Origin of the sequence: Modicisalibacter muralis (genome assembly GCF_900102945.1) — a bacterium.
GTDB classification, from domain to species: Bacteria; Pseudomonadota; Gammaproteobacteria; order Pseudomonadales; family Halomonadaceae; genus Modicisalibacter; species Modicisalibacter muralis.
Genome location: NZ_FNGI01000005.1, coordinates 171,390 through 229,060 on the forward strand (window position 1 = coordinate 171,390; position 57,671 = coordinate 229,060).

The following is a 57,671-nucleotide window of genomic DNA, read 5'->3' on the forward strand; positions in this document are numbered from 1 at the left end:
ATCTTCACGGAGGCCACTGCGGTTGAGGAGCGGGGGCGGATAACCCACGGGGACCTGGGTCTGTGGACGGATGAGCAGATCCCGGGGTTACGCCGCATCACCGACTTTCTCAGGACTCAGGGAGCCGCTCCAGCTATCCAGCTCTCCCATGCCGGCCGCAAGGGGAGTGCTCAGCGCCCCTGGCACGGGGCGTCACAGCTCTCGGCAGCGGATCTCGCAGAGCGCGACGAGGCGCGCTGGGATACAGTGGCTCCTAGCGCCGTTCCTCCCACCCATGAGTGGATTCCACCCCACGCGCTAGAGCAGGATGAGTTGGTAGAGCTGAAGCAGGCGTGGCGGAGCGCCGCTCGTCGTTCACGAGAAGCCGGTTTTGAGGTGCTCGAAATACACGCTGCCCATGGATATCTCCTCCACCAATTTCTCTCACCGCTGAGCAATACCCGTAACGATCGCTATGGCGGCAGTCGAGAAGGCCGCTGCAGGTATCCTCTGGAGATCGTAGAGGCCGTACGTGCAGAGTGGCCAGAGGACAAGCCGTTATTCATGCGAATCTCAGCAGTGGACGGGGCCGAGGACGGTTGGCAATTGGAAGACAGCCTCGCCCTCTGCGACGAACTCAAGACGCGTGGCGTGGATGTGGTTGATTGCTCTTCGGGCGGGCTTGCCCGACCAGCGGTGGCGGCGCCGACGGTACGCCAAGAGTATGGTTTCCAAGTGCCCTTTGCTGCCGCCATCCGCAACGCTTGTCGGCTGCCCACCATGGCAGTCGGGTTGATTCTCGATCCCGAACACGCCGAATCGGTGCTGCAAGAGAATCGGGCCGACCTGATTGCTATCGCGCGAGAGGCCTTGAACAATCCTAATTGGGCGCTGCATGCAGAACAGGCACTGGACGACAACGCCGGATTCTCAAACTGGCCAGAACAGATAGGCTGGTGGCTCGCTAACCGTTCGCGCCGACTGCAGGCTCTGGCGAACGAGACTCACGAATCCAAGATTAATACCTAGCTTCACGCCGTTGAGCGGCTGCCACTCGCTCGTGAGCAGGCTCGGCAGGGTATGAACCAATTCTCTTGAGATCAACCTCTTACACCTTACCTTGACAAGAGCACCATACGAGGCTTCAGATTGATGGACAATTACAGTCTACCGCTTCTGTTGATTTTTCTCGGCAGCGCCGCACTCGGTAGTTACTTTCAGGCGATCACTGGCTTCGCCCTGGGCATCATCGTGCTAGCTATCATGATCCTGACCGGGGCAGTCACGGTCGCGGATACGGCCAATGCGCTTTCTATCTTGACTTTCTGCAACGTCAGTGTCGTGCTGCCCCAGATATGGCGCCACATCTACTGGCGAGGTATCCTTTTGATGTCCTTCGGCTTACTGCCGGGCCTGATCGGCGGAGTATTACTTCTTGAGCACCTAAGTTCCAGTAGTTCCGTTTTACTGCGCCTTCTAGTAGGTCTGCTGGTAATTTCTAGTGGAGCCTTTTTGCTGCTGCGACCGCGCTCACTAAGCGAGCCTTCGGGAGCCTTCAGCTTCGGTGCATCGGGCGTTGCATCCGGCGTACTAGGAGGCCTGTTCAGCCTCCCTGGGCCGCCAGTCATCTACCATTATTATCGCCAGCCGATCACCCTTACCATGGTCAGGGCGACCCTGTTGACAACTTTTGCCCTGATTTCCGCTGGACGTCTGCTCGCAGTCGCATCGCAATCGGGGCTGACGGTGGTCAGCGTGCAGATCGGCTTTCTGGCGGTGCCAGTTGTAGCGATTGCCAGTTGGGCATACACACGCTTTCCGCCGAAGCTCTCGGAGCATACCGTCCGCCGCGGCGCCGCGCTAATGCTGGTGGTTATGGGTGGCTTCATTGTTTATATGGCGATGCAGGATATTTAGGAACTTGCTGCTAACTGGTGAGCCGCACCGGCTTTCTCGGAGATCCGTTGGTTTGAGTCAGGCCGCCTTCCTGGCCTGACCTTGCTGCTCGCAATACTCCACTTCTCGTTTCGCAGGTGGCATGTTACCTATCGGCTCTAGCAATCGCTGGTGGTTGAACCAATCTACCCATTCGAGGATAACCGCCATCACCTCTCGGTTCACGAAGGCCACACCCAGGTCATGTCGACGATCGAGTTCGGCACGTATGGTGAGTCGCTGCTGCTCTGGAGCAGCTCGGCATGGCAAGGTCACGGGGGCACGATCCCAACATCTCTTCCAGCGTCCGATGACTCTCGGAAAGCAGTTCGTGGCGGGACACCGGCTGAGAACAGCGAGCGCAGTCGTCCTGGTGCTCACGCTCGATGCGAGCATGGATTCGATGGGCCAGCTCCGTCAGGTCATGCCGGCGGATGGCCTGGTCATAGACCGGCAGCATGTCGCTTTTCCAGGCCATGAGTTCACGCAGAGAACTGCGCAGATTCTGCAGATCCTCCTCGGAGCGGGCATGCTGATGAATGTCATTGAGCGCCTGTGTCACGAACCAGTGGCGGATTTGATGGCAACGCAACTGCAGTTCCGCCGCCTCAGGGCCGGCGTCCAGTGGTCGCGGCGAAAATGGTCCGGATTCAGTGATGTCCCGCGCCGGGTCAGGAACAGCGGAGCACGCTGGAGGGGTTACACGGGCTGTGCAGCAAGTACCTTCTAGACCATACCCGCGACGTGCTTGATGCCATGGTCCCTGGCGGGCCAATACGTTGATTTCCACTGCTTGCTCCTGGGTCAACATTTGGCGGCCTAAAGCCGCCATCTTTGCCCAGGGGGTTAAATTTACCTCGGCGTCAGGGGGTCAGTTTTACATTGGCGATGACATGTAAGTCCGTCCATCATTTCAGCACGTTTACCCTGTAGCAGAAGATCTCGCGATGGAGCGTAACCGCCATACCGAAGAGCAGATCATCAGCATCCTCAAGGCCAAAGAGCGCGGCGTATCGATCGCCGAACTGGCCCGGCAAAACGGTGTGACCGAGCAAACCCTCTACTGCTGGAAGGCCAAATACAGCGGCATGGAGGTATCGGAAGACAAGCGCCTCCGCGAGCTGGAGACCGAGAACGCCCGGCTGAAGAAGTTGTTGGCGGAAAGCGCCCTCGACAATACCGCACTCAAGGAGATCGTCTCGGGAAAGTGGTAACGCCCGAAGCGAAGCGGCGTGCTGTGAAGCATCTGGTGACGGGTGGTTGGCTCAGCCAGCGAGGCGCCTGCCGATTGCTGGGCCTGACAAGGTCGGTGGCTCGGTACCAGGCAATACCGCGTGACGATGAGCCGCTTCGGGCACAGCTGAAAGCTCTGGCGACCTGCTACCCTCGCTACGGCTATTTGCTGCTGCATGCGCTGTTGCGTCAGGAGGGGCTGGTGATCAATCACAAGCGTACCTACCGGCTATACCGTGAAGATGGCCTTCAGATCCGAACCCGTCGGCGCAAGCGACTGGTGCGGCCACGGGCGCTGATGGCGTTGCCAGACAGGGTGAACCAGCGCTGGTCGCTGGACTTCGTGTCGGATCAGTTGGCCTCGGGGCGCCGATTCCGAGTCCTGAACATCGTGGATGACTTCAGCCGCGAGTGTGTCGGCCAGTTGGTGGACACGTCAATTTCCGGGCGTCGCTTGGCCAGGTTCCTGGACGAGATCGCGCAGCAGCGCTCGCTGCCGGCCTCGATCGTCTGTGACAACGGCCCGGAGCTGACCAGCAAGGTGATGTTCTTCTGGGCACGTGAACGGAAGGTGGTCCTGGCCTTAATTCAGCCGGGCAAGCCGAAATGCGTTCATCGAGAGCTTCAATGGCAAGTTTCGGGACAGCTGCCTCAATCAGCACTGGTTCCAGAGCCTTGCTGATGCACGGCAGGAAACAGGTCAATGGAGAACCCACTACAACCATGTCAGACCACACAGCTCGTTGGGCTATTTGCCACCCGAAGCATATGCCCAGCAGTGCGCATGAAGGAGCGGCTTCTCACATTGGTGGCGGACCTAGACCAAGGGGGAAAGGTCAACTCAGGCACACGCATCCGCAACGCCTACCCCGCTCTGCTTGGGTGATCTGGCCAATATGCACAGGCGGTCATCCCGAAGCCATAGGGAGTCTTCGCGTCAGATCTCCTGCTGAATTGGCATCGGATAGCAGATTTGCGGCTGAACGCGCGGAATCGCTCGCCAACAGCTCCCGGAGGCTGTGAAAGGGCTACAACGGCTCAATGGAGACAAGGTAACCAAGGACAGGATAACCCGCATCGCGAGCGGCTCGCTCCGCTTCCAATTGGGCTTCGACTTTCGAGATGCTGGAGGACTCATGCTCGAGCAGGATATCTGCCTCGAGCCGCTTCCGGCGAACCGCGAGCTTGACGAGAAATCCAGTCTTGATGCTAACAGCCGGCTTCGGCTTCGATCGCTTGTCTTGGGGATTCAGGAAGGCGTCGATGTCTTTTTTAATGCTTCTTTCGAAGTGTTCTAGCTCACTCATTGCATACTCATCGCTCTGTCGTTGATGGAAGCTCTCTAGCCTAAATGAACGAGCATACCATACGGACCATGCCACGGCTGGCCAGCACCAACCACCCCTACATCTCCTAATGGGGACTTCTATTCAAATACATTGGAGTCATGAATATGGAAACTGTCTCAATCCGCAGGGAAGTCATTGACGATACTATCGAAGCGCTTGAGGAGCACGCTGCTACGCTGCGGGCCTTGAGCCAGCGAATCAGCACAATTGATCAGCAAGCTGCGCACAGCACCGAAGTCATTGCCCATGAGCTGTGGGAGCTACGCAAGGAGTTGGCTGATACACGTCATCGATCCCAACCTGGCGGGTGATTTATCCAAACTGGGCCGGGATCCATCATGAGATCACCGACCTGGGTGCCGAGCCGCCGGTCGATGCGCTAGATGGAAACCTCCTGATCTGATCGAGGATCTCGTCGAGCGCCAGCGTAATGCTATCGACGCAGCGCGAGATGCCACGTTCGCTGCAGGCATGCCGTATGACATCGCCGCACTGGCTCACGTCGAGGATCTCTACCGGCGCTCTTGGGACCGCCAGGTGCGATCGCCGCAGCCCTCGAAGCCGCGCTATCGAGGCTGCTACCCGGCAGCTCCAGCGTGAGTCGCGAAGGGCCACGGTTCACCTGTGCTGGATCTCATCAACTGTCCCCTTTCTGCCGTGAGACCTTCCCAATATGGTTGCAGGCTGGACAGTGAAAAACGCCTACTCGCGCGCCGTCGGTGCACTGTCGCGATTGCTGGAATGCCTTCAGGTGCGCCTCGTTGGTGGCGATTTCCTTCGCACCGCAGCACGAGCATACGATGGCTAAGTTTGCCTCATTCTTGTAGATATCAAACATAACGCTCCCCCCAGGCAACGGTACCGAGCTAATCTATCTGTTGAAGTAACCGCGTTTAGTGAACGACGCTTGGTCAGCGATTGATAAAAAGATGTCGTGATTCACTACTGATCATAGCTCGGCGCTGGTGCTGAGCTGCTACCCATCTGAGGAGAAGTGCATGTCACGCCATGGTCGCAGCATAGTGAAAGGCCTGTTAGACACCTTGGAAGCCGGTCCGGCCGCCTCCGTTAGGCACATCGCAGAGCCCCTCGAAGCGATGTTGGATGAGCATAAGAACTGCGCCGACAATCATGAAGAAGGAGAATGCCAAGGCAGTCGAAGCGGCGATGACCCGTTGCGAGCGGCGTCTTTGATTGGTGAATGTACGCAACGCCGGTCAGGGAAGGCTACAATGACCATTCGAAAGGGAATTAAACCCTCGTTAAGTGTGACACAACCAATTGACTTAGCGTCCATTCATGCGGCGCGCTCCAATACCACCCGCTGAGGTACACTACACAGGGTGTGCATGTATTTTAAAAGAAGAGGCTTATGACAACCACAACAGAGCGAATCACGGTCTTTGTCTCTCCCGAGGAAAAATCTCGGATCGCATCGATGGCTCAGCTCGCTAATGTATCGATGAGCGAGCTCCTCCGTCGCGCTGCCCAATCCTTTCAGCCTGGGCAGGATCCCATTGTTATGGACATGCTGATTGACCGAATGTTCAAGTCGACACAAAATGCGAATCGCGCCATAGATGAGACCCTGCGCTACGTCGAAGCATCAAACCAGCGCATGGCAACGACATCTGAGTTTAACGATTTTAGATAAACTAGCTAAACTCTTTATAGATGTGAGCCAAAAAATCGGTTCTAGAAGCATTGCCAAGGCCATGCGCCACAACGGGTATAAATAGGCAAGCCTTGAATCAGCCCTCTCGGAGTGCAGCGCCAGCGCCACCTCGCAGATCCCGATCGATCGTCTGACGGTAATGACCATGGGTCGCAAGGGCATCTATCGCATCCCTACGACACATCGAATTCACCCAAGAGAGCCCACTGGTGACTAAATTGATGGTGCAAATGAAGGACATTGGTCAGCCGCTACTAATCGCCATGCTAGAGGCCGACTAGTTGTGAACTCAAACGCGTCACTTCAAGCCTTCCGGCAACTGAATTGAAATTACCGCCGCCGTGTCAGGATTTTTTTAGAATTTCACTGAGGCTAAGAGAATCCAAGAACTGAGTAGCCACCAATGCCTCCTCATCAGAGGCAGCATTAATCTGGTACTTGGAGTAACTAGAAACTTCGCTAAACTTCAAATACTCGACTTTTTCCTTGAAAGGATTAGCTGCCCCTGGGAAAGTACATTCATATGCACGGATGAGATGGTCTGACCTAAGTGTGTCAGCGCTTTCGACCACTGCAATCTTAACTGCTTCATCAAGCAATTTCTTTAACCGCCTTACCTCACCTCGGCTATAAGCAAACAGTGCCAAGGCAATCTGTTTTTCTTCTAATCTAGGCAATTTTTCAAAAGGCATTCTCACCGCCAACCCCTTAAGGAACCTTATAAACTCTTCCGGACCATCAGATAGTTTGAAGTAAGGAATCATTCTTCGACAGATTAATCGCGACGCCCACTGAGGTTCTTCAGCGATCTGCTCAGCCCATGGCATCCCCACAAGCACAATGGGTATCTCGGCCTCCTCGCTTATCATTTTCAATCGGTTAGCAATGATTTGCCTATCACGGATGGACTTGAACTCCAAAATCTCTTGGAACTCGTTTATTATGATAAGCTCTGTCTTACAGCGCTTGAGCGTCTTGACCAATGCCTCCGTCAAACCAATATCACGGCTTCTCCCACGGCGATACTCACTACCAAATTGCCCAAGATCACTGAGCATCTGAATCATCATCTGCTCAAGGTTCAGCTTGCTGGGAATACGACTCACCAATAATGGCTTAATCAGAGTGTCACCCTTACGTAAGGAGGGAAATTTTTCTTTGTAATAATTAATTAAATGAGTTTTTCCCGACCCAGTATCACCAGTAAGGAGCATGCACTGCGGTTCGCCACCTAGCTCACGATTAAATCTAAGACGATCAAAATCTCGAAGGATTGTTGTAAGAATGGGGCGCTCCACAAAGCAGTTGATGAAGCTCCCCAGTCTTTGCTTGTCAGCTGGAGTCAGTTCTTCCATCAGTAAGGATCCCAATCAGCCACATGTGAATCCCAGTCATCCAGTATAGAAAAAAGCTGCTGCGCCTCCACACCACTTTCCAATTTACCTTCCACTTGACAAGTTTTATGAACCTCAGCCTCTGCCGAAACAGACGAACACCCATCACTGCCAAGATTTTTGTATCTGGCCAATTTTTTCATTCCACTGATTTTTTTCTTACTCTTTGGACTATTCTTAATAAACTCAACCTCATCATTTATCCGACTTTCGATATACATTCTAGCTTCGGCCAATGCAAAATCATCAATCTGAGAAAGATTGAATCTACGTTGAAACCTTCGATTTGTCTGATGCTGAAACAACGACAAACCTAAAGTGTAACCATCAGGATCTACTGCATTGGCTATGACGTAATTGTTTCGACCAGGAAGGTATACATACACCTTGGAAAGATCATTGGGATCAATTTTTACCTGAACTTTAACACCCTGACTCTTTCCAGAGGGAGGGTTATACTTTCTGAACTCATCAAGGACTCCGCTTGTGTAACTCAGCCCAGCGAATCTTACCCCCTCCTTACCCAGCACACGCTCAGTTGTAGGCGCCAAATCGATCATTACCCGACTTTCATCATCACCACGATATACTAAAGGCGGAAATTCCCTAACCCCTTGCTTCCACATAAGAATAGGAACATGATCACCTCGGCTATTTGGACCTTGATGATACACATCAACGACCCATTTGTGGAAAAGCTCCATAAAAGTTGAAAACCGCATCACAGCATCTTTTTCCGGATCATAGTCCTCTAGCTCTGCTGTGCCGGAAAATGTTTTACCTGGAATTGAAGCTAAAAACTTCTGATTAAGCTGTCCAAAAAACCTTTCAATCAAAGGTTTTAACCAAGGACGAGCAACAGGGTTATACTGAATATCGCTTACAATTGATCGGCAGGCTTGTTCAAGATTTTTACTCCAAAATTCAGCGCCATTATCCACCACCAGCGTCTCAACTTTACCTTCACATGGCCACTCGCAACTGACATTTGGATACTTCTGCCTTACATAATCTTTGTTCAGCATAGCATGAAGCAAGGCCTTACGGACTGATTCATAACAAGGCTCTTTATATCCAATATAAAAGCCCACGAGACATTTACTAAACGAATCAATCAATGCCGTTATATAAGGCCTACCTAACAAAACTAGTAAATTATCATCTAACAGCAACAAGTCTAGTGCCGTATGATCGACCTCAACTCTTTCTAGCACCCTGGTGGGCCGAACATGAGCACCGACAGGCTTATATTTCCGATCAGCATACTGCTTACCATATCTCGCCACATCGACTTCATAAGGTGGCAGCTTCGACACTCTATAGTAGAAAGAACTCTGACTCAGCGCCTTTAGCTTACCAACCACCACTCTTCTATTCGCTAGAGTTATGAGATCACAATAATACGCATAAGAAGATAGAATTGGCGGCCTTTCCTTGCGCAAATATTTTTCATGCATTGCGCGCCAAAAATAATGAACATCATCTTCAACTTTATTTTTCCTATTACCTTTCTTATGATGCTGCGGAATCAAAGCCTCAACAGCAAAACCGTTATTTTTGTAAGCACTGTACCAACCAGCTAACGTTCTCCAGCTTGGAGCTGGCCTATCTAGATTCCTCGAAAATTCGGCTTCGTCTAGCAATGGTTTTATGTTCTTTTTGGTCCAGCCGCCACTAATTCTTTTTCTGAACCACTGAATGTATGTCAAACGTCTTAACGCTTCATATCGAAGCTCATCAGAATACGTATCAAGTGGCCTGACATCCGTCTCATCGGATTCAATGAGAGAAGCTTTAAAAGCATCGGCATCATCGTCAAAGAAATTGGCTATAGTCGCATGGTCTTCAAGATTATGAGGCCTTACGAATTCATCTTCAAATAGACTCAGGCCGAGATCTTGATCATCATTAGTCACATTAGCACCACACGATTGAGTCGACCCCTAGTTTAGCCGCTGAGAGATCACTATTAATCTCACCAACAGCCAACCAAGAAATAACAGAGGAAAGAACGAGACTACTTGGTTGGCCTGTTTCTTGCGCCAAATCTCGAACACGAACTTTCCCACTTTTTCTGACGATGTCCAACATCGTTAGATGAAGGGGTGTCAATGATTTCAATCCGGAATATCGATGGAGGAGCTTGAGATTACTCAGGACTGGGGTGATCCTGATTTTTTCGTCTGTCACAAGCAACAGTGGTAGCCCATGATCCAAAGCACTTTTTTGGCGGCAGCGAAATTTTTCTCTGAACTCTTCATCTTCAAGCTCAGAATAAAATTTAATCTCGATAAATTTGGAACCATAAACTTTATCGATAACTAGGAAGTCTGGGGTATAGGGTCGTTGCTTTCCTTGGAAAGAATAATAAAAGCCTTCAGGCTGAGCTTCATACGAACTGATAGAGGATGTATACTCGAAATGAAAACACACATCGAATTCTAGCGAAGACTCAACAGTTAGCACCCTATTCATTTTAGGGCTGGCGAACTTGAAGAGATTCTTGACACGGGAGTGCCTTAGACGGCGCCTATACATAGCCTGCAGTCCAGTATATGTAATAATACTACGCAATGTAGGCCATGCAGGCATATGCTGCAAATTATGCAGGCTTATTGGCAGTTTATGCAGCCTTATGCTGCAAACGACAGCGCGCAAGGCCGCGCGACAGCCACAGCACGAAGGCCGCCGCCAAGCCGATATGCAGACCGGAGACCACCATCAAATGCGTGGTGCCCGTGGCATTGAGCAGGTCCCAGTCGTCATCGGTCAGGCGTTGACCCGCGCCCAGCGTAAGTGCCGCTAGCCAGCGGCGTGTCAGGTCGTCCTCGACGTGACTATCGAGAAACGCCAGCGCCCGTTGGCGAAGGCTACCGGGAGAAGGCACAAGCCTGTGTGGCGCTGGCGACTCGCGCACATAGCCGGTGGCGTCGATTCCCTCGCGCCATAGCCAGGCGCCGTAGTCGAAGGTATCGGGATTGGCGAAGCCATGCGGCACTCGCAAACGCAGCGTCAATGACCAGCGCTCACCCACCGCCAGGGATGGAGCGCGGTACCAGTTGACCCGCACCAGTCCCAGTCGATCGCAACCCAACTGCCAGGATTCGAGCGGCTGACACGTCTCTACCGCCAAACGCAGCCGCGTGAAACGACCCTCGTCGCTAAGTTCGGTAATTTTCCCGCTGACCGTCAGGTCTGCGCCCGACAACCCGCTCGGCAACACCGCGCCTCGCGCCAACAGTACCTGAGCCACGCTCAGCGATAGCGTCACAACAAGCAACGCGGCGACGAACCGTGACCCGGCCAGACTGATCAGTAGCGCCAGGGCGATAACGGCGAACATGCCGGGCGGCGACAGCGCCCCCAACACGCCACCCAGCAATACGGCGATAGCCAGGGGTAAAGCAAGCCCCATGGGCATTCCTTGTTATAGGGCGCAAACGCCTTTTTGTGTTCGCAGCGATGGACCATGGCAGGACATCGGGCATCCATGGATAATGGCCCGGTATCCGAGCCAGCGAGCGATCCCATGCCGCGCCGACTGCTTCAGCGCTACATGCCCCATCCCGAAACCCTGAAGCGCAACCGTTCGCTGCGCTTCATGGGGCATCTGATCGGTGATGCTTCACTGTGGGTGCTGACCCGCCGTTCGGTGGGCAATGCCTTCATGGTGGGACTGTTCTGCGCGCTGCTGCCGATTCCCTTCCAGATGGTGGTTGCCGCCTGTGGTTCACGCCTGTTGCGCTGCAATCTGCCACTCTCGGTCGGTCTGGTGTGGTTGACCAATCCGCTGACCATGCCGATCATCTTCTACGGTAACTATCGGATCGGCGCCTGGCTGTTGGATACGCCGGCCCGGCACATGCCCAACCACCTGAGCACGTACTGGATCGCCAATCAGATGGTCGATATCCTGCCGGCGCTGCTCATCGGCTCACTGGTCGCGGCGATCGTGGCTGGGGTCACCGGCAACGTACTCATTCGCCTGATCTGGCGCTGGCAGGTGTCGCGCAGTTGGAAGCGCCGTGCGCGGCGTCGCCGGCGGCGTGCGCTCCGGACGGAGCTTCGCCATGATGACTCCGCCCCCCCTCCTTCCCACCACGAAGGGCCTCACCCCTAGCCGCTCGATCATGCAGCGGGATGCCGAGCCGCCTCGAGACTCGCCAAGCGCGACTACCTCAGCCCGCCGACAGCCGACCGTTACCCAGTCTCAGCACACGATCCTGATGGGCCGCCAGGCTGGTATCGTGAGTCACCACCACGAAGGCGCAGGCGCTGTTCGAGGCCAGTTCATCCATCAGCGCCAGGATATTGGCGGCCGTCGATTGATCGAGGTTGCCGGTGGGTTCGTCCATCAGCATCAGGCTGGGATCGGTGATCAGTGCCCGGGCAATGGCGACACGCTGGCGCTCGCCGCCCGACAGCTCGCCGGGTTTGTGCTCGCCGCGCGCCGCCATGCCGACTTGATCGAGAATCTCCCCGGCGCGGCGCTCGGCATCGCGGCGCGCATGGCCACGGATGATTAACGGCAAGGCAGCATTTTCACGCGCGGTAAATTCGGCCAGCAGGTGGTGGAACTGATAAACGAAGCCGATCTGCCGATTACGAAAGCGCCCCAGTTGGGCCTCGCCCAGGTCGGCCAGCAACTGACCGGCGATACGCACCGAGCCGCCACTCGGGCGGTCCAGCCCTCCCAACAGATTGAGCAGCGTGGTCTTGCCCGACCCCGAACTGCCGACCACCGCGACGCGCTCGCCGGCACGCACCTCGAGATCGAGACCGTCGAGCACCGTCACGTCCTGCGGACCTTCATGATAGACCCGCGTCAGCCCACGACATTCGAGCATTACCTGGCCGTTTTCGGCGCGCATCGCAGGCTCTCCCTTCACGTTCTCGTTGATCGTCTCACTCATAGCGCAGCACCTCGGCCGGCTGTACACGCGCCGCGCGCCAGGCCGGATAGAGCGTCGACAGGAAGCTCAGGCCGAACGCCGCCGTTACGATAAGGCCGACATCGCTCCAGTTGAGCTGCGACGGCAGGTAACTGATGAAATAGACGCCGGGGTCGAGAAACTGGATACCCGAAACCGACTCGAACCAGGCGATGATGTCGGAGATCGTCAACGCCAGGACAATACCCAATATCACCCCGATGACGATGCCGATCACGCCGATCGCCAGCCCCTGAACGATGAAGATGCCCATAATCGATTTCGGCGTGGCGCCAATCGTGCGCAAAATGGCGATGTCGGCATGCTTGTCGGTGACCACCATGACCAGTGTCGAGACGATGTTGAACGCCGCCACGGCGACGATCACCATCAACAGCAAGCCGATCATGCGCTTCTCCATCTGGATCGCCTGAAACAGGTTGCCGTGGGTATAGGTCCAATCGATGCCGCGATAGCCGTAACCCAGATCCTGGACGATGGCCTGGGTTTCTTCGCTGGCGATGAACAGATCGTCGAGCTCGAGTCGCAGACCGCCCACCGTATCGCCCATTCGCGTCAGCGTCTGCATGTCCTCGATATTGGCATAGGCCAGACTGGCATCGAGGCTGGCGCCGACCCGGAAGATACCACTCACGGTGAAGCGCTTGAGTCGCGGAAAAACGCCACCGGGCGTGATCGATGCCTCGGGAATCATCAGCGTGACACGATCGCCGACACCCACGCCCAGATGCTGGGCAAGCAATCCGCCGAGCACGAGGTTCCACTCGCCGGGCTTCAGCGTATCGAGGCTACCCTGCTGCATGTGCCGATCGATGATCGACACGTCACGTTCGTATTCGGGCTGGATGCCATAGACCAGCGCCCCCTCGTTACGGCCCGCCGCCACGAACATGCCCTGCTGCTGCACATAGGGCGCGGCGCCGATGACGTGTTTGCGTTGGGTCAGCCGCTCGGCGAGGGCCTTCCAGTCGGTCATGCCGCCCTGGGCCTCGATACGGGTATGCGGCACCATGCCCAGCACGCGCGAACGCAGCTCGTGGTCGAAACCGTTCATCACCGACAGCACCAGAATCAGCACCGCCACGCCGAGCATCAGCCCCAGCATGGAAGTCAGTGAAATGAACGAGATGAAGTGATTGCGTCGTTTGGCGCGCACATAGCGCAGCCCGATAAGAAAGGGTATACGGTCCAGCATTAAGATCGATTCCTTGTGACAGGCGCCCATGGTACGTTTTTTCGTCGGACGACGCACCGCACGCTGTACCGGCCAATTTGTCGTCGCTATTAAAAGTTATCGCCACTATTAAGAAGCTGTCGTCACTACTATAAAGCGGTCATTACTGCTAAAAAGTCGTCGCCACTAAAAAGCAGGCCTCATGGAGACCATCATGACCCAGCGTCTGTTCCCCGAATGGCACCCGCAAGATGCCATACAACTCACCTGGCCAAGATTCGACAGCGACTGGGTACTACTGCTCGATCGCATCGAAGCCACACTCGAGGCCATGGTGGTGGCGATCGCGCGCTACCAAAGCGTGTTGATCAGCGTACCCGATGCCGCGACCCGCGAGCGCCTGGCTGCGACCTTTAGTCGCCTCGGCGTCGACGCTCGGCGCCTGCGACTGATCGAGGCACCGACAGACGACACCTGGGCTCGCGATCATGGCCCCCTAGGCGTGGAGCGCGACGGCCAGGTGGTGCTGCTCGATTACACCTTCACCGGCTGGGGCGGCAAATTTCCCGCCGAGCGCGATAATGCGCTGACGCGCAAACTCGGTGACGCCGGCGTCTTCGCGGCACCCATCGAGACGCGCGAGTTGGTGCTCGAAGGCGGCGCCATCGAAACCGACGGCCAGGGCACCCTGCTGACCACCGAAGCCTGCCTGCTCAATCGCAACCGCAATCCGCGGCTCGACAAGGCGGCCATCGAAGCCCAATTACGCGCGGATTTCGGCGTCGAGCGGGTTCTTTGGCTCAGCCACGGTCATCTGGAAGGTGACGACACCGACAGCCACATCGATACCCTGGCACGCTTTTGTGACGAGCGTACCATCGCCTATGTGCGCTGCGACGACCGCAACGACCCGCACTACCCGGCGCTGAGCGCCATGCAGGAAGAAATCCAGGCGCTGCGCCAGGCCGACGGCATGCCCTATCGGCTGATCGCCCTGCCCTGGCCTGGCCCGTGTTTCGCAGCGGATGACGGTCATCGCCTGCCGGCGACCTACGCCAACTTCCTGATCATCAACGGCGCGGTGCTGGTACCGACCTATGCCGACCCTGCCGATGCCCAGGCCCTCGCCGCCCTGGCCACGGCCTTCCCGGATCGCGATATCATCCCCATCGATTGCCGCACTGTGATTCGTCAGCACGGCAGCCTACACTGCCTGACCATGCAGCTACCGCGAGGAGCGTTAAAATGAACCAAACACTCAAGGTAGGCCTGGTACAGCAGCCTGCCTGGCCGGACAAGCAGCGCAGCCTGGACGAGAGCGAAGCCGGCATTCGCGAATTGGCCGAGCGCGGCGCCGAACTGGTGCTGCTACAGGAATTGCATGCCACGCATTATTTCTGCCAGAGCGAGGACGCCGAGCTGTTCGACCTTGCCGAACCGCTCGATGGCCCCACCGCCACGCGCCTGGCCGAGCTGGCCCGGGAGCTCGATATCGTGCTGGTCGGCTCGATCTTCGAGCGTCGCGCCGCCGGCGTGTACCACAATACTGCCGTGGTGATGGATCGCGGCTGTGGCCGGGTCGGGCACTATCGCAAGATGCATATCCCCGACGACCCCGGCTTCTACGAGAAATTCTACTTCACGCCGGGCGACGCCGATGCCGAGCAGGGCTTCGAGCCCATCGACACCTCGGTTGGCCGCCTGGGCCTATTGGTATGTTGGGATCAGTGGTACCCCGAAGCCGCGCGCCTGATGGCCTTGGCCGGTGCCGAGCTGCTGCTCTACCCGACCGCCATCGGCTGGCATCCGCCCGACGACCTGCCTGAAAAAGGCCGCCAGAAGGATGCCTGGACGCTCGTCCAGCGCGCGCATGGCGTGGCCAATGGTCTGCCGGTGCTGGTCGCCAACCGGGTCGGTCACGAGCCCGATCATAGCGGCGTGACCCCGGGCATCGACTTCTGGGGAGGCAGCTTCATCTGCGGCCCACAGGGCGAACTTCTCGCTCACGCCGGCGACGAGTCCGAGCGCCTGCTGGTCGAACTCGACATGCGCCGCAGCGAGAATGTGCGGAGGATGTGGCCGTATCTACGTGATCGGCGTATTGACGCCTACGGTGACCTGACCAAACGTTACCGTGATCACTGAGACGCATGCGGCCGCTCTCACAACCCCGCGCGACCGGCGTATCGATGCTTACGGCGACTTGACCCGACGTTACCGCGATCGCTAACTATTTCGACCACGAAGATATTTCGCGTAAAATGCGCGCCTGACATTTGATCCCTAGGTTCCGGTCCGTCTCTTACGAAGACGACCACTGGAGAGACTTACATGACGCATCCCATCGTCGTGGCGGCGCTGTACAAGTTCGTCACGCTGAACGACTTCGAAGCGCTGCGCGAGCCGCTGCTCGAAACCCTCAAGACCCATGGCATCAAGGGCACCTTGCTGTTGGCCGAAGAAGGCATCAACGGCACCGTCGCGGGCAGCCGCGAGAGTATCGATGCACTACTGGAGTGGTTGAAGGCCGATCCGCGCTTTGCGGATATCGGACACAAGGAAGCCTACTGCGACGAGCCCCCCTTCTATCGCACCAAGGTCAAGCTCAAGAAGGAGATCGTTACGCTGGGCGTGCCGGCGGCCGATCCCAATCGCCAGGTCGGCCACTATGTCGAGCCGCAGGACTGGAACGCCTTGATCGCCGACCCCGAGGTATTGGTGATCGACACCCGCAACGATTACGAAGTCGCCATCGGCTCGTTCGAAGGCGCGGTGGACCCACGCACCAAATCGTTTCGCGAATTTCCGGATCATGTCAGGGCGCATTACGACCCGGCGCGCCACAAGAAAGTCGCGATGTTCTGCACTGGCGGCATTCGCTGCGAAAAAGCCTCGAGCTACATGCTCGGCGAGGGCTTCGAGGCGGTCTACCACCTCAAGGGCGGCATTCTCAGCTATCTCGAACAGGTGCCCGAGGAACAATCGCTGTGGCGCGGCGATTGTTTCGTGTTCGATAACCGCGTGACCGTGCGCCACGATCTCAGCGAAGGCGATTTCGACCAGTGCCACGCGTGCCGCCGAGCGATATCCGTCGAGGATCGTGAATCGCCACACTATGCGCCGGGCGTCAGTTGTCCGCACTGCTGGGATTCGTTGTCCGAGAAAACCCGCGCCGGTGCCCGTGAGCGCCAGAAACAGATCGAACTGGCTCGCGCGCGCAATGAGCCTCACCCTTTGGGTCGCGATCCCCGGCTAACCAACGCCTGAACGATACCTGAAAAGCGGATCCGCCGATGACAAGTCGCGCGCCAATCGCTACGGTAACGGTATAAGAACAGAACATCAGGACTCTCGATGGAAGCCCAATACCGCCTGCTCGCCGAACTGGAAGCCGCCTTCGATCATATGATCGAGCGCATCGAGGCGCTGCTCGACGTTTACGCGGCCAACCCCGGCGCTGCCTGGGCGCTGAACCGCCCTCGCGCCGACGGCGACTGGCTGCGTCGCGCGTTGTGCGACTTCTGGTATCAAGACGGTCAGGACGGGCGCGCCACGCACAGCTATATTGGGCTGATCGCGGCGGATCAAAAGCTGCTCGATGAAGTCGCCAGGGTCAATGCCGCCAAGGCCGCTTTCGCCGATGTGCTGGCGCAGATTCGCCAGCAAGCGGCCAAGCTGATTCCCGAGATCAAGGCGGTACTGCCCTTTCGCCACCCCGTGCTGCACGACCATCTGCGTGGTCAGGGGCTGGCACGGCTGCATCTCAAGCAGTGCTGGCGGCACCTGCCAGTCGCCGATGCGCCGTTATCGCGTGTGCGCCTGGCGTGGTACTCCAGTGGACGTTCGATCAAGCGTCTTAGCGTGCGCGAGGCCGAGCAGAAACTACTGGCGCTGGATAACGAGGCGCCCCATGTGCGACTCCAGCTAAAACGCCTTGCCGGCATTCCCGATGGCGAGCCGCTGGCTCAGGTCCAACGCCAGGCGCCGCTGATGCGTGCCAATCTGTTCTTCGAGCAGGCGCTCGCCGATGGCCGCCAGCGCCGCGCCATGAACCTGCCGTTGCCGCTATTCATTCCCACACTCGATGGCAAATTGCCCAGCCACAATCAACCGACTCCCGAACCGCCCAAGGGGCGCAAACGCGCGCGGCGTAGCGATGAGCGCCTGGAAGACGAGGCATTCCTGCCCAGCTTGCGGGTCTATCGTTATCGAGATCCGCGGCGTCAATAATCCTGCGATGCGTCGGGCAGCCGCTTGAAGCGCACGTAGCGATGCAGGCGAATCAGCGGACGCATCAGCAATTGCACGCTACCGATCACGAACAACCACACGCCGAGCGTCAAGACGGCGCCCTCATAGAAAAAACAAAAGCTGCCGACCGTAAACCAGACCCCGATCAGGATATCGTTGATGATGCTCAACACCTCGTAGCGCTGATGCACTATCAGCTCTTCATGGCCCAGGGTGAAGGTCCAGTCATCGGTTTCCTGATGATGCTCTCTACGCATGCTCGACCTCCTGCCCATACGATGAGAAGTAACAAAAAGCCCACCGATAGTGGTGGGCCGGAAGGAAATACATGAAGGCTTAAAAGAGTCGATTCAAGCCATTCTGCGCCGCCACCCGATAGGCTTCGGCCATGGTCGGGTAATTGAAGGTGGTATTGATGAAATACCTGAGGTTATTGGCCTCGCCGGCCTGCTGCATGATCGCCTGGCCGATATGCACGATCTCCGATGCCTGATCGCCGAAGCAGTGCAGGCCAAGAATTTCCAGCGTCTCGCGATGAAACAGAATCTTGAGCATACCCACGGTATCGCCGGTGATCTGGGCGCGGGCGGTATCCTTGAAGAAGGCCTGCGCCACCTCATAAGGCACTTTTGCCTCGGTCAGCTCGCGCTCGGTCCTGCCTACCGAACTGATCTCCGGAATCGTATAGATCCCGGTCGGCACGTCTTCGACCAGACGAAACGGCTCGTCGAGCAGATCGGCGCTGGCGTTGCGCCCCTGGTCGTAGGCGGCGCTGGCCAGACTCGGCCAACCGATCACATCGCCCACGGCATAGATATGCGCAACACCCGTCCGGTAGTGTTCATCGACCGGAAGCTGGCCCCGGCTGTTGGCCTCCAGGCCAATGTTCTCCAGCCCCAGTTGATCGGTATTGCCGGTACGCCCGTTGGCCCACAAAAAGGCATCGGCGCGGAGTTTCTTGCCGGATTTCAGATGGACGACCACGCCGGACTCGTCACCCTCGACCTTGTCGTATTCCTCGTTGTGGCGCACCAGCACGCCGTGGTGGCGCAGGTGATAGGACAGCGCATCGCTGATCTCATCGTCGAGGAACGACAGCAGACGGTCGCGAGTGTCGATCAGGTCGACCTTGACGCCCAGCCCCGAGAAGATCGATGCATACTCTGAACCGATGACCCCGGCGCCGTAGATGATCAGGGTGCGCGGCGTATGCGAAAGGCCGAGTACGGTGTCGGAGCAATAAATACGCGGGTGACGAAAGTTGACGTCGGCGGGCCGATAGGGGCGCGAGCCGGTAGCAATGACGATCTTGCGTGCGCACAGCTCTTCCGCGCCCTCATGATTGTCGCGCACCAGCAGCGTGTGTTCGTCCTTGAAGCGCGCCACGCCGAAGAACAGGTCGATGCGGTTGCGCGCGTAGAAGGTTGTGCGCATCTCGACCTGCTGCTCGATCGTCACTCGCGAGCGCTCGAGCACCTTGGGGAAGGAAAACCAGCGCGGCTCGCCAATATCGCGGAACATGCGGTTGGTGTTGAACTGCATGATCTGCTTGACCTGATGACGCAGCGCCTTGGAGGGAATCGTACCCCAGTGGGTGCAGTTGCCACCCACCGACGGCTGTTTCTCGATGACGGCCACGCGCTTGCCGTGCTTGGCCGCGTTGATGGCGGCACTCTCCCCGGCAGGCCCGGTGCCAATCACCACCACATCGTAGTTATGAACTGCCATTGGGTACTCTTGACTCCTCTTTTTCCTGACGTACGCCCGGTTGGATAAGCACCCTCAGCGTTTGATGGCGTTATAGCCCAGGCCCGCTCCGCGATTTTCGTCGTCGCGGCGACGCGCCGAGCCGCCACGCTTGCGGCTTTGCTCTTCGCAGACTTCGTCCTTGCCACCGCAAATCTCGCAGCCTTCCTTGAGTCCCAGGTTATTGAGGCCGCCACAGGAACCGGCAATCGGCTTACGCCCCAGAATCACGCCGATCGACATGGCCGTCACCATCAGTAGCATGAAGCCCAGCACCAGAAACCAGATCGTCATTGGTTCTCCTCCTCGGCCGAGTTCGCCAGGTAAGGCTCGAAGGCCGGACTCATCAGTGTTTCAAAATCGTCATCGGTTCTGACAATGAAATACACCGCGATGTTTTCTCGCTCGGCCAATTCAAGACCGGCTTTCGCGCCCATCACGGTGAATGCCGTTGCCAATGCATCGGCCGTCGCACAGCGTTCGGCAATCACCGACACCGAAGCGACGCGATTGTCGATCGGTCGTCCGGTACGCGGGTCGATGGTATGCGAGTAGCGTATGCCATTGCTTTCAAAATAGTTGCGATAATCGCCCGATGTCGCCACGGCGGCATTACCCAACTCGACGACCCGCTGCACGCTGCGCTCGGTGGATACCGGCTTTTCCACGGCCACACGCCACGGCGAGCCGTCTGGCTTTTCGCCGTGCGTGCGAATCTCGCCGCCGATTTCCACCAGGTAGTCCTCGATGCCCTGGGCTTCCAGATACTCGGCGACCTGATCGGTCGCGTACCCCTTGGCGATACCCGACAGATCGATATAGACCGGCTTGCTCTTGGTCAGTTGGCCGTCATCCAAGTGCAACGCTCGAAAATCGATACGCGCCAGCGCCGCAGCCAGCGCATCGTCGTCAGGCACCTTGTCCAGTCGATCTTGTGGTCCGAAGCCCCATAGGTTGACCGCAGGCCCCACGGTAACATCGAAGGCGCCTTCGGATAACCGTGCGATACGCAGCGACTCGCGCAGCACCTCTGCAGTCGCCGGCGATACGAACATCGGCACACCCACCGGCGCTCGATTGAGGCGCGATAATTCGGAATCATCACGGTAGGTCGACATCAAGGCATCGACGCGCTCGAGTTCAGCTAGGATGCCGGCATCAATCGCCTCACGATCAAAATCGCTCGAATCGGTATATAAGGTGACATGATAACCGGTGCCGAAGATAGGACCGCGGAAGCGATGCGCCTCGGGCTGCTTTTCACAGCCCGCCAGCGATACCAGCAACACCGTCAACAACAAGAACGGGGCCAGCACTCTAGATACCGGCCCGGTTTTCAGTCTTCCGGTCATCCGCCAAAATCATCCAGCATGATGTTCTCGGGCTCGACACCCATGTCGGTGAGCATCTTGATGACCGAGGCGTTCATCATCGGCGGCCCGCACATGTAGTACTCGCAATCCTCGGGCGCCGGATGATCCTTGAGATAGTTCTCATAAAGCACGTTGTGAATGAACCCGGTGGGCCCCTCCCAATTGTCCTCGGGCTGCGGGTCCGAAAGCGCCAGGTGCCAGTCGAAGTTATCGAACTCCTCGGCCAACTGGTCGTACTCTTCGTTGTAAAAAGTCTCGCGCCATGAACGCGCGCCATACCAGAAGGTCATCTTACGCGAGGACTTCAAGCGCTTGAGCTGGTCGAAGATATGGCTGCGCATCGGTGCCATGCCAGCACCGCCACCCACGAAGACCATTTCGGCATCGGTGTCCTTGGCGAAGAATTCACCGAACGGCCCCATTACCGTGACCTTGTCGCCCGGCTTGAGCGAAAATACGTAGGTCGACATCAGGCCCGGCGCGTGATCGGTGTTGGGCGGCGGTGTGGCGATACGAATGTTGAACTTGAGAATGCCCTTCTCTTCGGGGTAGTTGGCCATCGAATAGGCGCGAATCACCTCTTCGCTATTCTTGTGGGAAATATTGAAAAGGCCGAACTTTTCCCAGTCGCCGCGATATTCCTCCTCGATATCGAAATCGGAGAACTTGATGTCGTAGGCCGGCGCCTCGAGCTGCACGTAGCCACCGGCCCGGAAGTCGACATTCTCGCCTTCCGGCAACTTGATATTGAGCTCCTTGATGAATGTCGCGACGTTGGGGTTGCCGATGACTTCGCACTCCCACTTGCGGACGCCGAAGACTTCCTCGGGCACTTCGATTTTCATGTCCTGCTTCACCGGCACCTGGCAGGAAAGCCGCCAGCCTTCCTTCTTTTCGCGCATGGTGAAGTGGGACTCCTCGGTGGGCAGGATCGAGCCGCCACCCTCCGAGATACGGCACTTGCACTGAGCGCAGGAGCCGCCGCCGCCACACGCCGATGAAAGAAAGATGCCATTGGAAGCCAGCGTTTGGAGCAATTTCCCACCGGCCTGGGTGGTCAGCACGTTGCTGGGATCGTCGTTGATCTGGATGGTAACATCGCCACTGCTGACCAGGCGGCTACGCGCGGCGAGAATGATCCCCACCAGGCCAATGACGACCACGGTGAACATGACCACGCCGAGCACGATGATGGATGTATCGACCATGTCGAGTTCCTGTTCTCTTTGGCTTACAACTGGATGCCGGAAAAGGACATGAAGCCCAATGACATCAGTCCGACGGTAATGAAGGTGATGCCCAGCCCCTGCAAACCGGCGGGCACATCACTGTACTTGAGCTTCTCGCGAATGCCTGCCAGCGCAGCGATCGCCAGCGCCCAGCCAACACCTGCGCCGAAGCCGTAGACTACCGACTCACCGAAGGTGTAATCGCGTTGCACCATGAACAGTGCCGCGCCGAGAATCGCGCAGTTCACCGTAATCAACGGCAGGAATACACCCAAGGTGTTGTAGAGCGACGGCACGAACTTATCGAGAAACATCTCGAGAATCTGCACGATCGCCGCGATGACGCCGATATAGCTGAGCAAGCCCAGGAACGTCAGATCGATATTCTCGGCACCCTCGATGCCGGTCCAGGTCAGCGCGCCCTCCTGCAGCAAGTAGTTGAGTATCAGGTTGTTGACCGGCACGGTGATCGCCAGCACCACGACCACCGCCACACCCAGCCCGATGGCCGATGAAACCTTCTTGGAAACCGCCATGAAGGTACACATGCCGAGGAAGAAGGCTAACGCCATGTTCTCGACGAACACCGCCTTGATGAAAAGACTCAGGTACTGTTCGAGCATTACACGGCCTCCCTGGATTTGGTGTTGGCGGTAATCCGAAACTCATTGTCCTCGACCTGCTCCGGATTGAAGCTACGCAACCCCCAAATGATCAGACCGATGACGAAGAACGCCGACGGCGGCAACAGCATCAAACCGTTGGTCACATACCAGCCTCCCTCGTTGACCGGTAACAACACGGGGAAACCGAACACCGAGCCGGAACCGAACAGCTCGCGAAAGAAGCCCACCACCAACAGCATGACGGCATAACCCAGACCGTTGCCGACACCATCGAGAAAGCTGATCGCCGGCCCATTTTGCATGGCGAAGGCCTCGGCACGGCCCATGACGATGCAATTGGTGATGATCAAACCGACGAACACCGAAAGCGACTTGGATATCTCGTAGGCATAGGCCTTGAGCACCTGATCGACCACGATGACCAACGAGGCGATGATGGTCATCTGCACGATGATGCGGATCGACGAAGGGATCTGACTGCGCACCAGAGAAACGAAGAAGCTCGAGAATGCGGTGACCGCAATGACCGCCAGCCCCATGACCAGCGACGTGCTCATGGAGTTGGTGACCGCCAGCGCGGAACAGATACCCAGTATCTGCAGTGCGATCGGGTTGTTCTTGAAGATCGGCGTGGTCAGCACGCCTTTGGGCGTATAGGCAGTCATGCTTACGCTCCTTGCGTCGTGTCGCGGAAACGGGCCAAGTATTCAGCGAAACCGCTATCGCTCAGCCAGAATTGAAGCAGATTAGTCACACCATTGCTGGTCAGCGTCGCCCCGGACAAGGCATCCACCTTGTACTCGGCATTCGACGTCTGCGGACCTACCCCACCTTTCACCAGATGGATCGCCGGATCCATGCTGTCTTCCGGGTAGATTTTCTTGCCATCCCACAGCGCCTTCCAATCGGGATTGTCGACCTCGCCGCCCAGCCCCGGGGTCTCGCCCTGATCGTAGAACGATAGTCCCACCACGGTGTTGCCATCGCCACGCAATGCCAGGTAGCCAGACATCAACGACCACAGCCCCTGACCGCGCACCGGCAGGATGATCTGCTCGGGATTTTCAGGGTCGCCAACCAGGTACACCGTAGCGTAATTCTCCTGACGACCGATACCCGCCAGATCCTGGGCGCCCGACAGCGTGCGCGACTGCGCCGGGTCCTTGGCCGCCTCGAACTGATTGTAGGTCTCGGGATCCTTGTTCTCCGCGTATTCACCAGTCTCGAGATTGACCACGCGCGCCACGATCTGCTCGCTGAACTGCTGACTGACGCTAACGCCCGGCTCATAAAGCTCGGAAACCTGCAATACGTTGAACTTGCGGTCACGTTCCGCATTCGCCTCCTGCATCGGGCGCAGCACCACGGCGGCAGTCGAGACTACCACCGAGCAGACGATGCACAGCACGAACGCAACCACCAGCGTCTTCTTGACGGAATCGTTCTTGGCCATCAGGTGGTCTCCTCGTTCATCGTGCCGGCCACTTCACGCTTCTGGCGCCGCTTGATATTAGCCTGTATGACGAAATGATCGATCAGTGGCGCGAACAGGTTGGCAAACAGGATCGCCAGCATGATGCCTTCCGGGAAGGCCGGGTTGGCCACACGAATCAACACCGTCATCACGCCGATCAACGCCCCGAAGATCAGCTTGCCCTTGTCGGTCATCGAGGCCGAGACCGGGTCGGTGGCCATGAACACCAGGCCGAAGGCGAAGCCGCCGACCACCAGATGCCAATACCAGGGCATGGCGAACATCGGGTTGCTGTCGGAGCCTATTGCATTGAACAGCGCGCTGGTCGCCACCATGCCAAGGAACGTGCCGAGCATGATTCGCCACGAGGCGATGCCGGTCCACAGCAGCACCGCCGCGCCGATCAGGATCGCCAGAGTCGAGACCTCGCCTACCGAGCCGGGCATGAAACCGAAGAACGCTTCGAGCCAGGTCAACTGATCGGTCAGCGTCTGCATGCCACTGGAGAACGCGGTGGATAGGGCCGTTGCCCCGGTATAGCCATCGGCTGCGACCCACACCGCATCGCCCGAGATCTGCGCCGGATAGGCGAAATACAAAAAGGCGCGGCCGGTCAGCGCCGGATTAAGGAAGTTCTTGCCGGTACCGCCGAATATCTCCTTGCCAATCACCACGCCGAAGGTGATGCCCAACGCCACCTGCCATAGTGGAATGGTCGCCGGCAGAATCAGCGCATAGAGTACCGAGGTCACGAAGAAGCCCTCGTTGACCTCATGGCCGCGCTTCATGGCAAACAGCACTTCCCAGAAACCACCGACGACGAAGGTCACCAGATAGATCGGCAGGAAGTAGGTCGCGCCCAGCACGAAGTTGGCCCAGATGCTGTCGGGATCGTGGCCGCCCGCCAACATCATGGTGACCGCTTCGCGCCAGCCACTCATGGCATTAAAGCCGTCGGCGATCGCCAGATTGGCCTGCAATCCGACGTTGTACATGCCGAAGAACATCGCCGGGAAGGTACACGCCCACACGGTGATCATGATGCGTTTCAGGTCGATGCCGTCACGCACGTGCGCCGTGGTGCGGGTCACGTCGGGCGGTGAATAGAAGATGGTATCGACGGCTTCATAAAGCGCGTAGTACTTCTCGTACTTGCCGCCCTTGTGGAAATGCGGTTCGAGACTGTCGAGCGTCTGTCGAATACCCATCATCAAACCTCTTTCTCGATCATGGTGAGATTGTCACGCAGGATGGGACCGTACTCGTACTTGCCGGGGCAAACATACGTACACAGCGCAAGGTCCTCCTCATCCAGCTCGAGACAGCCGAGTTGCATCGCCATTTCGATATCGCCGACGATCAACGAACGCAGCAACTGGGTGGGCAGAATATCCAGCGGCATCACGGTTTCGTAGCTGCCCACCGGGACCATGGCGCGCTCCGATCCATTGGTGGTGGTGGTCGGCGCGAAACTGGACAGACCGGTCAGGCGCGATAGATAGATACCCAACACCGAGTGGCGTTGGCGACCCGGTGACAGCCAACCCATGAAGATGCGCTGATGACCTTCCTCGAGCAGGCTGAACTGGTTATCGAAGCGACCCAGGTAGCTCAACGCCCCTTCGGCGGTGTTACCACCGAAAACCGAGCCGGAGATGATGCGGACATCGTCGTTGGCGTTGTCGATGATTTCGCCTTCAAGCAATTCGCTGGCGCTGGCGCCCAGCCGGGTACGCAGCAGACGCGGCTGGCTGGCGCGCGGCCCGCCCACGGCAATCACCCGGCGGGTATCGAGCCGGCCTTCGACGAACAGCTTGCCGACAGCGATGACATCCTGATAGCCGATGTGCCAGACCTGGCGGCGCAGGCTGACCGGCGACAGAAAATGGATATGCGTACCGACCAGGCCCGCCGGATGCGGCCCCTTGAAGCTTTCGGCCTGTACCCCAGCGATATCGGCACCGGGCAGATTGGCCTCCGGCGCCTGGCAGACGAATACCTTGCCTTCGGTCAAACGCTTCAAGACCTTGAGGCCATTGGCGAAGGCCTCCGGCTGCTCGTTGACGATCAACGCCGGGTCCGCGGATAGCGGGTGAGTATCGATGGCGGTGACGAAGATGCTGGCGGGAATCGCATCGAGCGCCGGAGAGCGCGAGTAGGGACGCATGCGCAGCGCGGTCCACAAGCCGGATTCGACCAGTTGATCGACCACCACCTGGCGCTCCAGACTCTCCAGCGCGTCAACGCCATGGGCGGCCAGCTCGACCGCGTCTTCCTCGTCATCGACCTTGATGACCACCGACAACAGCCGGCGCTTCTCACCACGATTGATGGCTACTATCTCGCCGGCCGCTGGCGCGGTGAAGCGCACCCCAGGGGTTTTCTTGTCGGTGAACAGGAGCTGGCCCAGCTTCACCCTCTCCCCTTCCCGGACCTCCATGGTCGGCTTCATGCCGACATAATCGGTGCCCAGGACAGCCACGTGGCGTACCGGCCGCGCATCGTCGATACGCTGCTCGGGCGCGCCGACGATGGGGAGATCCAGGCCTCGTTTGACTTCGATCATAGTCTCGCCCAGTTATCGAATCTGATGTTGCCAGGTAAGGAGTTCGATGGACGTCAAAAAATATGGGCTTGGCCCAGCGCGGCCCGACCTATGCGGCCCGTCGACGTCACGGTTTTCGAATTCTTTGCTATCAGAAGATTGACTGTCGGTCTGGTAGTTATGGAAATGTCGTCCAAACCGTCCGAAAAAATCCCGAGCATTATAAATAGAAGAGTAACGAATGGCCACACGACCTTGGGTCGCGGCGGCGTCGCCAATGCGGTTTATCATGTGAAAGAAGGGTTGCAAAACGCGAACCGCCCCCATGGCGGGGGCCGTGGGGACGGTCGGCGAATCAGCGATTGCGAGGCAGTTATTGTTTTGGCAGCTACTTAGGCAAGTACAGGAAACGCACGTTGGACATGTACTGCAGAATGCGCACCACCTGGCAGCTATAGCCGAATTCGTTGTCGTACCACACATAGAGCACGGCGTTGGTATCGTCGACGATGGTCGCCTTGGCGTCGACGATGCCGGCATGGCGGTTGCCGACGAAATCGGAAGAGACGATTTCCGGCGAATCGACATAGTCGATCTGCTTTTGCATCGGCGAGCTAAGCGCCACCTGCCGCAGATACTCGTTGACGCTATCGGTATCCGCGCCCTTTTCCAGGTTCAGGTTGAGAATCGCCATCGACACGTTGGGTGTCGGCACGCGAATCGCGTTACCCGTCAACTTACCGGACAACTCGGGCAATGCCTTGGCCACGGCCTTGGCGGCGCCGGTCTCGGTCAGCACCATGTTCAGGGGTGCGCTGCGCCCGCGGCGATCGCCCTTATGGTAATTGTCGATCAGGTTCTGGTCGTTGGTGTAGGCGTGCACCGTCTCGACGTGGCCATGGGAGATGCCGTATTCGTCGTTGACCGCCTTGAGCACCGGCACGATGGCGTTGGTGGTACATGACGCGGCCGAGACGATGCGATCGTCGTCGCCGATCTCGCCATGGTTGACGCCATAGACGATATTCTTGACGTTGCCCTTGCCCGGTGCGGTGAGCAACGCCTTGGAGACCCCCTTGCAAGCCAGATGCTGAGAGAGCCCTTCCTCGTCGCGCCACTTGCCGGTGTTGTCGACGACGATGGCGTTGTCGATGCCGTACTCGGTGTAGTCGACCTGGCTGGGCGAATCGGCGTAAATGACCTTGATGTAATTGCCATTGGCGATCAGCGCGTTGTTTTCATGGTCGACGCTGATCGAGCCGGCGAACGGGCCATGCACGGAGTCGCGACGCAGCAGGCTGGCGCGCTTCTCGAGATCGTCACCGGTACCGCGCACGACGATGGCCCGCAGGCGCAGCAGATTGCCACCACCGGCCTTCTCGACCAGGATACGTGCCAGGATGCGGCCGATACGCCCGAAGCCGTAGAGCACCACATCCTTGGGTTCGCCGCCCATGCCGTTTTCGGCGTGGCCGCCGACGATCTCGGCCAGTTCCTCGCGCAGGAAGGCTTCGACATCGTCACGCCCGCTGCGCTTGAAGGCTACCGCCAGCTTGCCCAGGTCAATGTGTGCCGGACCCAGCTCCAGTTCGGTCATCGCCTTGACCAGCGGGAAGGTATCGCAGACCGACAGCTCGGTACCCTCGACCTTCTTTACATAGCGATGGTTCTTGATGATCCGAATCACCGAGCGGTTGATCAGCGAACGACCGTACAGCGAGGGCACCACGTTATACTTGCGGTACAGCACGCCGAGCAGCGGAATCATTTCCTCGGCGGTCGCCTCGTTGTTCTGCCATTCCTGGAAGGTGGTTTCGAGCTTGTCTTGACTCACGTAGGGCCCCTTTACACAATCGCGAATGGTGGTTGGAATGTGGTCATTATCCTTGCCAATCGTCGCTTACCGCAATTGCTGTATGGTCGCAGGCGCTGTAGGAGCACTACACGAATACGGGGTTGACTACACGCTCGGCAACGGGCAGGCGCAGGCATTTTATCGACAAGCACTGGCTTAGACACTGGTTCGATATCGCTGGCCTGTTATGATTTGCCGCACCCTTTCATATCGCTGCGTTCACATTTTCCATGCCGAATTTTTCGCCGCTAGCTCCGCCAGGCCCATCGGGCGTTCGCGATACGCGCTTCTGGCAGGCCCCGCAGGGTGCCGCCAGCGCCTTGGCCCTGGCGCGCCTGGCCGACCAGGCGCCGCTGTTGGTCATCACTCCGGATACCGCCAGCGCCCAGCGCCTGGAGAACACACTGCGATTCTTCGCCCAGGTGCCGGTGCTGCCCTTCCCCGACTGGGAAACGCTGCCTTACGACAGCTTTTCACCGCATCAGGATATCGTCTCCGAGCGCCTGCGCACCCTGCGCCGCCTGCAAAGCGCCAGGAACGGCATCGTGTTGGTGCCGATCAATACGCTGATGCAACGCCTGCCGCCCAGCGATTATATCGCCGGGCGCGTGCTGACCCTGAACGTGGGTATGACGCTCGATCGCGAGGGTTTTCGCGAGCAGCTCTCGCGAGCCGGCTACCGCGCCGTGGAAACCGTCTACGAGCCGGGCGAATACGCCCTGCGCGGCGCGCTGATCGATCTGTTCCCGATGGGCAGCGAATCGCCCCTGCGCATCGACCTGTTCGATGACGAGATCGACACCCTGCGCCACTTCGACCCCGATACCCAGCGCAGCGCCGATAAGATCGAGCACGTCGAACTGCTGCCGGCGCACGAATACTCGTTGTCGCGCTCAGCCATCGCCTGCTTTCGCGACGGCTTCGAGACGCTGTTCGACGTCGACCCGCGCCAGTGCCCGCTGTACAACGATGCGCTCAAGGGCATCCCTTCGCCGGGGCTCGAGCAATACCTGCCGTTGTTCTTCGAGCAGACCGCGACGCTGTTCGACCACCTGGCCGAAGGCACGCAGATCGCCCTGCTGCCCGGCGTGTATGCCGCCGCGGAGCACCACTGGGCAGCCATTCAAAGCCGCTATGAGAACCTCGGCGTCGACCCGACGCGCCCACTGCTGCCACCGGCACAGGCCTTCATTCCGGTGCCCGACGTGTTCGCCGCGATCAAGGCCAAGCCAAGAATCGAGATGGTCGCCGATGCCGACCACCCGCACGCGCACCAGCCCTCGACCCAAGCACCACCGCAAGTCGCCATCAACGCCCGCGCCCAGAAACCGCTGGCGCGTCTCGAGGAGTTTCTCGACGCGCATCGCGATCTGCGCCTGCTGTTCGTCGCCGAATCGCGCGGCCGCCGCGAGGCGCTGGAAGAAACACTGGGGGTGCTGCATCTGGAATTGCCACATGTCGATGGCTGGCAAGCGTTTCTGGATGCCGACAGCCAGCTTGCGATCACCGAGGGCGAGCTCGACGAGGGGCTTTGGTTAAACGAGCCAGGGCTGAGCGAATCGGGGCCAACAGGTCACGCCATTGCGGTGATCACCGAGACCGAGCTTTTCGGCGAGATCGTGCGCCAGACCCGGCGTCGCGAAAAAGCCACCGACGACAACGAACTCGCCGTTCGCCACCTTTCGGAACTCAAACCCGGCTCGCCAGTGGTTCACCAGTTGCACGGCGTGGGCCGTTATCAGGGGCTTGAAACCCTCGAGGCCGGCGGCCAGGCTGCCGAGTTCGTGGCACTCGAATATGCCGATGGTGCCAAGCTCTACGTGCCGGTGGACAGCCTGCAACTGATCTCGCGCTACGCCGGTGCCTCTGACGAGCTCGCTCCGCTACACAAGCTCGGCTCGGACACCTGGGACAAGGCCAAGAAAAAAGCCGCCGAGAAGATTCGCGATACCGCCGCCGAGTTGCTCGACGTCTATGCCCGCCGCGAGGCCCGCGAAGGCTTCGCCTGCGATGCGCCGGGCGAGGAATACCAGCGTTTCGCCGCCAGTTTCCCGTTCGAGGAGACTCCCGATCAGCGCGCCGCCATTCATGCGGTGATCGGCGACATGACCGCATCCCAGCCGATGGACCGCGTGGTATGCGGCGACGTCGGCTTCGGCAAGACCGAGGTCGCCATGCGTGCCGCCTTCCTCGCCGTGCATTCCGGCCGCCAGGTGATCGTGCTGGTACCCACCACCCTGCTCGCGCAGCAGCATTACGACAATTTCCGCGACCGCTTCGCCGACACCGCCGTGCAGGTCGAACTGATCTCGCGCTTCACCGCCGGCAAGGGCCAGGCCGACACGCTCAAGCGCATCGAGGAAGGCCGCGCCGATATCGTCATCGGCACTCACAAGCTGCTGTCGAAATCGATGAAATTTCCCAATATGGGGCTGCTGGTCATCGACGAGGAGCATCGCTTCGGCGTGGCGCAAAAGGAGCGCCTGAAGGGCCTGCGCTCCGAGGTCGACATCCTCACCCTGACCGCCACGCCGATTCCGCGCACCCTGAACATGGCGATGAGCGGCATGCGCGACCTGTCGATCATCGCCACCCCGCCGGCACGCCGCCTGTCGGTGAAAACCTTCATTCAGCAACGCAACGAGCCGATCATCAAGGAGGCCATCCTGCGCGAGATTCTGCGCGGCGGGCAGGTCTACTTTCTGCATAACGAGGTCAAGAGCATCGAACTCAGCGCGCAGAAGGTCCGCGATCTGGTTCCCGAGGCACGTGTCGGCGTGGCCCATGGCCAGCTTCCCGAGCGCTCGCTGGAACGCATCATGTCGGACTTCTACCACAAGCGCTTCAATGTGCTGGTGTGCTCGACGATCATCGAGACCGGCATCGATGTGCCCAGCGCCAACACCATTCTCATCGAGCGCGCCGACAAATTCGGCCTGGCCCAGCTTCACCAGTTGCGCGGGCGCGTCGGGCGCAGCCACCACCAGGCTTATGCCTACCTGCTCACCCCGCCGCCCAAGGCGATCACCAAGGACGCCCTGAAGCGCCTCGAAGCGATCGGCCAGGCCGAGGACCTGGGCGCGGGTTTCACGCTAGCCAGCCACGACATGGAAATTCGCGGCGCTGGCGAACTGCTCGGCGACGAGCAGAGCGGGCAGATGGAAACCATCGGCTACAGCCTGTACATGCAGATGCTCGACCGTGCGGTGAAGGCGATAAAGGCCGGGAAGACACCCAATATCGAGGCGCCACTGGGCGAAGGCGTGGAAGTCAGTCTCAATCTGCCGGCGCTGATTCCCGACGATTACCTGCACGACGTGCAGCAACGGTTGATCATGTACAAGCGCATCAGCAATGCCGAGCACGAGGCCGATCTCAAGGAACTTCAGGTCGAGATGATCGACCGTTTCGGCCTGCTGCCCGCGCCGGTCAAGACGCTTTTCCGCCAGACCCGGCTACGCCAGCGCGCCGAACGCCTGGGCATCGTCCGGCTGGAGGCCGGCGCCGAGCGTGGCCGGATTATCTTCGGCGCCAACCCGGCGGTCGACCCGATGACCCTGGTGTCGCTGATTCAGCGCAACCCCGAGAGCTATCGACTCGATGGCGCCGACATCCTGCGCTTCGAGGCCGACATGGCCAACGAGGAAGCCCGTTTCGCGGGCGTGGAGCAATTGCTCGAGACGTTGAACCGCAAGGTTCAGGCCGCCTAGCGACAAGCGCCTCTCGCTTGAAAAACAATTTGTGAAACAGCCAGGCTCAAAGGCTGTTGCCCTGACTGCCAAATACGTCAAAATGGCGTGATCAGGCGTTCGACGCCGAATTACCGATAGGCCACTACTGCATGCCAGCGATCATCAAACGCACCCTGTTGCTGACCTTTTCCGCCCTGCTGCTGTTGCCGCTGACGCTCCAAGCGGCCGGCAAGAACTCGCCGGTGGGTCATTACCCCTTACCCGAAGAAGGCGATATCGTCGGCGAAATCCAGACGGTTACCGCCGAGCATGAAGACACCCTGCTGGAAATCGGCCACCGTTATGGTGTCGGCTACGAAGAAATGCAGCGCGCCAATCCCGGTGTCTCGATGTGGGCTCCCGGAGAGGGTACCGAGGTCACGATACCCACGCGCTTCATCTTACCGCCGGGGCCGCGTGAAGGCGTGGTGATCAATGTCGCGGAGATGCGTCTGTACTACTACCCGCCGACCGCCGAGGGTGAAACCCCAGGCGTGGAAACCTACCCGATCAGCGTGGGGCGCATGGACTGGTCCACGCCGCTCGGTACGACACACATCAAGACCAAGGTGATCGAGCCTGCCTGGTATCCGCCTCAGTCGATCATCGAGGAGCACGCCGCGCGTGGCGACAAACTACCCCAAGTGGTGCCACCCGGGCCCGACAATCCGCTGGGCGAATACGCCATGTTGTTGGATATCCCCGGCTACCTGATTCATGGCACCAATCGTCCGCAAGGTGTCGGCATGCGCGTCACCCATGGCTGCATTCGCATGCTGCCCGAGGATATCGAGCGCCTGTTTCCTCGCTTGCCGGTGGGCACCCCGGTGCGCTTGATCAACGAGCCGCTCAAACTCGGCTGGTCAGCGGAGAACATCTTGTATGTGCAGGCCTATCCTACTCTGCAGGCCAAGCAGGACGATAAGCCGGCCGACCGTGTCGGCGATGCGGTAACCGCCGTTTCCGCTGCCATCGAGGGCCACCGGTATCCGGTCAACTATGCGCGTCTGCGTCATCTTGTCGAGAATCCCACCGGCCAACCGCAACCACTGCGCCTGTTCGCCCAACAGCACGTGGTCGAGCCACCGCCCAAGCCACTATACGAGCAGCTGGAACTGGTGACCGACCCGGCCTGGTGGTACGAAACCAAGAAGGCCCTGTCGATGACAGGGCCCTCCTGAACTAGCCTCGCGATACTCGCATGCCGCTATGCAAGCGGAGGCGGAGTATCGCGACGGTCGATCACTTCTGCATGGAGCTCTGGAACATCCGATCCATGGCCTGGCGATTTTCCTGGGCCATTTGCAGAGCCTGATCAGCAGTCATCTGTGCCTGCTCGGCAGCAGACATCGCTTGCTGAGCCGTGCTGCGTGCCTCCATGTCGTGGTGCATGTCACCTTCCATTTCGCCGCCGTTCGCGGCGCAGCCTGCCATCAACATCACGGACAGACCGAGAGCCGTCAGCTTGAGTGCATTCGTCATTGATATTCTCCTTGAGGGACATTCCTTGGTTTTTGGTTTCCTGCAGAGCAGGTGTGCTACATCAAAACAAATTTTTCTTTCAATATCACTTCCCGCGACGTCACTTCCACGACATTTTCCATGAAAAACATGCGGGCAAGCGCTACCTCCTCTAATTAGAAACTAGCGGATGATGACTTTCGTGCCAAGTCCAACCCAATTCGCCAGCTTCTCGATCTGTCGGTTAGTCACCGCAATGCAGCCCTCGGTCCAGTTGAATTGGGCATGAACCTGCGGGTCGCCCTTGCCAAGGCCATGAATGCCGATGTTGCCCCCCAGCACGGTATTCTGCGGTGGATTGCCATGGCTGCTGTAGTAGGTCAAATAATCGTTAAACGCCTCGGTGCTCAACACACCCAATCGCTCGGCCTCACGCGCATGTTCGAGTGTCGGGTAGTTCAGACCCAGAAAAATATTGAAATCGCTGTCGTGATTGATCCAGTTGATACGAAACTCCCCGGTCGGCGTCTTGCTGTCGCCACGCATGTGCAGCCGGCTAGTTCCCGCCCGCCCCAAGGCAATCGGATGGAAACGCTCGATCTCCCGCTCGCCGCGATAGACATGCAGGGTAGAACTCGCGGCATCGACCAGCAGCCAGACATCCTCCTGACCGCCACTCGCCTTCAGGGCGAGCAGGGGCAATAACAACCATAGGCCGAGTAGTAGCCCTCGCTTGATTCGTTTCATCTATTCACATCCCCACGCGCACTCTTTATAACGCTTTTAGCCGACTGCAGGCTCGCCGATTCCGTGACGTTAACAGCACAAAGGCCATGAACGAAGCCCAAACATACCATGGACGATAATGACTACCGGCGGCGAAACGGGAACCATCAATATGAGACCCTTGGCTGGAGGCATGACGAAACGCCGAGCCCTCGGCAAGGAGCGTCGATATGCAAAAGGCTCACCAACCGGCAACGATCTGGACGATCGGTCATTCCAATCGCAGCCAGGAGGAATTCCTGGCGCTACTCGATAGCTTGCGTATCGAACAGATCGTCGATATTCGGCGCTTCCCCGGCTCGCGCCGTCAGCCGCAGTTCGCTGGCGAGGCCCTCGCTCATGGCCTCGCGAAACATCGCATCGCCTATCGGCATTTGCCCGAGTTGGGTGGGCGACGCGGGCGTCCGGCCAGTGATTCGCCCAACACCGGCTGGCGCGTGGCCCAGTTCGCCGCCTATGCCGATCATATGCAAACCGAGGAGTTCGCCCAAGGCCTGGAGGCGTTGATGCTCATCGCCGATACACGTCGCAGCGCCATGATGTGCTCCGAAGCAGTGCCTTGGCGCTGCCATCGCCGGCTGGTTGCCGATGCGCTCACGGTAAGAGGCTGGAAAGTGTTCGATATCATGGCCAGGAACAAGGCGACATTGCATACGCTGACCGATTTCGCCAGCGTTCAAGGCGGTGTGCTGACCTATCCGGGTGATGATATCGAGGGCTAGCGCGACGGCTCATTCAGCGTCGCCAATGGCCTTGCTGAGCTGCTCTTTGCTCATGTTGCTGCGCCCAGCGATGCCAAGCTGCTGGGCACGCTTATAAAACTCGCTCCTGGTGCCTCTGGCCGCCTTGCCTTTCGATTCGGCTTTACCCCCGGTTGGGCCGCCGGTTACCGGAGAATAGCCCTGCGCCAGGCTCTGCTTGAGAACCTGCATCAAATCGACGACTTCGCCGCCCTGCTCGGCCTCGTCTTCCGGCTCCTCGGGCGCATCGATCACGTCCTCGCCCTTGTCGAGTTTCTTGTGCACGCGCTCGAGCACCCGCTGGCTGTGACGATCCTTCAGGACTTCGCGGTCAAGCTTGCTTTTCGTCAGTGCCTTGATGTTCTTTTCGAACGTGCGCACCCGCCTGCCATCGGCTTTCTCGGTCTCGGGCAATCCGATATCCGACGGCGTTCGCAGCTCGTCGCAGAAGCGCAGCGCCTCGGCCCGCAGAATGCCTTTCTCGGCGACGATGGCGATCAGATATTCCTTGCCGCGCATCACGAAAGTGGCGATGCCGGCGCGTCCAGCGTCTTGCATGCTGCTGGCGAGCAAGCGGTAGGCTTTGGTGGCGCCTTTTTCGGGGGTCAGGAAATAAGCGCGCTCGAAGAACATGGGATCGATTTCATCGCGCGCGACGAAGCGTTTCAGGTCGATCTCCTGAGACTTCTCCGGCGCCAGCTTGTCGAGCTCTCGGTCCTTGATCACCACGAATTCGTTCTTCTCGACCTCATAACCGCGCACCAGTTCGTCCTGCGTCAGTGCGCGCTGCTCCTTTTCACAGAAGTAGCGCCGGGCCAGCGGCATGCCATTCTCGTCGATCATGCGCAGCGCTACCGGTTTGGAGCGGTTGGCGGGAAATAGGCCTACCGGCAAGCTGACCAGGCCGAAGGCGATGGTACCCGACCAGAACGGTCGCGGGCCGCTAACGCGGGTTTCGTGCCTATCCTGGCGACCCTTCTTGCCGCTGGCTTTGCCACTCTCGGCCTTTTTTCCACCGGCTGGCTTGCGCTTGCAGGTTCGCTCCTTGCCTTGCGTCTTTTTGCTAGGCACGCTCGCGCTCCTCTTTCAGACTCGCCTGCAGCGCCTTTGAAAGGTCGTCCGAAGGTTTGCGGCGACGAATCGGCGTGACTTTGACTCTGCCACCGCGCTGCTTGGCCTCGATCAATTCCATCACCCGCTCGCGGTACTCGTCTCGATATTCCCCGGGCTCGAAGGGTGCCTCGAGCATCGAAATGAGCTGGCCGGCCATGGCCAGTTCCTTGGCGTCGAGCTTGGCGCCTTGCGGCGCTTCGAGCGCATCGACGGATACCAACTCCTCGGCATGACGCAGCGACATCAGCATCGGATAGCCTTCATGCAGGCGTAGCGCGCCCACGTAGCCTTTCTTACGCATGACCCAGCGCGCCAAGCCCTCCTTGCCGGACGTTTCGAGCGCTTCGATCAGCGCGAAGTAGTCTTCCTCCAGGCCATCCGGGCCAAGATAATAGGGCCGGTCGTACCAACGGTGATCGATTTGGGTGGGTGGCAGAAAGCCGACCACCTCGATATCCCGCGACGATTCCGGCTCCAGCGCGTCGAGTTCGCCCTTGTCGAGCACGACCATGCTGCCTTCATCGGTAACATAGGCCCGGCGCGTGTCCTGGTAGGCAACCACCTGGTCCGTTTCAGGGTTGACCATGGCCTGCCTGACCGGGGATCGGTCCTTGCCATGCAACAAGCGAAAGTGGATATTGCGATCGCGCACCGCGGAGTAGAGTTTTACCGGTACCTGGGCGTCGCCGAAGCGGATTATGCCCTTCCACATCGCTCTCGCCGCCATTCACGTATCCTCCTCATGGCACTCGCTGCACGTCACCTCGCGACTCTCGCGTATCTCCATCATGCAAAAAGGGCAGATCGGTCGGTCGCAATGCACGCAGTGGTAGATCGCTTCGTAATGAAAGGTACGTTGGCAGAAATCACAGGCTTGCGCGCCGAGCTCCAGCCACCAGGGTGTCGATTGCACTGGATCGTCGCTCACGTTTTTCCCTCCACGCTGCGTTTCATCTCGGCGGTGATCGGTCGGCTGGCCTCGGCAAAACCCTGCCAGGGGTCTTCGCGCAGCGACGACAGCCGGCGACGCAGGTTTTCGATGGTGTAACGATCGGAGCGCAGCGCGGCGTTCAGTTCGTCCCAGCGCACCGGCACCGCGACCGGTGCGCCTTCCCTGGCGCGAACGCCATAGGAAGCGATCGCCGTGGCGCCACGCCCGTTACGCAGGTAGTCGATGAAAATCCGCCCCTCACGTTTGGCTTTGGACATATTGGCGGTCAGCCGTTGGGGCTCTTGCTCGGCATGGCGTTGAGCGACGGCCTTGGCAAAATCCCTGACCTCGTCCCAACCGGCCTTGGGTTCGAGCGGCACAACCAGATGCAACCCCTTGCCACCGGTGGTGCGCACGAAGCTTTGCAAACCCAGCGCCTCCAATCGCTCGCGCAACGTGCCGGCGACGCGCAGAATCTCCTGCCATTTCACTTCCGGCGCGGGATCGAGATCGAACACCATATTGTCGGGGCGTTCGATATCGCCGATTCGGCTGCCCCAAGGGTGGATTTCCAGCGCCCCGGCCTGAACCAGCGCCACCAGGTCGGCGGCGGTCTTCACGTAAACGTATTCCGCCGAGCCTTCTTTCTCGGTAATCTCGACACGCGGCACGCTGGCGGGAATCGCCACCCGCGGATGTTTCTGAAAAAAACACTCCTTGGTTCGCCCCTCCGGGCAGCGCACCAGCGAGAGCGGGCGCTCTCTAAGGTGCGGCAATATCCAGTCCTGTATATCGTCGTAATAGCGGGCCAGATCGAGCTTGGTCAGACCCTGCTCGGGGTACAGGACGCGATCGGCGTGGGTGAGGCGAACTCCCAGTAACTCGGCGTTCGATGCCGTGCCGGACGAAGGTGTCTGACTCGTCTTCTTGTCGGACTCGGTAGATCGAGAAGCGGGCTTACCCTGATCGCGACTCATGCGAATCTCCTCTGGCTCACGGTCTTCACGCAGGCCACGAAACGCCGGGTGGCGCAGCCGACCGTCTCGCGTACGCTCGGTAAACTCCACCTCGATCACCAGTTCGGGGCGTACCCAATGCACCGAGCGAGCATCCGGCACCGGGCCATTGAACGGTGATTTCTCCACGTCGAGCTCACGCAACGTGGCGTGCAATTCATCGAGCTGGCGAGCGCTGAACCCGGTGCCCACCCGGCCGGCATAGTTGAAGCCACCGTTAGCCTCGAAAGCCCCCATCAGCAATGACCCGAAGCCGCTGCGCGAACCGCCGGGATCAGTGTAGCCGCCGACCACGAATTCTTCGTAATTGGCACATTTCACCTTCACCCACTGCTTGCTGCGGCCCGGGTGGTAGAGGCTACTGCCGCGCTTACAGACGATACCTTCGAGGCTCAGGCGGCAGGATTGCTCGAAGAACGCCTGACCCTGGGTATCGATATGATCGGAATAACGCACACTGCTATTCTTGCCGCCTTTCTTATCGCCATGCCCAGTGGCGCCGACGACCCCCGACGCGTCGAGCAGTTGTGAAAGCACTTGCTTGCGTTCGATAAGCGCGACCTGCGTCAGGTCATAGCCTTCGAGGTGAAGCAGATCGAACGCCTGATAGACGAGCCCGGCGGTCTTGCCACGGCTCAGTGCCTCCTGAAGGCGGCGAAAGCTGCTAGTGCCGTCGCGGGCGAGCGCTACCACTTCGCCGTCGATCAGAGCGTGTTCGACCGGTAGCTGCGATAGCGTATCGGCGAGCTCGGGGAAGCGATGCGTCCAGTCCTTGGCGTTGCGGGTGATGAGCCGAACCTCACCCCGCTCCAGCCGCGCCATGATCCGATAGCCATCGAACTTGATTTCATGCAGCCAGTCCTTGCCCTTCGGTACTTCACGAACCAGGGTGGCGAGTTGCGGGTGAATGGCGGCGCTTTTGGCAAGCGGCTGCTTGCGGGCGCCCTTGAGCAGCGAGGGATCGGGCGACTCGGGCGATTCCGCCGCACCGTGTTTCGTCCAGGTATTGTCGCGATCTTCGGCAATTTGCGCCATGCTGCGCCCACTGACCACGCTGCGATCGTCATCCACGCTGACCGTGGATCCTTTGTGCTTGCCGTCATCGTGGCGCTTGATCAATAGCCAGTTCTTGCCGCTCTTGTCTTGCTGACGGCGCCCGCTCATGCGCGTCAGCGTCCAGGCGCCGTTGAGCTTCTCGCCCTCGAAGACAATATCGAATCGGTCCTTACCGGGCTTGCCGGTCGACGACCAGCGCCCCCGATCCCATAGCATCACCGTGCCGCCGCCATAGGCTTTCTCGGGGATCACCCCTTCGAAGTCGGCGTACTCGAGGGGATGATCCTCGACCTGAACGGCCAGGCGCTTTTCGCCGGGCTCGAGGCTTGGCCCCTTGGGCAGCGCCCAACTCTTGAGCACGCCGTCCTGCTCGAGGCGCAGATCGAAATGATCGTGGCTGGCGGCGTGCTTGTGTATCACGAACAGGCTGCCGGAAGGCGAATCGCCACGCTCATCGCCCGCTGGCTCGGCGGTGCGCTTGAAGTCGCGTTTGCGACGGTATTCCTTGAGCTTCTCCATGGGTCCCCTCTTCCTTGAGCGAGAGTTCTATGGATCAGCCTAGTCAAGCAGGCGCGTGGCGCCAATGCGGCCATCGCATCATTCGTCGCCGGGCTCAGCGCTGCTTTCGGCCCGGAAGAAGATGAAACTGAAGTCGGATGCCAGGTCGCGACTCGTGGCGATGGTGGCGTTCTTATGGCAGTCGGTACAAGCCTTGTCCTGCACATAGGTTTCCATGGTCACGTTCGCGACCGGCTGATTGCCACTACTGGTCATGCTGGAAACCTTGAGCGGAACGGTTTTACCGGGAGCGGTATAAGGCCCCACCGGGCTTTGCGCCCATTGGGTATTGATCAGTTGATAGTACTGGAATACCGACTTGCCCCCGGTCACCTTGGCGATCTTATCCTGCATCGCGAGGTTCAGTTGCATCGTCTCGCTAGGGATTGGGTATCGGCGTTCGACTTGGACGGGTTCCGACATGGGATAAAGCGGCTTGCAGTTTCCCTTGGTGTCGCACTTCACCCGCGGCTGATTGGGGGCGCAGTCACGCTTGGGGGTAGCGGATGCGCAGTGCGGGTCATAAAACGAAAACCCGTTGGGGTGAGTGTAGCCGGCACCCGGGGTGGGGACGTTATCGATATGTTCGAAGGTTGCCCATATGAAGTTCGGAAAATGTTCGCTTTTGAGTATGAAGTGAAAACCAACCATCCCCATGACCGCCTGTTGGCAGTCGCCGGTCTTGGGGTTCGTGAGCCAGGCCTTGGCGGTGTGATAGCGCGGCCAGAGCTTTTGACGATCGCTGAGGTTACGCCAGGCGACCTTGATCTCCATGGCTCCGCGATCCTGCCAGGATTGCACTTCCCCTTGAGGCGGCTGCCCCGTAGGCAGGGACAAACCCTGTGTATGCTGGCCATCCTGATTGGTCGCGACCGCCTGCTGCCGAGACGCCAGGTAAAGCTGGTTGTCGACGATATACTCGAACTCGGCACGGCTGACCAGGCGCTCGAACCATACCAGTTCGCCGGCCTGGTCGGTTAGCCAACCACCCACCGCCTCGCTCGTCTCGTCGGGATTGATCACGCTGGCTGCAAGCCGCGCCTGAATGCCGCCACCCGGCACCTTGGAGAGACTGTTCAATTGCCGCCCCATGCCAGCACCAGTGGCCTTGCTGCAGGTTCCCGGGGCAGGCGACGGGACTCCCCAGGCGGTGGGTTTAGCCTCGTCGGCGAGAAAGATGTCCTGCACCGGCTTGAAGGTTTCCCATACACGCGGGCGGCTTTCTCTACCGAGAGGATCGGCGGGTATGCCCCAATCGGCTGCCTGGAACTGGCGGTCGGGTTCTCCGGCCTTGTCGGGGTCATCGGGCCAGCGGCTATCGACCGGCCATTGCAGGGCAGCGAAGGCCTGCCAGGCGAAACAATCCACTACCGGCTGGCTGCTTGAGGTGTAAGCGCCCAGATCGCCGGCCAGAAATTGCGGGCTAGTAGGGTCCAGCACCGGCACCATGTCAGCCGTACAGCCCCAGGCCGGCGTTACCGTCGCCGCGTCAACAGGAGGCGTTACCGCCTCCCCTGCCTGTACTGGCGCACTCAAGGCCGCCATGATCGACAAGCCACGCCAGGCATATGTGAATACCCTCATGATCCGCTCCTTACTTTCCGCTCGGCGCGGCAACCATCCCCAGACCGGTCTCAAAGGGGTGCTCTGCGACCGAAGTATTCCCAGCCTCCCATGGGTTCAAGGCTCGTATGCCAATGGCACCGGGCTGAGCGGAAGCATCGACGCTGATTTTCAGCAGATAACCCTGGGTACCGCCGCCGTCGGTCTGGCCGGGAATGGCGCTGGCATCCGGTAGATACTCCACGACCTGGGCGTTGACACCGGCACGATCGAACTGAATTCGCGCGTTATCCGCCGTAGTGTCCCGGCTGGCCCCTTGTACCACCAGCATGAACAGGTTCGAGGCGCCGGGTTGCAGTAGCGCCGGCAGATCGGAGGCACTCAAGCCGTAGAACAGCGCCTCGGGCACCATCTGCACCGGCCAGGGCTGCATGCGCGCCTCGATTTGAGACGTGACGCAGGACTGGGGCTGGTTGGGCGGCGTGTGCTGATCGGGCTTCATGGCGCTGACGCGTAAAGCGATCTTGAAGGTCTTGGCAATCTGCCCGGCATGACGGATCGGCTGGCCGTTGATCTTGATGTCGCCGATACCGTAGCCCCGGTCCGCCGGCACTTCGAAGACAGCCTGCAGGATGGAATCCTTGTCGCTCGCGCTGCTGCCTTGCCCCGTACTGCCCCGAGTCACTTTCCAGAAAGCCGAGGCGCTGGTTCCATCGGGCGTTTCGAAAAGATCCCAGTTGGGAGTTTGAATGTATAGCCCGACCGGATCGGCCAGCGAGATGCGCTGCTTCTGGCCACCCACCACCGCATTGCCCTGAGCGCCGATATGCGGATCGCTGTTGCGAAAATTCTGCCCATAGCGACTGCAGCAGATCAGGGCTTGAGGGTTCGACGGGTTCGCCGCCTTGCGCAGTATGCTAGATGCCGCCGCCAGGTATATCTCCGCGCTCAGGGTGTTGGGAGGACTGGTCAAGTGCATGGCTCCGCCCTGCTTGCCGGGCACTCGCCGGGTGCCGCGATTCCACTTGTTGGTCGGATCGTAGGCCGGATACCCGGTGGTGGGATCGACGACGGCCTCGCCCTTCTTGCCGGTGGGCGTATCTGCGCTATAGCGCAGATACAGATCCTCCAGCACGGCCGCCGAGTCGATGTAGCGCCGATACAAGGCCAATACGATGTTGGGATCGATGCGCCACAGGCTCAGCCAGTAGGCCGGATTCTCGCAGGTGAACATCACCGATTGAATGCTGGATGCCTGCGAGTCGCCGTAGGTGATCGACCATTCACAATACTCATCCAGCCAGCCGCGTGGCCCCGGTGGGGAGAATGCCACCCATTTCCCCTGCCAATCGATCTCGGGGCACTTGGTCGCCGGGGTCTTGAGAATATTCGGCGCCTTGGGATCGGCATCCCACAGCTTCCACGTCGTGTCGCCCAGGGTGATCTGGCCATGATCCGCCAGCTCGAGAAGCTGCGAGTCGCTGAGCGCCTGGCTCAACTGACCGCCATTGCTTACCTGATCGTTTTGAAAGAAGGTCGTCAGGCGATTCGGGAACGGCTGCCAATCGATGGGCAGCGAATCGCCCTTGGGCCAACCGGTCTCGGTGGGATCGAAATACCAGTCACGCGGGGCGTCATACTGGTTGGACCAAGGGTTGCCGATAATGCCCATGCGCGTCCAGCCGGTCAGATGTTCATCCCAGGTGGCGAGCAACTCGGGCAGCGCATCTTCACGTCCTATGGCAGTGAGATCCTTGGGCCCCTGCAGGGCGGGAGTGTTGAAAGTATAACGGCTCATACCGACGATCCTCGCGGGTTGCGATGCGATTGAGGGTGAACCGCGATCAATCCCTCACGCGGCTCGACAGCAACTACCCGGCGGCTCAATGGCACGCCGGGCATTCTTGCCCGGTTTGGCGAGAGCCGCCCGGCGACGGCCAGGGCGCTCCCCAACGCGCTTCGGGAACGAACCCCGGCAGCGCTCGATACTCATCGACGGATACCAGCGCGCCGCTGGCCAGGTCGGTGACGATCAAACTGACAGATACCTCGGCCTGCGCCTCCAGCCCAAGCCGCTGGGCATTGCGGGTGGCATTGAGCACGCGAGTCACACCCTGGCTGACACATCGCCCCTTGTCGTCGCGGATACCCATGCCGATACGGGTCAACCGGCCGACATAATGGGGGTTGTCTGGATCCACTGCGTCCAGGGGAGGGTCGGCCTGATCGATGAAGACATCGATCAGATAGCCATCGTGGGTGCAACGCACGCCCTCGAACAGGAGGTACAGCGCCAGCGTCTCGTTAGCGCCCTGAACGGTGACGCCATGTGCCGTTTCACCCTGGTACTCCGGGTAACGTGGTGGGTCATAGTCATATCCCAGCCGGTGCGAATCCCTGGCGAGATCGCCGATGGCGGTATAGCGCCAATGACGTGGGTCCGTCAGCGAGATCTCCTTGACCCCGGCGCCGATGAACGGTTGCAAGGGATAACCCGCGGTGTATATGGCACCGGGATGCGCACGCAGCCAGACTTCGAGCATGCGGTCGATATTGGCGTGATAGGACCAGAAAATGGGGTCAAAGGCGGTATAGGCGTTATCCGCCATATCCGCCCCCAACCAGCCATGGAAGTTGTCGTGCGGCTGCTCGTAGAGCCCATCGAAATTGCAGTTGCGATACGGATAGTCGGAATCGGGCGGTGGTGGATCGAAGGAGGGAATGTTCGCCCAGGGGTAACCGGGCCAACCTTGAGGATGACTGAAGGTATCGAACTTCAGGGCATCCAGAATCTGCTGCTGATAGAGGCGCACCATCTTGAACTTCTTGATCCGCGCCTGCCGCTGGTCGTCGCCAGTGGTATACAACAAGGGGTCACGGTGCACCCAGGTGCAGCTATTCGGCGTTTTTTCATCGACCGGCATCGCACCTTGGCAGATCTTGCTACAGCCATCTTTCGCGGCAGCATAGCGCAGCGGATTGGGTCGCCTTTCCCCGCTGCGAGGATGCACGTATGTCTCATCCTTGAAGGCTTGGGGAATCCCCGCGGCGGAATCGCCGTCGATGCTGGTGCCGGCCGCCATGAAGTTCCAGTACGGCACCGGCATGCCGATCAAGTGCTCGAACCACATTAGATAGGCGCGATGCCAGAAGGCGAACGCCTCCTGATAATGCAGGCACCAGTTGGTATGCAAATAGGCGAGTTTCTGCCACGGCGCGTCCGCTGCCGGGTCCCTCACCCGCAAAACGTCATCCAGCAACATGCGGTAGTGATCCAATTCATCCTGGGACAGCGTCTCGATATCCCGGCGCCTGGCGATCGTTATCGGCTGTGCATCCCAGAGGGGAATGCGCTCCTGATAATCGATGGGATCGCTGGACGAATGACGCCAACCGTCATTGATCCAAGCCGCCAACGAACGCAGTGCCGGCTCCGGCCAATACTGGCGCGAGTCCGTCGTCAACGGCATGTTACGGGAAGCCAGATGGTTGAAGATGGTCACGCTCCACGCCTTGACGCTAGCGTAGTCGTTCAACTGCACGCCGTAGCCGCTCATGCAGCCTTGCCATTGGGCGGCGATGGCGGCACGCTTCGGCTCGGGCAGCCAATCCGGCGATGCGAACAGCGCCGCGATTTCGTCATTCCAGGTGGGATGATCCGGTATCGAGGGCATTATTATTTTTCTCCCAGGCTATCGTGACGTAGCAGCTGCTTAGCGAGTGCTAAATCACCAATACCTGAATTGTAGTTCATCTCACTCTATAGGATGAGATGGAAAAATAATGTCAGCGATTCCTGACAACTTCTGTAGGAAATTGACGATAGGATGCGTAAGCCAAAGCCCATTCTCGAGCACCGAGATGCCCCCGCCGGCCGGGTTGCGTCTAAAACGGCGGCCAGGGATTCGGCAAGGTCGCTCCGCCGCAAGCGCTGAACACTTCTCGATCCAGGTCGATATAGCCTGCGCAGCCCTAGGGAGTCACTTCATGGCGGCCCTGGCCACGTTCGATGTGCGTCGCGTAGCCGGGAATGTCGCTCGCATCGTTATTACTGCGGTGATAACTCAATCAATCCAGCCTTTATACTTACCAAACCCCCACAGAGCGGTCAGCATTACTAGTAGGGTGGCCGCAAAAATGTCAGGAATAATAATCCAGAGCTTTAGTCTTCTAGGCAGGTTTTCAATCGTCTTCTCATCTATGTCTGATTGCTTGCAATAAAATCTAGGGAAAGCGACTGCACAACCTAAATAAGTGAGACGAATCATTCTGTCGACAGGGCCGCCGCTCCAAGCGCGACGATTGCCATGTGCATGGTCTTCTTCCCTCAAATGGGCCTCGATTTCCTCCAGCTTTCTATAGGCCACATATAGCCAAGTTGAGATAACTAAGAGCATTAAAAAGATAACTACTCCGGCTAGTAGAGCTGCTATCTCTTCAATCGCCATTTATCACCTCGTACAAATTGTCTCCAACCCACTCGCCAGTTTCGCCTCCGATGTTTCCTCCAGCAATTCCTCCTAAGCCAGCAGCAACCAGCCCGCATGCTAGTGTACCTACACCACCTGTCGGTAAGCCTATGGCTACGCATAGCGAGACACCTGCAAGAGCAGCAAGTTTAGCGGCGATAGCGCCCCCACCAACCCCACCAACAAACTTCCCGGCCTTGGTATATGTCACCCGCTCGCATTGATCCTCTCGCCCGGTGGTGCAGACTTCCTGAACCCTGGTATAGGATGCCACGCCACCCAGCCCCACGCCGATCCAGCCACCTGCCTTGATGTACTTGGCCGCCCTGGCGACGCCTTCGATGTGCGTCGCGTAGCCGGGAATGTCAGCCACGCCGCCTTCGCGCCAGTGATGCGTCAGGCTGCGGGTCGAGATGCCCAGTGCATGACGCAGCGAGGGATGATCGGGAAAGCCGATGCCCCGGCGCACCAACGGACCCATCGCGCTGTTGAGTTGACCGAACAGCCGACGCCGCTGGGCGAGGAAATCCGGGTTGTTGAGGTTGCCGTGCTCGGCGAAGCTGCGCTGATGCAGGCGCTCGATGCTGCGTAGCGTACGCTCGACCGTCGTCAGGTGCTTGCCGACCATGGCGGTGGCCACGCCCACGCCGGTCGAGGAGTACTCGAGAAACGCCGTGAGGGCGGCATGACGGTCGACCAGGAAGGCGGCGTCTTCGTCGCTCAACGCGGCCAGCGCGGCATCGACCCGGGCCGCCGCGTCGCGCAGCCGGGCGTCTTCGGCCGTGCATTGCCGGTTGTCGGGGTCGCTGAGCACGGCCATCTGGCCGGGCTTGGCCCACTCGGCGAGGTGCGGATTCAGCGCGCGAAACTTATCGCGTGCCTGGGGCGTCGCCTGACCCAGCAATTCGGCTTCGAGCTGTCGGCCCGACATCGCTCGTTCGACGATATGAAAGCCCGGCGCCACGCCGTCGGAGGTTGCGTCACTCTCGAACTGCTCGGCTGCTGTCGAAGGCGTCGTGGTCGGCGGGGCACCGGCTGGCGAGGCCGACGCGCCGGAAGCGGCGGCATCGGCCATGCCGACATCGGCGGGAGACGATTGCTGAAAGCGAAACCCGCCGATCTCGATGCTGGTCGGCGAACCGGTGGTCACGCTCGCGCCGGTGATCACCTGGCCACCGCAGGAGGTCTTACTGCCGTGGATCGCGGCGGGGCTGTCTTCGATCTCGAACCAGTTGGCGCCGGTGACGATCGTGGCCCCGCAGGAGCTCCTGTCACCGATGCGCGCGGCCGGGATATCGTCGACGAAGACCGTGCTCGCGCCGCTGACGATGCTGTGCGGGCCGCCGCTACACTTGCAGACGACCTTGTCGCCGATTTTTGCCAAATCCACGCTGCGTCTCCGTCTAATGACCAAGCTTTCCAGTGTATAAGACGGAGCTAAAAAGAAATGTAGGCAATCGCTGATTTTCGTGTAAGAGATTGCCTACAAGCGAGACCAAGCCGAGGCGAGTCCTGCCGCCTTTCAAGTGGCCTATCGCTTCATGCGCTACGTGAAAATCCCGGTGCGCTCATCAACCACTGGCCCTGGCTTTCTTCCAGAATGCGACACTGCACCTGCGATTGCTTGATAAAGGTAGCGATCAGCGGGTGCAATTCCGGCGTAGCGTTCGACGCCAGCAGCTGGCGATAAAAACGCAGCGACTGGTGCTCGCCGTTCAGCGCCTCGGCCAGTACCGTGGCGGCCATTGCGACGTTGATGACAAAAAAGTGTTTCTCGGAGCCATCGGTATATCGCTCGCGCAGCGGCGATACCGTCAGCGTGGGTTCTGGCGTCCCCGAACGCTCGCAGGCCACTCTCATTTCGTGCAGCCGTTGTTCGCATTCCGTGGCGAGCGCCTCCAGCAGCCGGCTGATGCCGGCATTGAACGGCAGAAAGCGTAACGCCAGGCGTCGATAACGATTCATTTCGTAGTGTTCGTGCGAACTCGCCAATACCAGTAGCTCCTGGGGCAAGATAGTATTTATCGTTGTGTTTCGTGCACGCTGCATCGTCGTCTCCTTGTGACATTGACGTACCGGAACCAGAAATGACCCATCCGGTGACAAAGCCCGACCACTGAGCCCGTAACGCACAATCTACGTTGATCATGGCAAAGGACACCTTAACGTGCGTCATGGTTTGGCCGGTTTTGCGCTGCCAACGAGTAAACACAGTCTGTATGACGTTATGGATACCAACTCCTTGCATAGCGATGACGCTACGTTCGCCATGCCTTGCGGTGCTATCGACTAATATTCGAACCCAACGGTAAACAACGCTGACCGCCGACCCGCCGCCACTTGCAATGGTCGTGATAGTCTTTTTGACTGGTTACCACCACTGCAGGGATGTCCCATGATCGATCCAGCCGTTTTTTCCAGGTTCTCGTCACTCTTATCGCTTCGTTCCGCCAGGCTGCCGTTGCGCTATGGGGTTTACCTCTTCAGCCTGTGCGGCCTGGTCGTGTCGCTGCTTGGCCTGGCTTTAGATAGCGACTGGGGCTGGGCAGTAGCGGGGTTCGGGCTGTTAGCGGCATTGGGTACTTACGATCTACTGCAGAGCCGACGCACAGTGAGTCGCAACTATCCGATCCTCGCGCACTTTCGCTATGGATTGGAGTCGATCGGCCCCGAGATTCGCCAGTACTTCATTCAGACCGACACCGAAGGATGGCCGTTTTCCCGCGAGCAACGCTCGGTGGTCTATCAGCGCGCCAAGAATACGCTCGACAAGAAGCCTTTCGGCTCGGTTCATGACATGTATGCCGAGGGCTATGAGTGGCTGAGTCCATCGCTGATGCCGGAGCGCATCGACTCGCATGACTTTCGCATCACCATCGGCAGGGACCGCACCAAGCCCTATTCGGCCAGCGTGTTCAATATTTCGGCGATGAGCTTTGGCTCGCTCTCTGCCAACGCCATCAGCGCACTCAACGGCGGCGCCAGGCTCGGCAATTTCTATCACGACACTGGGGAAGGCTCGATCTCTCCTTACCATCGCCAGGGCGGCGACCTGGTCTGGGAAATCGGTTCGGGTTATTTCGGCTGCCGCAACGAGGATGGCACCTTCAGCGAGGAGCGTTTTGTCGCCGGGGCGACGCTCGAGCAGGTTCGGATGATCGAGATCAAGCTGTCGCAGGGCGCCAAGCCCGGTCATGGCGGCATCCTGCCGGGTGCCAAGGTTACCCAGGAGATCGCCTCGACGCGCGGCGTGCCGGTTGGCATGGATGTGATTTCGCCCAGCACGCATTCGGCTTTTACCACGCCGCTCGAGATGATGGCATTCATCGCCCGGTTGCGTGAGCTATCGGGTGGCAAGCCGGTGGGTATCAAGCTGACCATCGGTCATCCCTGGGAGTGGTTCGGTCTGGTCAAGGCGATGCTCAAGAGCGGCGAGCATCCGGATTTCATCGTCGTCGATGGTGGCGAAGGCGGCACAGGGGCCGCGCCGCTGGAGTTCATCAACCGGCTAGGCATGCCGCTGACCGAGGCGCTGCTGCTGGTTCACAACACGCTGGCGGGCACCGATCTACGCGATAAGATCCATATCGGCGCCGCCGGCAAGATCGTCTCGGCATTCGATATCGCACGGACCATCGCCTTGGGCGCCGACTGGTGCAACGCCGCACGCGGTTATATGTTTTCGCTGGGCTGCATTCAGGCTCGAACCTGCCATACCGACCGCTGCCCTAGTGGCGTTGCGACCCAGGACACACGGCGCGGCAACAAGCTCGATGTCACCGACAAAAGCCAACGTGTCTATCATTTTCACGACAATACGCTCAAGGCATTGGCCGAAATGCTGGCCGCCGCGGGACTTCGAGACACCTCCGAATTGGGTCCTGAGCACATTCTTCGTCGCGTCTCACGCACTGAGATTCAACCCTTCGCCGCGCTGTTTCCTTACCTGACGCGGGGCGAGTTGCTCGATGGCGCCCCGCAACATACGGTATTCCGTGATTATTGGCATGCCTCTCGAGCCGATTCCTTTCATGCGCCGGCGTCGGTGGCGGCGCTTAGAACCAGCAAGTTGCTCTAAAGTGGTTCGAATTGCTTAGGGAATCGCTGAATAAATCGACGAGCGGAATGAAGGGCAAGGCGCACGGAACACAGAAGGTGAGACATAACATGAGGTTAGGCGAGACTTCGAGTACCGCGCAACGCAGTCATTCGTCCGAGCAGGCATTTAGGCAGTGATTCCTTAGCACTGAAATGATTTCTTTACGACCCAATCGCGCTATTCTCTAGGGGTCCATCATCACCGCCTGGCGAAACATCGCATGAAGACCGTTCAACCGCAGCAAGCCGTTGCCGCCAACACCGCCGGCACCACGACATCGTTCAAGGTGCTGGGCGGCATCAGTGTCGCGCACATGATGAACGACATGATCCAGTCGGTCCTGTTGGCCATCTACCCGATGCTCAAGGGAACCTTCGATCTGAGCTTCGCGCAGATCGGTCTGATCACCCTGACCTACCAGCTCGCCGCGTCATTGCTGCAACCCTGGGTCGGCCTGTATACCGACAAGCGCCCCCTGCCGTTCTCGCTAGCCATCGGCATGGGATTCACGCTCACCGGTCTGTTGCTATTGTCGGTAGCGCCATCGTATTTGTACCTGTTGCTCGCCGCCGTGCTGGTTGGCACCGGCTCATCGATCTTCCATCCCGAGGCGTCGCGAGTGGCGCGCATGGCATCAGGCAATCGCCACGGGCTCGCGCAGTCGCTGTTTCAGGTCGGCGGCAATGTCGGCTCGGCACTCGGCCCCTTGCTGGCGGCGCTGCTGATCATTCCCCATGGCCAGGGTAGCGTGGCCTGGTTCTCGCTGGCGGCGCTGATCGGCATGGTGGTGCTGTTTCAGATTGGCCGCTGGTATGCCGGCAATCAGGCGTTGCTGACGCGCAAGCCGCGCAAGGGCGTCGATCTTGCCGTGTTGAGCCGCCGCCGAGTACTCATCACGCTAGGGCTGCTCGGCATGCTGATCTTTTCCAAGTATTTCTACCTGGCCAGCCTGAGCAGCTACTTCACGTTCTATCTCATCGAGCGTTTCGCGCTGTCGGTACAAAGTGCGCAACTCTACTTGTTCCTGTTTCTGGCCTCGGTCGCCGTGGGCACCGTGGCCGGCGGTCCGATCGGCGATCGCATCGGCCGCAAGGTAGTGATCTGGGGTTCGATTCTCGGCGTGGCGCCTTTCACGCTGCTATTGCCACATGCCGACCTGTTCTGGACCGGCGTGCTGGTAGTGATCATCGGGCTGGTGCTGGCTTCGGCGTTTTCGGCCATCGTGGTCTACGCGCAGGAACTGGTGCCAGGCAGAGTTGGCTTGATCGCCGGGTTGTTCTTCGGTTTCGCCTTCGGCATGGGCGGTATCGGTGCCGCGGTGCTCGGCTATCTGGCGGATACCACCAGCATCGTTTTCGTCTACCAACTATGTGCGTTCCTGCCACTGCTGGGCATCGTCGCGCTGTGGCTGCCCGATCTCGAGCGTCGCACGCGACAAGCCACGCCTGTAACCGAGCCATCTACCGAGTAGGCTGCTAAATTTTCTCCATTTTTTCTGCGGTTCGTCGAGGCACTAAAAGCGCTGCGCGCTCGCGCGCGCCCAGTCTCCAGCGTAATCCTCGGGGATTTTGTCATCCAGAAAGTCGCCGGTGCCAACCTGCGGGTGCAAATCGCGATAGGTGCATGCCGGGCCGTGACCGGGCCGGTGATAGATACGCTCCGGGCCCAGCTCGTCGGGGCTGTCGACGCCCAGCGCACCCATGATATCCAGGAATGAATTGATAGTGGCGTCGTGAAAATTACGCACCCACAGGGCCTTGGATTCCACATCCAGCGCCTTGGTGCGAGCCGGGTCCTGGGTCGTGACCCCGGTCGGGCAGGTATTGGTGTGGCAGCGCTGTGCCTGAATGCAGCCCACCGAAAACATGAAGGCACGCGCCGCATTGCACATATCGGCGCCTAGCGAAATCTTGGTGACGATATCGAAGCCCATGGCGACCTTGCCACTGGCGATGATGCGTATTTCGTCACGCTTGCCGATGCCGACCAGGCAATTGTGCACGAACGGCAACGCCTCATTGATATAGGTACCGACAAAGTCGGAGAATTCCGCGGGTGCGGCGCCGGTACCGCCTTCGGCGCCGTCCACGGTGATGAAGTCCGGCTGGATACCGGTTTCGAGCATGGCCTTGCAAATCCCCATGAATTCGTCGCGCTTGCCCAAACACAGCTTGAAGCCGACCGGTTTTCCACCGCACAACTCGCGTAGCCGCTGCATGAACCGCAGCAGCCCGATGGGAGTATCGAACTCGGGATGCATGGCGGGCGACAGGCAATCCTTGCCCTGCTCGATTTCACGGGTCTCGGCAATTTCCGCATTGACCTTCGAACCTGGCAATAGTCCGCCATGGCCGGGTTTGGCGCCCTGCGAAAGCTTGATTTCGATCATCTTGACCTGGTCAGTACAGGCTTTTTCGGCGAATTCGTCGGGGTCGAAAGTGCCGCCGTTGAAGCGACAGCCGAAATAGGCACTGGCGATCTCCCAGATGATGTCGCCACCGTGCTCGCGGTGGTAAGGGCTGATCGCACCCTCGCCGGTATCCTGGGCGAAGTTACCGAGTTTCGCACCCTTGTTCATCGCCAGCACCGCATTTCCCGAAAGTGCGCCGAAGCTCATCGCCGAGATATTCAGGCGAGACGAATCATAGGGTGCACTGCATTGCGGCCCGCCGACCATGATGCGGGCATGGCGTGGGTCGACCTTCTTCGGCGCAATGGAATGCTGGACGAAATTGAAGCCGGCGTCTTCGACGTCCCTTCTGGTGCCGAACGGCGAGGTATCCGGCTGACCGTTGGCCCGGGCATGAACGATCTGTCGCTGCTCGCGGTTGAACGGTCGGCCGCTCTGTTCGGATTCGAAGAAATACTGGCGTAGTTCGGGGCGAACGAATTCCAGCATATAGCGCATATGCCCGAGAATCGGATAGTTGCGCAGGACGTTATGGTGCGAGCGCAGGTCCTGTGCGCCAATCACGGCCAGCACAGCGAGGACCGCCCACAATAGCAGCCAAGCGGGCGCCCAAACCGCCAGCACGGCACCGACAAGCAGAGTCACGGCGAGATAACAGAAATAGATGCTACGCGGAGAGCCAAACATGAACGTCGCTCGCGTTTAGGAATAAGCCAGTAGAACTATAGGATACAGAATCCCCGGCGCCCGTGGCGACCGGGGCAAGACTTACACTGTTTCGGGGCAAAACACGCGGAGCAATGGGTCGCTCCAAGGTAGGCACCCGCGCCGAAGCACGGGAGAGAATCAGTCACGCGTGACGTACTTGAGAATCTCGACCACCTGCTCGTTGGACGTCGCCCAGGCCATGGCCGCGGCGTCGACTTCCTTGAGCGGGTGAATGATGTCTTCGCTATGCAGGGTCACGTAGGGCTTGCCCAGCGCAGCGCAATAGCCGGCATCGAAGGCGGCGTTCCACTGCTTGTACTTATCGCCGAAGCGAACCACGACCAGATCGCTCGCTTCGATCAGGGTCTTGGTGCGGATGGCATTGACCTTGGAGGATTTGTGGTCACGCCAGAAAGAACTGCTTTCCTCGCCGAGGTGGTCGCCGGCGGCATCGCTGGCGTCGTGGTCGGTCACCGCCGAGGTGAAGACGACATCCAGGCCGTTGGCCTGCGCGCCGCGCTTGATTTCATCGCGCCAGTCGGTATGAATCTCGCCGGAAAGATAAACGGTAAAGCTCATGATCGCTCCAGAGTCGCGCAGTCGACAGGACTGCGATTAACGAAGGGGACAATCATACCGCGACAGAAACTGTATACAAACGTGCGCGGTCGTCCGATCAGCTCAACGCCTTCTTTACCAGCGCCTGCTCGTCGACCGAGAGAGGGATCGTCGCGGCGAGTTCGTGCCCGCGCGGCGACATCTTGTTCCAGGTCTTGCGCACGATGCGCATCAGCTTGTCTTCATCGTGCTCGCTGGCGAAGTCGGCGAAATAGTGCTCGAGAAAGACCAGGCAGGCGGTATCTTCCAATGCCTGCGCTTCGGGGTCACGGCGCAACTGCTCCTTGCGGATCATGCGCGCGACATGCTCACAAACATCATCGTCATAGCCCGCCTCACGCAGCACGGTACTCGCCTGCGCGGCCTGGCGGCGACCCAGTTCGCGCCGCCAGGCCAGGTAGCCGGGGCGGTCTCGTGGGTAGTCGTCGCGCGGGATACGCCAGCGTTGCAGATGCTGGGCGCGCACCGCCAGTCGCAGCGCCTCGCTGGCATCCGGCGCGACACGAGCCAGCCACTCGCTCATGCGCCGAGCGTAGAGCAATTCGTAAGGCAACTCGGCACCATCGGCGCTTTCCTGCCGAGGGTCCTCCGCATGCAAGGCATCAAGGCGTTCGATGGCGGCAGCAAAGCGCGCGCTAGGCTCGGTCATGATTCGATTTCCTCATTGGTGGCCTTAGCCAAAAACTCCCTGGCTACGTAGATACTCATCGTAACTGCCGCTGAAGTCGACGATACCCTCGCCGCTCATGTCGAGAATACGCGTCGCCAGCGACGAAACGAACTCGCGATCGTGACTGACGAAGATCAGCGTGCCGGGGTAATGCTCCAGCGCCAGATTGAGCGCCTCGATGGATTCCATGTCGAGGTGGTTGGTGGGTTCGTCCATCACCAGCACGTTGGGTTTTTGCAGCGCCAGCTTGCCGAACAGCATGCGCCCCTGCTCGCCGCCGGAAATCACCTTGACCGACTTGCCGATATCGTCATTGGAAAACAGCATGCGGCCCAGCGCGCCGCGAATCACCTGCTCGCCGCCGTCGGTCCACTGTGCCATCCATTCGTAGAGCGTGGCATCGTTGGCGAAGTCATCGCCGTGTTCCTGGGCGAAGTAGCCAAGCTCGGCGCTATCGGTCCATTTTACCGCACCGGCATCGGCTCCCAACTCGCCGACCAGGCAACGCAGCAGCGTGGTCTTGCCGATGCCGTTGGGGCCGATGATCGCCAGGCGCTCGCCGGCTTCGATCTGCAGGCCGAGGCGCTCGAACAGCGGGGTGTCGCCATAATCCTTGCTCAGCGCTTCGACATTGACCGCGCCACGGTGGATCTTCTTGCCCTGCTCGAAGCGAATGAACGGGCTGACCCGGCTCGATGGCTTGACCTCGTCGAGCTTGATCTTGTCGATCTGGCGCGCGCGAGAGGTGGCCTGCTTGGCCTTCGAGGCATTGGCCGAGAAGCGGCTGACGAACGCCTGGAGATCGGCGATCTGGGCTTTCTTCTTGGCATTATCGGCATGCAGACGCTCACGTGCCTGGGTGGCGGCGGTCATGTACTCGTCGTAATTACCGGGAAACAGCCGCAATTCGCCGTAATCCAGGTCCGCCATGTGCGTGCACACGCTATTGAGAAAATGGCGATCGTGGGAAATGATCACCATGGTGCTGTTGCGCGCCGTCAATATGCTTTCCAGCCAGCGGATGGTGTTGATATCCAGATGGTTGGTCGGTTCGTCGAGCAGCAGCACATCGGGGTCGGCAAACAATGCCTGGGCCAGCAGCACGCGCAATTTCCAGCCCGGCGACACCGCGCTCATGGGGCCGAAATGCTGCGACTCGGGGATCCCCAGACCCAACAGCAACTCGCCGGCGCGGGCCTCGGCGGTATAGCCGTCGTGTTCGGCGAACTGGGTTTCCAGGTCGGCGACGCGCATGCCGTCTTCTTCGCTCATTTCCGGCTGCGAATAGATACGCTCGCGCTCCTCGGCGACCCGCCATAATTCGCTGTGACCCATGATCACGGTATCGATCACCCGTTCGCTTTCGAAGGCGAACTGGTCCTGGCGCAACTTGCCCAGGCGAGTGCCGGGTTCCAGCATCACTTGTCCGCCCGAGGGTTCGAGATCGCCACCGAGGATCTTCATTAAGGTCGACTTACCGCAGCCGTTGGCGCCGATCAACCCATAGCGGTTACCGTTGTTGAATTTGACCGAGACATTCTCGAACAAGGGCTTGGCCCCAAACTGCATGGTGATATTCGCGGTGGAGATCAAAATCGGGTCCAGTCGAAGCGCATGAAAAGGGAGGCGATTGTAAGCCTCCTGGCGAGCGAACGCAGCCCCCCGATGCACGAAGGCCCCACGCAGCCAAAAGTGAATCACGTACCGTGCCACTGCTTCAGGAGGGGATCATGACGATCTTGCGCGAGTACCTGCGACTGAGTGTCGACGGTATGATTTGGCTCAGCCGATGGGCATCTCGCCAACGCAGTAGTACTTCGTCTCGAGGTATTCTTCGATGCCGAGATGCCCGCCCTCGCGGCCCAGCCCAGATTGCTTCACGCCGCCAAAGGGTACGTGCGGGCCGGTAATGTCCATCGTATTGATTCCAACCATGCCGTATTCGAGACCGCGCAGAAACTTACGGATGCGCGCATCGCGATGGGTGTAGACGTAGGACGCCAACCCATGGATCGTATCGTTGGCCGCGTCGATGACTTCATCGTCGTCATCGAAGGCACGAATGGGCACGACGGGCGCGAACGACTCCTCGGACGAAACCCGCATGGCAGGGGTGAAATCAGCCACGATCGTGGGCATGAAAAAACGCGGCCCGGGCGCTTCACTCTGTTCACGCCCCATGATGCGTGCGCCCTGCTGCCTGGCATCATCGACCAACGACTGGGCCTTTTGCACCGCGTCTTCGTGAATCAGTGGGCCGATGGCGTTGGCTTCGTCGAAGCCGTTGCCCACGCCCATCGCATTCATGCGCTCGGCGAATCGCTGTATGAACTCCTCGTAGATCGAGCGATGCACGAATAGTCGGTTGGCGGCAATGCAGTCCTGGCCGCTGGTCTGGAACTTGGCCGCAAGCGCACCTTCGACCGCAGTATCGAGATCGACATCGTCGCAGACGATGAACGGCGCGTTGCCGCCGAGTTCCATCGCCGTGCATTTGACCGTGTCCGCGCTCTGGCGCAATAGCTGCTTGCCAACCGAGGTGGAACCGGTAAACGACAGCGCACGCACTCGTGTATCGGCACAGACGCGTTCGGCAAACAGTTTGCCCTGACCGGTAATGACATTGAACTCGCCGTTATTCAGCCCCGCCTGTTCGGCGAGCACCGCCAGCGCGATCGCGCAGAAGGGCGTTTCGCTGGCCGGCTTGACCAGCGTCGTGCAACCGGCGGCAAGCGCGGCCGCTACCTTGCGCGTGATCATCGCCAGTGGGAAATTCCAGGGCGTGATGATGGCCGCTACGCCAACCGGCTCCTTGAGCGTGCCGAGAGCGACCTGCGGATTTTCGGCGGGAAGGTTAGCGCCTTGTGAGCGCCGGCCTTCTTCGGCGAACCAGCGCAGGAAGCTGGCCGCGTAGTCGACCTCGTCGCGCGCTTCGGCAATGGGTTTGCCCTG

General features: G+C 59.3%; 50 protein-coding genes and 1 pseudogene (2 of these 51 cut by a window edge). 15 read left to right on the forward strand and 36 right to left on the reverse strand.

All coding sequences use genetic code 11. The annotated features are described in order from the left end of the window. Both BLR92_RS10810 and BLR92_RS10815 read left to right on the forward strand, forming a co-directional pair. Positions 1 to 1,008, forward strand: partial view of an NADH:flavin oxidoreductase/NADH oxidase gene (locus BLR92_RS10810; protein ID WP_089728398.1) — the 3' portion only. Its footprint begins 159 nt before the window's first position; only the last 1,008 of its 1,167 coding nucleotides appear in the window; the start codon falls outside the window, past its left edge; the stop codon is at positions 1,006 to 1,008. Positions 1,009 to 1,131: 123 nt separating this feature from the next. Beyond that, positions 1,132 to 1,896 (forward strand): TSUP family transporter, encoded by a 765-nt coding sequence (locus BLR92_RS10815; protein WP_089728400.1) that lies wholly within the window; start codon positions 1,132 to 1,134, stop codon positions 1,894 to 1,896. Positions 1,897 to 2,116: 220 nt separating this feature from the next. Here the strand turns inward: BLR92_RS10815 and BLR92_RS19560 are convergent, their stop codons facing one another. Then, a complete protein-coding gene (locus tag BLR92_RS19560; RefSeq protein ID WP_139171589.1) occupies positions 2,117 to 2,704 on the reverse strand; it encodes a hypothetical protein in 588 nt (195 codons plus the stop codon). A 157-nt stretch (positions 2,705 to 2,861) separates the two neighbouring features. Between BLR92_RS19560 and BLR92_RS10825 the strand changes: the two are divergent. Continuing rightward, positions 2,862 to 3,935 (forward strand): annotated as a pseudogene (locus BLR92_RS10825) (IS3 family transposase). Between the two features lie 240 nt (positions 3,936 to 4,175). Here BLR92_RS10825 and BLR92_RS10830 read toward each other — a convergent pair. After that, the gene (locus BLR92_RS10830; RefSeq protein WP_089728404.1) at positions 4,176 to 4,454 is read right to left on the reverse strand and encodes a hypothetical protein; all 279 of its coding nucleotides are present in this window, start codon (positions 4,452 to 4,454) and stop codon (positions 4,176 to 4,178) included. A gap of 146 nt (positions 4,455 to 4,600) precedes the next feature. Between BLR92_RS10830 and BLR92_RS10835 the strand changes: the two genes are divergently transcribed. Together BLR92_RS10835 and BLR92_RS10840 are read left to right on the forward strand one after the other, a co-directional pair. Continuing rightward, a complete protein-coding gene (locus BLR92_RS10835; RefSeq protein WP_089728405.1) occupies positions 4,601 to 4,807 on the forward strand; it encodes a hypothetical protein in 207 nt (68 codons plus the stop codon). Positions 4,808 to 5,868: 1,061 nt separating this feature from the next. Then, positions 5,869 to 6,150 carry a plasmid mobilization protein gene (locus tag BLR92_RS10840; RefSeq protein WP_089728407.1) on the forward strand — a complete coding sequence of 94 codons (282 nt, stop codon included), beginning with the start codon at positions 5,869 to 5,871 and terminating at the stop codon, positions 6,148 to 6,150. A 365-nt stretch (positions 6,151 to 6,515) separates the two neighbouring features. On the opposite strand, the gene BLR92_RS10845 is transcribed toward BLR92_RS10840, so the two are convergent. From BLR92_RS10845 to BLR92_RS10860, 4 genes are all read right to left on the reverse strand, one after another. Then, positions 6,516 to 7,526, reverse strand: a complete 1,011-nt coding sequence (locus tag BLR92_RS10845) for a TniB family NTP-binding protein (RefSeq protein WP_089728408.1) — start codon at positions 7,524 to 7,526, stop codon at positions 6,516 to 6,518. Continuing rightward, a complete protein-coding gene (locus tag BLR92_RS10850) occupies positions 7,526 to 9,481 on the reverse strand; it encodes a Mu transposase C-terminal domain-containing protein (protein ID WP_139171590.1) in 1,956 nt (651 codons plus the stop codon). Before BLR92_RS10850 ends, BLR92_RS10845 begins: the two co-directional genes overlap by 1 nt. Before the next feature lies 1 nt (position 9,482). Further along, on the reverse strand, positions 9,483 to 10,040 hold the full coding sequence (locus BLR92_RS10855; RefSeq protein WP_175488787.1) for a TnsA endonuclease N-terminal domain-containing protein: 558 nt from the start codon (positions 10,038 to 10,040) through the stop codon (positions 9,483 to 9,485). A gap of 148 nt (positions 10,041 to 10,188) precedes the next feature. Continuing rightward, on the reverse strand, positions 10,189 to 10,980 hold the full coding sequence (locus BLR92_RS10860; RefSeq protein WP_175488788.1) for a ComEC/Rec2 family competence protein: 792 nt from the start codon (positions 10,978 to 10,980) through the stop codon (positions 10,189 to 10,191). A gap of 114 nt (positions 10,981 to 11,094) precedes the next feature. On the opposite strand from BLR92_RS10860, the gene BLR92_RS10865 reads away from it, so the two are divergent. Continuing rightward, positions 11,095 to 11,685, forward strand: a complete 591-nt coding sequence (locus BLR92_RS10865) for a DUF2062 domain-containing protein (protein ID WP_089728521.1) — start codon at positions 11,095 to 11,097, stop codon at positions 11,683 to 11,685. Between the two features lie 58 nt (positions 11,686 to 11,743). Here the strand turns inward: BLR92_RS10865 and BLR92_RS10870 are convergent, their stop codons facing one another. Both BLR92_RS10870 and BLR92_RS10875 read right to left on the reverse strand, forming a co-directional pair. Further along, the gene (locus tag BLR92_RS10870; RefSeq protein ID WP_245704181.1) at positions 11,744 to 12,436 is read right to left on the reverse strand and encodes an ABC transporter ATP-binding protein; all 693 of its coding nucleotides are present in this window, start codon (positions 12,434 to 12,436) and stop codon (positions 11,744 to 11,746) included. A gap of 34 nt (positions 12,437 to 12,470) precedes the next feature. Next, positions 12,471 to 13,712 (reverse strand): lipoprotein-releasing ABC transporter permease subunit, encoded by a 1,242-nt coding sequence (locus BLR92_RS10875; RefSeq protein WP_089728416.1) that lies wholly within the window; start codon positions 13,710 to 13,712, stop codon positions 12,471 to 12,473. Between the two features lie 193 nt (positions 13,713 to 13,905). On the opposite strand from BLR92_RS10875, the gene BLR92_RS10880 reads away from it, so the two are divergent. The 4 genes from BLR92_RS10880 (at position 13,906) to BLR92_RS10895 (ending at position 17,921) form a co-directional block, all read left to right on the forward strand. After that, on the forward strand, positions 13,906 to 14,940 hold the full coding sequence (locus BLR92_RS10880) for an agmatine deiminase family protein (RefSeq protein ID WP_089728525.1): 1,035 nt from the start codon (positions 13,906 to 13,908) through the stop codon (positions 14,938 to 14,940). Continuing rightward, positions 14,937 to 15,836 carry a carbon-nitrogen hydrolase gene (locus BLR92_RS10885; protein WP_089728417.1) on the forward strand — a complete coding sequence of 300 codons (900 nt, stop codon included), beginning with the start codon at positions 14,937 to 14,939 and terminating at the stop codon, positions 15,834 to 15,836. The genes BLR92_RS10880 and BLR92_RS10885 overlap by 4 nt, the downstream gene beginning before the upstream one ends. Positions 15,837 to 16,022: 186 nt before the next feature. Continuing rightward, a complete protein-coding gene (gene trhO / locus BLR92_RS10890) occupies positions 16,023 to 16,958 on the forward strand; it encodes an oxygen-dependent tRNA uridine(34) hydroxylase TrhO (protein ID WP_089728419.1) in 936 nt (311 codons plus the stop codon). 87 nt (positions 16,959 to 17,045) lie between these two features. Next, positions 17,046 to 17,921, forward strand: a complete 876-nt coding sequence (locus BLR92_RS10895) for a DNA replication terminus site-binding protein (RefSeq protein WP_089728422.1) — start codon at positions 17,046 to 17,048, stop codon at positions 17,919 to 17,921. Here BLR92_RS10895 and BLR92_RS10900 read toward each other — a convergent pair. The 11 genes from BLR92_RS10900 to BLR92_RS10950 all read right to left on the reverse strand — a co-directional run bounded on the left by BLR92_RS10900 (position 17,915) and on the right by BLR92_RS10950 (position 28,769). Next, complete coding sequence (locus BLR92_RS10900) at positions 17,915 to 18,199, reverse strand: YrhK family protein (RefSeq protein WP_089728424.1); 285 nt, start codon at positions 18,197 to 18,199, stop codon at positions 17,915 to 17,917. The two genes, BLR92_RS10895 and BLR92_RS10900, sit on opposite strands and share 7 nt — an antisense overlap. A gap of 79 nt (positions 18,200 to 18,278) precedes the next feature. Then, complete coding sequence (gene sthA / locus BLR92_RS10905) at positions 18,279 to 19,670, reverse strand: Si-specific NAD(P)(+) transhydrogenase (protein ID WP_089728426.1); 1,392 nt, start codon at positions 19,668 to 19,670, stop codon at positions 18,279 to 18,281. A gap of 54 nt (positions 19,671 to 19,724) precedes the next feature. Continuing rightward, positions 19,725 to 19,982, reverse strand: coding sequence for a (Na+)-NQR maturation NqrM (gene nqrM, locus BLR92_RS10910; RefSeq protein ID WP_089728427.1), 258 nt, complete (start codon positions 19,980 to 19,982; stop codon positions 19,725 to 19,727). After that, entirely contained in the window at positions 19,979 to 21,040 is a 1,062-nt protein-coding gene (locus BLR92_RS10915) for an FAD:protein FMN transferase (protein WP_089728429.1), read from the reverse strand. The genes nqrM and BLR92_RS10915 overlap by 4 nt, the downstream gene beginning before the upstream one ends. After that, positions 21,037 to 22,269, reverse strand: a complete 1,233-nt coding sequence (nqrF, locus tag BLR92_RS10920) for an NADH:ubiquinone reductase (Na(+)-transporting) subunit F (RefSeq protein ID WP_089728431.1) — start codon at positions 22,267 to 22,269, stop codon at positions 21,037 to 21,039. The genes BLR92_RS10915 and nqrF overlap by 4 nt, the downstream gene beginning before the upstream one ends. A gap of 23 nt (positions 22,270 to 22,292) precedes the next feature. After that, a complete protein-coding gene (gene nqrE, locus BLR92_RS10925) occupies positions 22,293 to 22,913 on the reverse strand; it encodes an NADH:ubiquinone reductase (Na(+)-transporting) subunit E (protein ID WP_089728433.1) in 621 nt (206 codons plus the stop codon). Further along, positions 22,913 to 23,581 carry an NADH:ubiquinone reductase (Na(+)-transporting) subunit D gene (locus tag BLR92_RS10930; RefSeq protein WP_089728435.1) on the reverse strand — a complete coding sequence of 223 codons (669 nt, stop codon included), beginning with the start codon at positions 23,579 to 23,581 and terminating at the stop codon, positions 22,913 to 22,915. The genes nqrE and BLR92_RS10930 overlap by 1 nt, the downstream gene beginning before the upstream one ends. A 2-nt stretch (positions 23,582 to 23,583) precedes the next feature. Beyond that, on the reverse strand, positions 23,584 to 24,369 hold the full coding sequence (locus tag BLR92_RS10935; protein WP_089728437.1) for a Na(+)-translocating NADH-quinone reductase subunit C: 786 nt from the start codon (positions 24,367 to 24,369) through the stop codon (positions 23,584 to 23,586). Next, positions 24,369 to 25,601: an NADH:ubiquinone reductase (Na(+)-transporting) subunit B gene (locus BLR92_RS10940; protein WP_089728439.1), complete on the reverse strand. Its 1,233-nt coding sequence runs from the start codon at positions 25,599 to 25,601 to the stop codon at positions 24,369 to 24,371. The genes BLR92_RS10935 and BLR92_RS10940 overlap by 1 nt, the downstream gene beginning before the upstream one ends. Further along, positions 25,601 to 26,956, reverse strand: a complete 1,356-nt coding sequence (locus BLR92_RS10945) for a Na(+)-translocating NADH-quinone reductase subunit A (RefSeq protein WP_089728441.1) — start codon at positions 26,954 to 26,956, stop codon at positions 25,601 to 25,603. The genes BLR92_RS10940 and BLR92_RS10945 overlap by 1 nt, the downstream gene beginning before the upstream one ends. A 367-nt stretch (positions 26,957 to 27,323) precedes the next feature. Continuing rightward, on the reverse strand, positions 27,324 to 28,769 hold the full coding sequence (locus BLR92_RS10950) for a glyceraldehyde-3-phosphate dehydrogenase (protein ID WP_089728443.1): 1,446 nt from the start codon (positions 28,767 to 28,769) through the stop codon (positions 27,324 to 27,326). 251 nt (positions 28,770 to 29,020) lie between these two features. Between BLR92_RS10950 and mfd the strand changes: the two genes are divergently transcribed. Both mfd and BLR92_RS10960 read left to right on the forward strand, forming a co-directional pair. After that, positions 29,021 to 32,500 (forward strand): transcription-repair coupling factor, encoded by a 3,480-nt coding sequence (gene mfd / locus BLR92_RS10955; protein WP_089728446.1) that lies wholly within the window; start codon positions 29,021 to 29,023, stop codon positions 32,498 to 32,500. Positions 32,501 to 32,631: 131 nt separating this feature from the next. Next, positions 32,632 to 33,702, forward strand: coding sequence for a L,D-transpeptidase family protein (locus BLR92_RS10960; RefSeq protein WP_089728448.1), 1,071 nt, complete (start codon positions 32,632 to 32,634; stop codon positions 33,700 to 33,702). Positions 33,703 to 33,763: 61 nt separating this feature from the next. Here the strand turns inward: BLR92_RS10960 and BLR92_RS10965 are convergent, their stop codons facing one another. Both BLR92_RS10965 and BLR92_RS10970 read right to left on the reverse strand, forming a co-directional pair. Continuing rightward, the gene (locus BLR92_RS10965) at positions 33,764 to 34,003 is read right to left on the reverse strand and encodes an alanine-zipper protein (protein WP_089728450.1); all 240 of its coding nucleotides are present in this window, start codon (positions 34,001 to 34,003) and stop codon (positions 33,764 to 33,766) included. A 162-nt stretch (positions 34,004 to 34,165) separates the two neighbouring features. Beyond that, complete coding sequence (locus BLR92_RS10970; RefSeq protein ID WP_089728452.1) at positions 34,166 to 34,729, reverse strand: L,D-transpeptidase family protein; 564 nt, start codon at positions 34,727 to 34,729, stop codon at positions 34,166 to 34,168. A 209-nt stretch (positions 34,730 to 34,938) separates the two neighbouring features. Between BLR92_RS10970 and BLR92_RS10975 the strand changes: the two genes are divergently transcribed. Continuing rightward, positions 34,939 to 35,490, forward strand: a complete 552-nt coding sequence (locus BLR92_RS10975) for a DUF488 domain-containing protein (protein ID WP_089728454.1) — start codon at positions 34,939 to 34,941, stop codon at positions 35,488 to 35,490. A gap of 9 nt (positions 35,491 to 35,499) precedes the next feature. On the opposite strand, the gene ku (BLR92_RS10980) is transcribed toward BLR92_RS10975, so the two are convergent. The 10 genes from ku (BLR92_RS10980) to BLR92_RS11025 form a co-directional block, all read right to left on the reverse strand. Continuing rightward, complete coding sequence (gene ku, locus BLR92_RS10980) at positions 35,500 to 36,579, reverse strand: non-homologous end joining protein Ku (protein WP_089728455.1); 1,080 nt, start codon at positions 36,577 to 36,579, stop codon at positions 35,500 to 35,502. Further along, a complete protein-coding gene (gene ku / locus BLR92_RS10985; protein WP_089728457.1) occupies positions 36,572 to 37,348 on the reverse strand; it encodes a non-homologous end joining protein Ku in 777 nt (258 codons plus the stop codon). Before ku (BLR92_RS10985) ends, ku (BLR92_RS10980) begins: the two co-directional genes overlap by 8 nt. After that, positions 37,349 to 37,549 (reverse strand): hypothetical protein, encoded by a 201-nt coding sequence (locus BLR92_RS10990; RefSeq protein WP_089728459.1) that lies wholly within the window; start codon positions 37,547 to 37,549, stop codon positions 37,349 to 37,351. Then, positions 37,546 to 40,143: a DNA ligase D gene (ligD, locus tag BLR92_RS10995; protein WP_089728460.1), complete on the reverse strand. Its 2,598-nt coding sequence runs from the start codon at positions 40,141 to 40,143 to the stop codon at positions 37,546 to 37,548. The genes BLR92_RS10990 and ligD overlap by 4 nt, the downstream gene beginning before the upstream one ends. A 78-nt stretch (positions 40,144 to 40,221) precedes the next feature. After that, positions 40,222 to 41,766, reverse strand: a complete 1,545-nt coding sequence (locus BLR92_RS11000; protein WP_089728461.1) for a hypothetical protein — start codon at positions 41,764 to 41,766, stop codon at positions 40,222 to 40,224. A gap of 10 nt (positions 41,767 to 41,776) precedes the next feature. Continuing rightward, the gene (locus BLR92_RS11005; RefSeq protein WP_089728463.1) at positions 41,777 to 43,543 is read right to left on the reverse strand and encodes a hypothetical protein; all 1,767 of its coding nucleotides are present in this window, start codon (positions 43,541 to 43,543) and stop codon (positions 41,777 to 41,779) included. A gap of 85 nt (positions 43,544 to 43,628) precedes the next feature. After that, positions 43,629 to 45,419, reverse strand: a complete 1,791-nt coding sequence (locus tag BLR92_RS11010) for a tyrosinase family protein (RefSeq protein WP_217636572.1) — start codon at positions 45,417 to 45,419, stop codon at positions 43,629 to 43,631. A gap of 390 nt (positions 45,420 to 45,809) precedes the next feature. Then, complete coding sequence (locus BLR92_RS11015) at positions 45,810 to 46,193, reverse strand: hypothetical protein (protein WP_089728465.1); 384 nt, start codon at positions 46,191 to 46,193, stop codon at positions 45,810 to 45,812. Further along, a complete protein-coding gene (locus BLR92_RS11020) occupies positions 46,183 to 47,604 on the reverse strand; it encodes a PAAR domain-containing protein (RefSeq protein ID WP_175488790.1) in 1,422 nt (473 codons plus the stop codon). Before BLR92_RS11020 ends, BLR92_RS11015 begins: the two co-directional genes overlap by 11 nt. A gap of 149 nt (positions 47,605 to 47,753) precedes the next feature. After that, on the reverse strand, positions 47,754 to 48,263 hold the full coding sequence (locus tag BLR92_RS11025) for a hypothetical protein (RefSeq protein WP_089728469.1): 510 nt from the start codon (positions 48,261 to 48,263) through the stop codon (positions 47,754 to 47,756). 346 nt (positions 48,264 to 48,609) lie between these two features. Between BLR92_RS11025 and BLR92_RS11030 the strand changes: the two genes are divergently transcribed. Further along, entirely contained in the window at positions 48,610 to 50,292 is a 1,683-nt protein-coding gene (locus BLR92_RS11030; RefSeq protein WP_089728471.1) for an FMN-binding glutamate synthase family protein, read from the forward strand. A 241-nt stretch (positions 50,293 to 50,533) separates the two neighbouring features. Then, positions 50,534 to 51,784 (forward strand): MFS transporter, encoded by a 1,251-nt coding sequence (locus BLR92_RS11035; protein WP_089728473.1) that lies wholly within the window; start codon positions 50,534 to 50,536, stop codon positions 51,782 to 51,784. 42 nt (positions 51,785 to 51,826) lie between these two features. On the opposite strand, the gene BLR92_RS11040 is transcribed toward BLR92_RS11035, so the two are convergent. The 5 genes from BLR92_RS11040 to BLR92_RS11060 form a co-directional block, all read right to left on the reverse strand. Continuing rightward, complete coding sequence (locus tag BLR92_RS11040) at positions 51,827 to 53,410, reverse strand: FMN-binding glutamate synthase family protein (RefSeq protein ID WP_089728474.1); 1,584 nt, start codon at positions 53,408 to 53,410, stop codon at positions 51,827 to 51,829. Positions 53,411 to 53,569: 159 nt separating this feature from the next. Further along, positions 53,570 to 54,010, reverse strand: coding sequence for a YtoQ family protein (locus BLR92_RS11045; protein ID WP_089728477.1), 441 nt, complete (start codon positions 54,008 to 54,010; stop codon positions 53,570 to 53,572). A gap of 97 nt (positions 54,011 to 54,107) precedes the next feature. Further along, the gene (locus BLR92_RS11050; protein ID WP_089728479.1) at positions 54,108 to 54,698 is read right to left on the reverse strand and encodes a DUF4202 domain-containing protein; all 591 of its coding nucleotides are present in this window, start codon (positions 54,696 to 54,698) and stop codon (positions 54,108 to 54,110) included. Positions 54,699 to 54,722: 24 nt separating this feature from the next. Beyond that, positions 54,723 to 56,312, reverse strand: coding sequence for an ABC-F family ATPase (locus BLR92_RS11055; RefSeq protein ID WP_089728529.1), 1,590 nt, complete (start codon positions 56,310 to 56,312; stop codon positions 54,723 to 54,725). Between the two features lie 189 nt (positions 56,313 to 56,501). Then, positions 56,502 to 57,671, reverse strand: partial view of an NAD-dependent succinate-semialdehyde dehydrogenase gene (locus tag BLR92_RS11060; protein WP_089728481.1) — the 3' portion only. Its footprint extends 288 nt past the window's final position; the window shows 1,170 of its 1,458 coding nt (coding positions 289-1,458); the start codon falls outside the window, past its right edge; the stop codon is at positions 56,502 to 56,504.

Excerpts from the sequence above, each read along its gene's own strand:
- BLR92_RS10815 (WP_089728400.1), top strand. The coding sequence starts at position 1,132 with ATGGACAATTACAGTCTACCGCTTCTGTTGATTTTTCTCGGCAGCGCC.
- BLR92_RS10830 (WP_089728404.1), bottom strand. The coding sequence starts at position 4,454 with ATGAGTGAGCTAGAACACTTCGAAAGAAGCATTAAAAAAGACATCGAC.
- BLR92_RS10835 (WP_089728405.1), top strand. The coding sequence starts at position 4,601 with ATGGAAACTGTCTCAATCCGCAGGGAAGTCATTGACGATACTATCGAA.
- BLR92_RS10840 (WP_089728407.1), top strand. The coding sequence starts at position 5,869 with ATGACAACCACAACAGAGCGAATCACGGTCTTTGTCTCTCCCGAGGAA.
- BLR92_RS10845 (WP_089728408.1), bottom strand. The coding sequence starts at position 7,526 with ATGGAAGAACTGACTCCAGCTGACAAGCAAAGACTGGGGAGCTTCATC.
- BLR92_RS10855 (WP_175488787.1), bottom strand. The coding sequence starts at position 10,040 with ATGAATAGGGTGCTAACTGTTGAGTCTTCGCTAGAATTCGATGTGTGT.
- BLR92_RS10860 (WP_175488788.1), bottom strand. The coding sequence starts at position 10,980 with ATGGGGCTTGCTTTACCCCTGGCTATCGCCGTATTGCTGGGTGGCGTG.
- BLR92_RS10865 (WP_089728521.1), top strand. The coding sequence starts at position 11,095 with ATGCCGCGCCGACTGCTTCAGCGCTACATGCCCCATCCCGAAACCCTG.
- BLR92_RS10870 (WP_245704181.1), bottom strand. The coding sequence starts at position 12,436 with ATGCGCGCCGAAAACGGCCAGGTAATGCTCGAATGTCGTGGGCTGACG.
- BLR92_RS10875 (WP_089728416.1), bottom strand. The coding sequence starts at position 13,712 with ATGCTGGACCGTATACCCTTTCTTATCGGGCTGCGCTATGTGCGCGCC.
- BLR92_RS10880 (WP_089728525.1), top strand. The coding sequence starts at position 13,906 with ATGACCCAGCGTCTGTTCCCCGAATGGCACCCGCAAGATGCCATACAA.
- BLR92_RS10885 (WP_089728417.1), top strand. The coding sequence starts at position 14,937 with ATGAACCAAACACTCAAGGTAGGCCTGGTACAGCAGCCTGCCTGGCCG.
- trhO (WP_089728419.1), top strand. The coding sequence starts at position 16,023 with ATGACGCATCCCATCGTCGTGGCGGCGCTGTACAAGTTCGTCACGCTG.
- BLR92_RS10895 (WP_089728422.1), top strand. The coding sequence starts at position 17,046 with ATGGAAGCCCAATACCGCCTGCTCGCCGAACTGGAAGCCGCCTTCGAT.
- BLR92_RS10900 (WP_089728424.1), bottom strand. The coding sequence starts at position 18,199 with ATGCGTAGAGAGCATCATCAGGAAACCGATGACTGGACCTTCACCCTG.
- sthA (WP_089728426.1), bottom strand. The coding sequence starts at position 19,670 with ATGGCAGTTCATAACTACGATGTGGTGGTGATTGGCACCGGGCCTGCC.
- nqrM (WP_089728427.1), bottom strand. The coding sequence starts at position 19,982 with ATGACGATCTGGTTTCTGGTGCTGGGCTTCATGCTACTGATGGTGACG.
- BLR92_RS10915 (WP_089728429.1), bottom strand. The coding sequence starts at position 21,040 with ATGACCGGAAGACTGAAAACCGGGCCGGTATCTAGAGTGCTGGCCCCG.
- nqrF (WP_089728431.1), bottom strand. The coding sequence starts at position 22,269 with ATGGTCGATACATCCATCATCGTGCTCGGCGTGGTCATGTTCACCGTG.
- nqrE (WP_089728433.1), bottom strand. The coding sequence starts at position 22,913 with ATGCTCGAACAGTACCTGAGTCTTTTCATCAAGGCGGTGTTCGTCGAG.
- BLR92_RS10930 (WP_089728435.1), bottom strand. The coding sequence starts at position 23,581 with ATGACTGCCTATACGCCCAAAGGCGTGCTGACCACGCCGATCTTCAAG.
- BLR92_RS10935 (WP_089728437.1), bottom strand. The coding sequence starts at position 24,369 with ATGGCCAAGAACGATTCCGTCAAGAAGACGCTGGTGGTTGCGTTCGTG.
- BLR92_RS10940 (WP_089728439.1), bottom strand. The coding sequence starts at position 25,601 with ATGATGGGTATTCGACAGACGCTCGACAGTCTCGAACCGCATTTCCAC.
- BLR92_RS10945 (WP_089728441.1), bottom strand. The coding sequence starts at position 26,956 with ATGATCGAAGTCAAACGAGGCCTGGATCTCCCCATCGTCGGCGCGCCC.
- mfd (WP_089728446.1), top strand. The coding sequence starts at position 29,021 with ATGCCGAATTTTTCGCCGCTAGCTCCGCCAGGCCCATCGGGCGTTCGC.
- BLR92_RS10960 (WP_089728448.1), top strand. The coding sequence starts at position 32,632 with ATGCCAGCGATCATCAAACGCACCCTGTTGCTGACCTTTTCCGCCCTG.
- BLR92_RS10965 (WP_089728450.1), bottom strand. The coding sequence starts at position 34,003 with ATGACGAATGCACTCAAGCTGACGGCTCTCGGTCTGTCCGTGATGTTG.
- BLR92_RS10970 (WP_089728452.1), bottom strand. The coding sequence starts at position 34,729 with ATGAAACGAATCAAGCGAGGGCTACTACTCGGCCTATGGTTGTTATTG.
- BLR92_RS10975 (WP_089728454.1), top strand. The coding sequence starts at position 34,939 with ATGCAAAAGGCTCACCAACCGGCAACGATCTGGACGATCGGTCATTCC.
- ku (WP_089728457.1), bottom strand. The coding sequence starts at position 37,348 with ATGGCGGCGAGAGCGATGTGGAAGGGCATAATCCGCTTCGGCGACGCC.
- ligD (WP_089728460.1), bottom strand. The coding sequence starts at position 40,143 with ATGGAGAAGCTCAAGGAATACCGTCGCAAACGCGACTTCAAGCGCACC.
- BLR92_RS11000 (WP_089728461.1), bottom strand. The coding sequence starts at position 41,766 with ATGAGGGTATTCACATATGCCTGGCGTGGCTTGTCGATCATGGCGGCC.
- BLR92_RS11005 (WP_089728463.1), bottom strand. The coding sequence starts at position 43,543 with ATGAGCCGTTATACTTTCAACACTCCCGCCCTGCAGGGGCCCAAGGAT.
- BLR92_RS11010 (WP_217636572.1), bottom strand. The coding sequence starts at position 45,419 with ATGCCCTCGATACCGGATCATCCCACCTGGAATGACGAAATCGCGGCG.
- BLR92_RS11015 (WP_089728465.1), bottom strand. The coding sequence starts at position 46,193 with ATGGCGATTGAAGAGATAGCAGCTCTACTAGCCGGAGTAGTTATCTTT.
- BLR92_RS11025 (WP_089728469.1), bottom strand. The coding sequence starts at position 48,263 with ATGCAGCGTGCACGAAACACAACGATAAATACTATCTTGCCCCAGGAG.
- BLR92_RS11030 (WP_089728471.1), top strand. The coding sequence starts at position 48,610 with ATGATCGATCCAGCCGTTTTTTCCAGGTTCTCGTCACTCTTATCGCTT.
- BLR92_RS11035 (WP_089728473.1), top strand. The coding sequence starts at position 50,534 with ATGAAGACCGTTCAACCGCAGCAAGCCGTTGCCGCCAACACCGCCGGC.
- BLR92_RS11040 (WP_089728474.1), bottom strand. The coding sequence starts at position 53,410 with ATGTTTGGCTCTCCGCGTAGCATCTATTTCTGTTATCTCGCCGTGACT.
- BLR92_RS11045 (WP_089728477.1), bottom strand. The coding sequence starts at position 54,010 with ATGAGCTTTACCGTTTATCTTTCCGGCGAGATTCATACCGACTGGCGC.
- BLR92_RS11050 (WP_089728479.1), bottom strand. The coding sequence starts at position 54,698 with ATGACCGAGCCTAGCGCGCGCTTTGCTGCCGCCATCGAACGCCTTGAT.